General features: G+C 73.7%; 46 protein-coding genes (2 of these 46 cut by a window edge). 18 read left to right on the plus strand and 28 right to left on the minus strand.

Features of this window, described 5'->3' with window-relative positions; all coding sequences use genetic code 11:
• The 6 genes from ACA511_RS33945 to metG form a co-directional block, all read right to left on the minus strand.
• Positions 1–415, minus strand: the 5' portion of a protein-coding gene (locus ACA511_RS33945) for a 4-(cytidine 5'-diphospho)-2-C-methyl-D-erythritol kinase (protein WP_375028966.1). 506 nt of this gene lie to the left of the window's left edge; only the first 415 of its 921 coding nucleotides appear in the window; the start codon lies at positions 413–415; its stop codon lies off the left edge, out of view.
• Between the two features lie 30 nt (positions 416–445).
• On the minus strand, positions 446–1,543 hold the full coding sequence (locus ACA511_RS33950; protein ID WP_375028789.1) for a glycoside hydrolase family 26 protein: 1,098 nt from the start codon (positions 1,541–1,543) through the stop codon (positions 446–448).
• A gap of 130 nt (positions 1,544–1,673) precedes the next feature.
• A complete protein-coding gene (rsmA, locus tag ACA511_RS33955) occupies positions 1,674–2,555 on the minus strand; it encodes a 16S rRNA (adenine(1518)-N(6)/adenine(1519)-N(6))-dimethyltransferase RsmA (protein ID WP_375028790.1) in 882 nt (293 codons plus the stop codon).
• Between the two features lie 29 nt (positions 2,556–2,584).
• Complete coding sequence (locus tag ACA511_RS33960; protein ID WP_375028791.1) at positions 2,585–3,415, minus strand: transglycosylase family protein; 831 nt, start codon at positions 3,413–3,415, stop codon at positions 2,585–2,587.
• 226 nt (positions 3,416–3,641) lie between these two features.
• Positions 3,642–4,466, minus strand: coding sequence for a TatD family hydrolase (locus ACA511_RS33965; protein ID WP_375028792.1), 825 nt, complete (start codon positions 4,464–4,466; stop codon positions 3,642–3,644).
• Complete coding sequence (metG, locus tag ACA511_RS33970; protein WP_375028793.1) at positions 4,463–6,256, minus strand: methionine--tRNA ligase; 1,794 nt, start codon at positions 6,254–6,256, stop codon at positions 4,463–4,465. The genes ACA511_RS33965 and metG overlap by 4 nt, the downstream gene beginning before the upstream one ends.
• A 97-nt stretch (positions 6,257–6,353) precedes the next feature.
• On the opposite strand from metG, the gene ACA511_RS33975 reads away from it, so the two are divergent.
• Positions 6,354–7,994, plus strand: coding sequence for an ArnT family glycosyltransferase (locus ACA511_RS33975; RefSeq protein WP_375028794.1), 1,641 nt, complete (start codon positions 6,354–6,356; stop codon positions 7,992–7,994).
• 47 nt (positions 7,995–8,041) lie between these two features.
• Here the strand turns inward: ACA511_RS33975 and ACA511_RS33980 are convergent, their stop codons facing one another.
• Together ACA511_RS33980 and ACA511_RS33985 are read right to left on the minus strand one after the other, a co-directional pair.
• Positions 8,042–9,865, minus strand: coding sequence for a hypothetical protein (locus ACA511_RS33980; RefSeq protein ID WP_375028795.1), 1,824 nt, complete (start codon positions 9,863–9,865; stop codon positions 8,042–8,044).
• 130 nt (positions 9,866–9,995) lie between these two features.
• Complete coding sequence (locus tag ACA511_RS33985; RefSeq protein WP_375028796.1) at positions 9,996–11,345, minus strand: glycosyltransferase family 2 protein; 1,350 nt, start codon at positions 11,343–11,345, stop codon at positions 9,996–9,998.
• Between the two features lie 612 nt (positions 11,346–11,957).
• Between ACA511_RS33985 and ACA511_RS33990 the strand changes: the two genes are divergently transcribed.
• Positions 11,958–13,397, plus strand: coding sequence for a phospholipid carrier-dependent glycosyltransferase (locus ACA511_RS33990; protein WP_375028797.1), 1,440 nt, complete (start codon positions 11,958–11,960; stop codon positions 13,395–13,397).
• Positions 13,398–13,415: 18 nt separating this feature from the next.
• Here ACA511_RS33990 and ACA511_RS33995 read toward each other — a convergent pair whose 3' ends face one another.
• Both ACA511_RS33995 and rsmI read right to left on the minus strand, forming a co-directional pair.
• On the minus strand, positions 13,416–13,718 hold the full coding sequence (locus tag ACA511_RS33995) for a hypothetical protein (RefSeq protein ID WP_375028798.1): 303 nt from the start codon (positions 13,716–13,718) through the stop codon (positions 13,416–13,418).
• Positions 13,719–13,858: 140 nt separating this feature from the next.
• The gene (gene rsmI, locus ACA511_RS34000) at positions 13,859–14,695 is read right to left on the minus strand and encodes a 16S rRNA (cytidine(1402)-2'-O)-methyltransferase (RefSeq protein ID WP_375028799.1); all 837 of its coding nucleotides are present in this window, start codon (positions 14,693–14,695) and stop codon (positions 13,859–13,861) included.
• A 44-nt stretch (positions 14,696–14,739) separates the two neighbouring features.
• Between rsmI and ACA511_RS34005 the strand changes: the two genes are divergently transcribed.
• Positions 14,740–16,452, plus strand: coding sequence for a dolichyl-phosphate-mannose--protein mannosyltransferase (locus ACA511_RS34005; RefSeq protein WP_375028800.1), 1,713 nt, complete (start codon positions 14,740–14,742; stop codon positions 16,450–16,452).
• A gap of 22 nt (positions 16,453–16,474) precedes the next feature.
• Here the strand turns inward: ACA511_RS34005 and ACA511_RS34010 are convergent, their stop codons facing one another.
• Positions 16,475–17,674: an MFS transporter gene (locus ACA511_RS34010; protein ID WP_375028801.1), complete on the minus strand. Its 1,200-nt coding sequence runs from the start codon at positions 17,672–17,674 to the stop codon at positions 16,475–16,477.
• Between the two features lie 137 nt (positions 17,675–17,811).
• Between ACA511_RS34010 and ACA511_RS34015 the strand changes: the two genes are divergently transcribed.
• The 3 genes from ACA511_RS34015 (at position 17,812) to bla (ending at position 20,943) form a co-directional block, all read left to right on the plus strand.
• Positions 17,812–18,828, plus strand: coding sequence for a LacI family DNA-binding transcriptional regulator (locus ACA511_RS34015; RefSeq protein WP_375028802.1), 1,017 nt, complete (start codon positions 17,812–17,814; stop codon positions 18,826–18,828).
• A 7-nt stretch (positions 18,829–18,835) separates the two neighbouring features.
• A complete protein-coding gene (locus tag ACA511_RS34020; protein ID WP_375028803.1) occupies positions 18,836–19,870 on the plus strand; it encodes a magnesium transporter CorA family protein in 1,035 nt (344 codons plus the stop codon).
• A gap of 107 nt (positions 19,871–19,977) precedes the next feature.
• On the plus strand, positions 19,978–20,943 hold the full coding sequence (gene bla, locus ACA511_RS34025; RefSeq protein ID WP_375028804.1) for a class A beta-lactamase: 966 nt from the start codon (positions 19,978–19,980) through the stop codon (positions 20,941–20,943).
• A 79-nt stretch (positions 20,944–21,022) separates the two neighbouring features.
• Here the strand turns inward: bla and ACA511_RS34030 are convergent, their stop codons facing one another.
• Positions 21,023–22,672, minus strand: a complete 1,650-nt coding sequence (locus tag ACA511_RS34030; protein WP_375028805.1) for a penicillin-binding transpeptidase domain-containing protein — start codon at positions 22,670–22,672, stop codon at positions 21,023–21,025.
• Positions 22,673–22,785: 113 nt separating this feature from the next.
• On the opposite strand from ACA511_RS34030, the gene ACA511_RS34035 reads away from it, so the two are divergent.
• From ACA511_RS34035 to ACA511_RS34045, 3 genes are all read left to right on the plus strand, one after another.
• Positions 22,786–23,751 carry a LysR family transcriptional regulator gene (locus ACA511_RS34035; protein WP_375028806.1) on the plus strand — a complete coding sequence of 322 codons (966 nt, stop codon included), beginning with the start codon at positions 22,786–22,788 and terminating at the stop codon, positions 23,749–23,751.
• A 104-nt stretch (positions 23,752–23,855) separates the two neighbouring features.
• Positions 23,856–24,779 carry a serine hydrolase gene (locus tag ACA511_RS34040; RefSeq protein ID WP_375028807.1) on the plus strand — a complete coding sequence of 308 codons (924 nt, stop codon included), beginning with the start codon at positions 23,856–23,858 and terminating at the stop codon, positions 24,777–24,779.
• Positions 24,780–24,905: 126 nt separating this feature from the next.
• The gene (locus ACA511_RS34045) at positions 24,906–27,620 is read left to right on the plus strand and encodes an AAA family ATPase (RefSeq protein ID WP_375028808.1); all 2,715 of its coding nucleotides are present in this window, start codon (positions 24,906–24,908) and stop codon (positions 27,618–27,620) included.
• A gap of 132 nt (positions 27,621–27,752) precedes the next feature.
• Here ACA511_RS34045 and ACA511_RS34050 read toward each other — a convergent pair whose 3' ends face one another.
• Complete coding sequence (locus ACA511_RS34050) at positions 27,753–29,048, minus strand: amidase (protein ID WP_375028809.1); 1,296 nt, start codon at positions 29,046–29,048, stop codon at positions 27,753–27,755.
• A 559-nt stretch (positions 29,049–29,607) separates the two neighbouring features.
• Here ACA511_RS34050 and ACA511_RS34055 point away from each other — a divergent pair.
• From ACA511_RS34055 to ACA511_RS34070, 4 genes are all read left to right on the plus strand, one after another.
• A complete protein-coding gene (locus tag ACA511_RS34055) occupies positions 29,608–31,992 on the plus strand; it encodes a phosphoketolase (RefSeq protein ID WP_375028810.1) in 2,385 nt (794 codons plus the stop codon).
• A 16-nt stretch (positions 31,993–32,008) separates the two neighbouring features.
• Entirely contained in the window at positions 32,009–33,067 is a 1,059-nt protein-coding gene (locus ACA511_RS34060) for an acetate/propionate family kinase (RefSeq protein WP_375028811.1), read from the plus strand.
• A gap of 105 nt (positions 33,068–33,172) precedes the next feature.
• Positions 33,173–34,510, plus strand: coding sequence for a hypothetical protein (locus ACA511_RS34065; protein WP_375028812.1), 1,338 nt, complete (start codon positions 33,173–33,175; stop codon positions 34,508–34,510).
• The gene (locus ACA511_RS34070; protein ID WP_375028813.1) at positions 34,507–35,694 is read left to right on the plus strand and encodes a hypothetical protein; all 1,188 of its coding nucleotides are present in this window, start codon (positions 34,507–34,509) and stop codon (positions 35,692–35,694) included. The genes ACA511_RS34065 and ACA511_RS34070 overlap by 4 nt, the downstream gene beginning before the upstream one ends.
• 10 nt (positions 35,695–35,704) lie before the next feature.
• Here ACA511_RS34070 and ACA511_RS34075 read toward each other — a convergent pair whose 3' ends face one another.
• Positions 35,705–36,205: an Lrp/AsnC family transcriptional regulator gene (locus ACA511_RS34075; protein WP_375028814.1), complete on the minus strand. Its 501-nt coding sequence runs from the start codon at positions 36,203–36,205 to the stop codon at positions 35,705–35,707.
• A 103-nt stretch (positions 36,206–36,308) separates the two neighbouring features.
• On the opposite strand from ACA511_RS34075, the gene ACA511_RS34080 reads away from it, so the two are divergent.
• The 3 genes from ACA511_RS34080 to ACA511_RS34090 all read left to right on the plus strand — a co-directional run bounded on the left by ACA511_RS34080 (position 36,309) and on the right by ACA511_RS34090 (position 41,695).
• Positions 36,309–39,782: an indolepyruvate ferredoxin oxidoreductase family protein gene (locus tag ACA511_RS34080; RefSeq protein ID WP_375028815.1), complete on the plus strand. Its 3,474-nt coding sequence runs from the start codon at positions 36,309–36,311 to the stop codon at positions 39,780–39,782.
• A 135-nt stretch (positions 39,783–39,917) separates the two neighbouring features.
• Positions 39,918–41,108 carry a hypothetical protein gene (locus tag ACA511_RS34085; protein WP_375028816.1) on the plus strand — a complete coding sequence of 397 codons (1,191 nt, stop codon included), beginning with the start codon at positions 39,918–39,920 and terminating at the stop codon, positions 41,106–41,108.
• A complete protein-coding gene (locus ACA511_RS34090; RefSeq protein WP_375028817.1) occupies positions 41,105–41,695 on the plus strand; it encodes a hypothetical protein in 591 nt (196 codons plus the stop codon). Before ACA511_RS34085 ends, ACA511_RS34090 begins: the two co-directional genes overlap by 4 nt.
• 20 nt (positions 41,696–41,715) lie before the next feature.
• Here the strand turns inward: ACA511_RS34090 and ACA511_RS34095 are convergent, their stop codons facing one another.
• Positions 41,716–42,540, minus strand: a complete 825-nt coding sequence (locus ACA511_RS34095) for a transporter substrate-binding domain-containing protein (protein ID WP_375028818.1) — start codon at positions 42,538–42,540, stop codon at positions 41,716–41,718.
• A gap of 240 nt (positions 42,541–42,780) precedes the next feature.
• Between ACA511_RS34095 and ACA511_RS34100 the strand changes: the two genes are divergently transcribed.
• Entirely contained in the window at positions 42,781–43,266 is a 486-nt protein-coding gene (locus ACA511_RS34100) for a MarR family winged helix-turn-helix transcriptional regulator (protein ID WP_375028819.1), read from the plus strand.
• Between the two features lie 298 nt (positions 43,267–43,564).
• Here the strand turns inward: ACA511_RS34100 and ACA511_RS34105 are convergent, their stop codons facing one another.
• Complete coding sequence (locus ACA511_RS34105) at positions 43,565–44,986, minus strand: MFS transporter (RefSeq protein ID WP_375028820.1); 1,422 nt, start codon at positions 44,984–44,986, stop codon at positions 43,565–43,567.
• Between the two features lie 65 nt (positions 44,987–45,051).
• Between ACA511_RS34105 and ACA511_RS34110 the strand changes: the two genes are divergently transcribed.
• Entirely contained in the window at positions 45,052–45,537 is a 486-nt protein-coding gene (locus ACA511_RS34110) for a winged helix-turn-helix transcriptional regulator (protein WP_375028821.1), read from the plus strand.
• A gap of 19 nt (positions 45,538–45,556) precedes the next feature.
• On the opposite strand, the gene ACA511_RS34115 is transcribed toward ACA511_RS34110, so the two are convergent.
• From ACA511_RS34115 to ACA511_RS34170, 12 genes are all read right to left on the minus strand, one after another.
• Positions 45,557–46,189 carry an ATP/GTP-binding protein gene (locus tag ACA511_RS34115; RefSeq protein ID WP_375028822.1) on the minus strand — a complete coding sequence of 211 codons (633 nt, stop codon included), beginning with the start codon at positions 46,187–46,189 and terminating at the stop codon, positions 45,557–45,559.
• Positions 46,170–46,604: a DUF742 domain-containing protein gene (locus ACA511_RS34120; RefSeq protein WP_375028823.1), complete on the minus strand. Its 435-nt coding sequence runs from the start codon at positions 46,602–46,604 to the stop codon at positions 46,170–46,172. The genes ACA511_RS34115 and ACA511_RS34120 overlap by 20 nt, the downstream gene beginning before the upstream one ends.
• A 6-nt stretch (positions 46,605–46,610) precedes the next feature.
• Complete coding sequence (locus ACA511_RS34125; protein ID WP_375028824.1) at positions 46,611–47,030, minus strand: roadblock/LC7 domain-containing protein; 420 nt, start codon at positions 47,028–47,030, stop codon at positions 46,611–46,613.
• The gene (locus ACA511_RS34130) at positions 47,027–49,879 is read right to left on the minus strand and encodes a nitrate- and nitrite sensing domain-containing protein (protein WP_375028825.1); all 2,853 of its coding nucleotides are present in this window, start codon (positions 49,877–49,879) and stop codon (positions 47,027–47,029) included. Before ACA511_RS34130 ends, ACA511_RS34125 begins: the two co-directional genes overlap by 4 nt.
• 101 nt (positions 49,880–49,980) lie before the next feature.
• Positions 49,981–50,355, minus strand: a complete 375-nt coding sequence (locus ACA511_RS34135; RefSeq protein WP_375028826.1) for a hypothetical protein — start codon at positions 50,353–50,355, stop codon at positions 49,981–49,983.
• Between the two features lie 41 nt (positions 50,356–50,396).
• Positions 50,397–50,924 carry an ATP-binding protein gene (locus tag ACA511_RS34140; RefSeq protein WP_375028827.1) on the minus strand — a complete coding sequence of 176 codons (528 nt, stop codon included), beginning with the start codon at positions 50,922–50,924 and terminating at the stop codon, positions 50,397–50,399.
• Between the two features lie 129 nt (positions 50,925–51,053).
• Positions 51,054–51,635 carry a PadR family transcriptional regulator gene (locus tag ACA511_RS34145; protein ID WP_375028828.1) on the minus strand — a complete coding sequence of 194 codons (582 nt, stop codon included), beginning with the start codon at positions 51,633–51,635 and terminating at the stop codon, positions 51,054–51,056.
• Between the two features lie 129 nt (positions 51,636–51,764).
• The gene (locus tag ACA511_RS34150) at positions 51,765–53,570 is read right to left on the minus strand and encodes a fatty acyl-AMP ligase (RefSeq protein ID WP_375028829.1); all 1,806 of its coding nucleotides are present in this window, start codon (positions 53,568–53,570) and stop codon (positions 51,765–51,767) included.
• A gap of 6 nt (positions 53,571–53,576) precedes the next feature.
• Entirely contained in the window at positions 53,577–55,400 is a 1,824-nt protein-coding gene (locus ACA511_RS34155) for an acyl-CoA dehydrogenase family protein (protein ID WP_375028830.1), read from the minus strand.
• Between the two features lie 75 nt (positions 55,401–55,475).
• The gene (locus ACA511_RS34160; protein WP_375028831.1) at positions 55,476–56,048 is read right to left on the minus strand and encodes a hypothetical protein; all 573 of its coding nucleotides are present in this window, start codon (positions 56,046–56,048) and stop codon (positions 55,476–55,478) included.
• A 195-nt stretch (positions 56,049–56,243) separates the two neighbouring features.
• Positions 56,244–57,059, minus strand: a complete 816-nt coding sequence (locus ACA511_RS34165) for an SGNH/GDSL hydrolase family protein (RefSeq protein WP_375028832.1) — start codon at positions 57,057–57,059, stop codon at positions 56,244–56,246.
• Between the two features lie 34 nt (positions 57,060–57,093).
• Positions 57,094–57,671, minus strand: partial view of an SGNH/GDSL hydrolase family protein gene (locus ACA511_RS34170; RefSeq protein ID WP_375028967.1) — the 3' portion only. The gene runs 16 nt beyond the window's last position; 578 of the gene's 594 nt are visible here — the last part of the coding sequence; its start codon lies beyond the right edge, outside the window; it ends in the stop codon at positions 57,094–57,096.

The following is a 57,671-nucleotide window of genomic DNA, read 5'->3' on the forward strand; positions in this document are numbered from 1 at the left end:
CGCCGAGCTCCATCAGGGCGTCCCTGGACAGGGCGGGCCGCTCCCGGTCGTCCCACAGCCGGGCGCAGGCGACCAGCGCGGCGGCGGCGTCGGCGCTGCCGCCCGCCATGCCGCCCGCGACCGGGATCGCCTTGCGGATCCGCAGCGCGACCCGCGGCTCGACGCCGAGCCGGTCCGCGACGAGCCGGGCGGCCTTCGCCGCGAGGTTGTCGCCGTCGGTGGGGACGCCGCCGATCGCCACCCGCGAGTGCGGCGCGGCCTGGACCCGCACCTCCAGCTCCCGCGCGGGCTCGGCGGTCACCGTGTCGAACAGCGACACGGCGTGGAACACGTTGACGAGGTCGTGGTAGCCGTCATCTCGGATCGGCCCCACGCCGAGCTGGAGGTTCACCTTGGCGGGGACGCGTACCGTCACTGCGCTCACGTCGGAAACCCTACGGGACCGCTACCCCCCGCTGGTGACGGGGAGGTTGCGGGGGTTGAAGTACGGGGTGGTCGCCAGCTCGCGGAGCGCCGACGTCGCGTGCTTGTCGCCGGTCACCGAGTAGGCGCGGCGCTTGTCGCGGGCGCTTTCGGCCTGCTCGTCGGAGTCGAAGTACACGACGGCCTTGACCTGCGGGTCCTGGAGGGTACTGGCGGCCTCGCGGAGCCATTCGGCGCGCCGGGTGCCGTAGGACCTCGGCACCCCGAACTCGGCGATCATGATGGGCTTCTTGTGCTTGCGGGCCCACTCCATGAACAGCTTCACCACCTCGGACAGGTCGCGGTAGTCGTAGTCGCCGCCGGGCTGCGCGTCGGCGCAGATCCAGTCGACCTGGTCGTCGCCGGGGTAGAAGGCGCCGGCGTCGGCGCCGCCGAACCCGCGGGCGGTGGGGCACCACACCCACGCGACGTTGTCGACCTTCTCCCGTTTGAAGATCTCCCGGAGGTGCTTCCAGGCGGCGACGAAGTCGGCCGGGGAGTGGACGCGCTTCTCGGCCGACGACTTGTCCATGTCCCGCGACCAGCGCAGGAACACCGGCTTGCCGAGGGCCTTGACGGCGCGGGCGCGGCGGGCGATGAGGTCGTCGTGCTCGCCCTTGACGATCTCCCGGGTGTCGGCGCCGCCCCAGGTCAGCAGGAGGTACCGGTTGCCGTCCGCGACGGACTTCTCCAGCGCGCCGGGGAAGTCGCTCTTCCAGCCCCGGTAGCTCTGCACGATGTCGAGCTGCCGGCCGAGCTGCCCCTCGAACGCGGCGATGGGCGCCATGCCGGGCTTCCCCGCGTCCTTCCCGGACGGCGAGCTGGACGCCGCCGAAGCGGACGGCGAGGCGGAGGCGGAGCGGGACGGTGAGCCCGACCGGGCCGGGCCCGGCGCGGACGACGGCCTCCCGGTGCCCTCGGGCGGCACCCAGGCGCCGAAGTAGGCGCCCTGCTGCGGCGGGACGGGCGCCACCCCGGCGCGCGCCGTCGTGGTGATCTTCGGTACCGCGCCCGCGCCGTCCCCGCAGCCGGCCGCGACCGTGGCGACCAGAGCCGCGGCCGCGAGCAGCGCCGTCCCCACGAGGGGCAGCCTGGGCCCCCCGAAGGGCACTCGGGTCCGCGCCGTTCGCGAACGCGCCTTCACATCGACCTCCGGCTGGTACTGGGTGGTGTGCCGCCCCGCGGGGCCGCCCCCGGGGGAAAGAGCCCGCCTAGGGGGCTGGGGAACGATCTCCCCGGCGTGAAGGACCATACTCGGCAATCCGGGCGAAGGCGGCCACGTCCAGAGCTTCTCCTCTGGCGCGCGGATCGACGCCCGCCGCGCGCAGCGCCTCCTCGGCCGCGGCGGCGGAGCCCGCCCAGCCCGCGAGGGCCGCGCGCAGCGTCTTGCGGCGCTGCGCGAACGCGGCGTCGACCACGGCGAACACCTCCGCGCGGGACGCCGCGCCCGGCGGCGGGTCGCGGCGGGTGAACGCGACGAGCCCGGAGTCGACGTTCGGCGCGGGCCAGAACACCGCGCGCCCGACGGCCCCGGCGCGGCGCGCGGCGCCGTACCAGGCGAGCTTCACCGAGGGGATGCCGTAGATCTTGCCGCCGGGCGGCGCGACCATCCGGTCGGCGACCTCGGCCTGCACCATGACCAGCGCGGTCCGCAGCGACGGCAGGGTGGCCAGCAGGTGCAGGACGACGGGCACGGCGACGTTGTAGGGGAGGTTCGCGACGAGGGCGGTCGGGTCCGGGCCCGGCAGCTTTGTGATCTTCATCGCGTCGGCGCGGACGACCTCCAGCCGTCCCGCGAGGTCGGGCTCGCGCGCCGCGACCGTGGCGGGCAGCTCGGCGGCGAGCGCCGGGTCGATCTCCACCGCGACGACGCGCCGCGCCGCCGGCAGGAGCGCGAGCGTGAGCGAGCCCAGGCCGGGCCCCACCTCGATGACGACGTCGTCGGCGGACAGCGCGGCGGTCCGCACGATCCGCCTGACGGTGTTGGCGTCGATGACGAAGTTCTGCCCGAGCGCCTTCGTCGGCCTGATGCCGAGCCGCGCCGCCAGCTCCCGCACGTCCGCCGGCCCGAGCAGCCCCCGTGTCTCCCCCATCCGGTGATTGTCTCAGCTCGCCGGAGGGCTCAGGAGAACAGGAACTTGCCGCAGTTCGGCCACTGGCCCTGCCAGCGGCCGTTGACCTTGTTGTAGAGCAGCTGGGCGCGGTAGGTCTGCTCGCCGGCGCTGGCGTCGGACGGCCTGCCCTTGCCGCCGACGGTCGTCCAGGTGGCCATGGAGAACTGGTAGAGGCCGTAGTACCCGGCCGGGTTCACGGCCTTCGGGTTGTTCCCGGACTCGCACTTGGCGAGCCCCGCCCAGTTCAGGCCCGCCGCCGAGCCGGTGCCCGCCGACTTCGGGCCGACCGCGAGGATCCGCGCGACCGGCTTGCGCTTGATCTTCTGCGCGAGGACCTTCGGGACCTTCTTGCCCTTGCGCCGGACGTACGCCCACTTCACGATCTTGACGCCGTCCGTGCCCTCGCGCAGGACCTTCTCGCTCCACGGCGGCACCGAGGAGCTCCGCTTGCGGATCGTCTTGGCGGGCGTCTTGATCACCTTGAGCTTCGGCGCGGACAGCAGCCGGACGATCTTGATGACCTCGCCCGCGGGCTGCGCGGCGGCCGGCTCGACCAGGTCGTGCGGGCCGAGCGCGATCTTCGCCTGCTCCAGGACCTGCTGGACGGTCGTGCCGGTCGTCATCGTCTCGGTCTGCTTGCCGTCGACCACGACGACGACCTTGTGCGGCGCGGGGGCGCTGGTCTTCGGCGCGTCCGCGACGGGGGCGGTGCTCTTCGGGCCCGGTGACTCCTCGCCGCCGCACGCCGCCGCCAGCAGCGCCGTCGCCACCACGAGGGAGGCGGCCGAGAGCACGGGCGCGCGGCGAAGGGAGTTCAGCCGCGGGGTGTTCCGACGCACGGTGTTCCGACGCGCAGGGGTCCGGCGCACGGTGTTCCGAAGCACGGGGGTTCCTCCAGGGGGCCGGGCTCGGGGACGCCCGCTCGATGGCCAGAGAGTAGAGCCACCCGGGCGTCCTCCGCCACCTCATCGCCCTCAGAGGCCCCATCCGCGCGGGCCCCGAACGCGGTCGCCACGTCCCCGCCGGACCGCCCCGGCGCGGCTCCCCGGCGACCGGGGCGCGTCCTCACCAGGGCCCGAAGACGCGCTCCCCGTTCGCGGCGATCGCCGTGCACAGCTCCGCCACGTCCACGCCCTTGACCTCGGCCATCGCGCGGACGGTGTGCGGGATCAGGTAGGACGCGTTGGGCTTGCCCCGATGCGGGATCGGGGTGAGGAACGGCGCGTCGGTCTCCACGAGCACCAGGTCCAGCGGCGCGGCCCGCAGCGCCTCGCGCAGCGGCTCCGCGTTCTTGAACGTGACATTCCCCGCGAAGCTCATCAGATAGCCGTGCTCGGCGCAGACCTCGGCCATCCGGGCGTCGCCGGAGTAGCAGTGGAAGACCACCTTCTCGGGCGCGCCCTCCTCGGCCAGGATGGCGAGCACGTCGTCGTGGGCCTCGCGGTCGTGGATGACCAGGGCCTTGCCCGTCCGCTTCGCGATCTCGATGTGGCCGCGGAACGAGCGGTGCTGGTCGTCCTTGGGGGCCCAGTCGCGGTAGTAGTCGAGGCCCGTCTCGCCGATCGCGCGGACCTTCGGGTGCGCGGCCAGCCGGGCGATGTCCTCCAGGACGGCGTCGGAGATGCCCGTCGTCTCGTTCGGGTGCATCGCGACCGCCGCGTAGACGTCGTCGAACTCGCCGGCGGCCTCCACCGCGAACCGGGAGGACGGCAGGTCGCAGCCGATCGTCACGATCCGCGCGATGCCCGCCGCCTTCGCCGACTTCAGCTGCTCGTCGATCGGCGTCTCGACGACGTCGAGGTGGCAGTGGCTGTCGAAGACGTCGACGGGCAGGCGCTCGGGAAGCGGCGGGTAGGACCGCGAGGCCTGCCCGTCCCCGTCTCGGCTCACCTGTCCTCCAGCCTCGCGAGCTCCTCGTCCACCACGGACGTGTCCAGCTTCTTGAACAGCGGCGTCGGCTTGCTCAGCGGCACGCCCGGCTTGATCGGCGTGGACTCCCAGCGCGCCTCGGTCGCGTAGTCGCCGGTGAGGACGCGGTAGTCGGGGCCGCCCTCCTCCGACACCGTCGAGATCTCCGGCATGCCGCTCCACACGCCCTGCCCGCCGAGCATCTCGTAGACCTTCTGCGAGGAGTTCGGCAGGAACGGCGTCAGCAGCGTCTTCGCGTCGTCGACGACCTGGAGCGCGGTGTGCAGGATCGACTCGACCCGCGCGGGGTCGTCCTTCAGCTTCCAGGGCGCCTGGTCGGACAGGTACTTGTTGGCGTCGCGGACGACGTCCAGCGCCTCGGTGATCGAGTTCTTGAACCGGGACCGGCCGAGCTCGGCGCCCACCGCCGCGAACGCGTTGCGGCTGCGCTCCAGCAGCGCCCGGTCGGCGTCGGTGAGGTCGCCCGCCTCCGGGACCGCGCCGAAGTTCTTGGCCGCCATGTTCACCGACCGGTTGACGAGGTTGCCCCACGCGGCGACCAGCTCGTCGTTGTTGCGGCGGACGAACTCCGACCACGTGAAGTCGGTGTCCTGGTTCTCGGGGCCGGCGACCGCGACGTAGTAGCGCAGCGCGTCGACGTCGTAGCGCTCCAGGAAGTCCTTCACGTAGATGACGACGTTGCGGGACGAGGAGAACTTCTTGCCCTCCATCGTCAGGAACTCCGACGACACCACCTCGGTCGGGACGTTCAGCGCGCCGAGCGAGCCCGGCGTGCCGCCCTTGTCGCCCCGGCCGCTGTAGCCGAGCAGCATCGCCGGCCAGATCTCGGCGTGGAAGACGATGTTGTCCTTGCCCATGAAGTAGTACGACAGGGCCTCCGGGTCCTGCCACCAGGCGCGCCACGCCTCCGGGTCGCCGGACCGCCGCGCCCACTCCACCGACGCGGAGAAGTAGCCGACGACCGCGTCGAACCACACGTACAGCTTCTTCGCCGGGTTCTCGCGCCAGCCGTCCAGCGGGATCGGGACGCCCCAGTCGAGGTCGCGGCTGATCGCGCGGGGCTGCATGTCGTCCAGCAGGTTCAGCGCGAACTTCAGCACGTTCGGCCGCCACTGGCCCTGCTTGCCGCGCAGGTACCGGCCGAGGACCTCGGTGAACGCGGGCAGGTCGAGCATGAAGTGCTCGGTCTCCACGAACTTCGGCTTCTCGCCGTTGATCCGCGACACCGGGTTGATCAGGTCGATCGGGTCGAGCTGGTTGCCGCAGTTGTCGCACTGGTCGCCGCGCGCCCCGTCGTACCCGCAGATGGGGCAGGTGCCCTCGATGTAGCGGTCCGGCAGCGTGCGGCCGGTGGACGGCGAGATGGCGCCCATCGTCTTCTGCGGGAAGATGTAGCCGTTGTCGTACAGGCCCTTGAAGACCTCCTGGACGACCGCGTAGTGGTTCAGCGTCGTCGTCCGGGTGAACAGGTCGTAGGTCATGCCGAGGCCGTGCAGGTCTTCGGCGATCACGGAGCTGTAGCGGTCGGCCAGCTCGCGGGCGGTCACGCCCTCCTTGTCGGCCTGAACCTGGATCGGCGTGCCGTGCTCGTCGGTGCCGCTGACCATCAGGACCTTGTTGCCCGCCATCCGCTGGTAGCGGCTGAACATGTCGGCGGGCAGCGCGAATCCGGAGACGTGCCCGATGTGACGGGGCCCGTTGGCGTACGGCCAGGCGGGCGCGGTCAAGATGTGACGGCTTGACGAGGACATGCAATCAAGGGTAGTCGCGTCACGGCGGCCGCGGCACGCGAGTAACCTGGTCCGGGTTCCGGGGCAGGATGATCAGTGGAGGCGGGGGAGCCCAGGCATGGCCCAGACCACGTCCGACGAGGCCGCCGAGACCGTCGAGGCCGCCGACCGGGCTGCGGACGGCGCCGGGTCCGGCCGCCCGTCCCGGGGCCCCGCCGCGCGGCTGCTCGGCCGGGTGCGCCGGACGCGGCGCGTGGTGTGGCTGTCCCTGCTGGTCGCGGCGTCCACCGTGCTCGCCCAGTGGGCGGTCATGACGCCGCCGCTGTACTTCGACCCCTACTACGTGTGGCTCGCCGCCCGCGACTGGCCCGACATCCCGCTCGCCCAGTGGCCGTTCGACGAGGTCCCGCACCAGGTCACCCGGATCGGGCTCGTGCTGCCGGCGCGGCTCGTCCAGGAGGTCCTCGGGCCCGGCCAGGCCGCCTACTTCACCGTCGCGGCGCTCGGCGGCATCGCGTTCTTCACCGGGACGTACCTGGTCGTCCGGTCCCTGTTCGGGGACGTGGCGGGCGTCGCGTCCGCGGCGGTCCTGCTGATCCACCCGTTCTTCACGATGACGAACCCGTTCGGCCACGAGATCACCTGGTCGACGGGGGTGATGCTGCCGGACATGCCGGGCGCCGGGCTGTTCGCGATCGGGATGGCGGGCCTCGTCGTCGCGAGCCGCAGGACCGGGCGGGCGCAGACCCGCATGCTGCTCGCCGCCGGGGTGCTCCTCGGCGCGTCGTTCCTCGTCCGCGAGTTCCTGGCGTTCCTGTTCCTCGCCATCCCGGCCTACCTGGCGCTGCTGCGCATCCCGTGGCGGCGCAACGTCACGGTCGGCGCGCCGATGCTCGCGATCCTGCTGCTCAACTTCGTCCACAACCAGCTCGTGTGGGGCAGCCCCCTCGCCGGGCTGCTGTCGGCGGCCGAGCACGGCGGCCAGTCCCGCGACTACGTGACCCGCGAGCTCGCCGCCCGCTCGTTCCTGCGCGCCATGCACGACTGGAACCCGCTCGGCCTGGTCTTCACCGCCGCGCTGGCCCTCACGATCGTCGGCTGGGCCGTCACCCGCGACCGGCGGCTCGCGCTGGTGCTGGTGTGGTTCTTCACCCTCGCCGTCCCGCTGACGCTGTTCTCCGGCGTCCTCGACCCGGACAGCATCTCGCTGCGCGCCTGGCTCCAGCGGTACTGGTTCGCGGTGCTGCCCGCGCTGCTCGCCGGCGGGTTCGGCTCCCTGACCCTCATGTTCCGGATGCTGCCCGCCGGATGGGCGTCCCGGCTGCGGCTGAAGACCGTCGTCGTGCCCGTCCTCGCGGTCGCGCTCGGCGGGACGTACACGGTCGCGGCCGTCCGCGCCGTCCCCGACCTGCCGCGCGACACGGCGTGGAACGAGCTGCGCGGCTACCTCGGCGGCCACCGCGGCATCACGCTGATCTGCGCCGACCGGCGGCTCGCGCAGACCCTGACGTTCTACACCCGCGACATGTGGGGCGACCCGGTCTGGCGCGGCGAGATCCGCGACTTCCCGCACTACATGCCGCAGATCCCGCGCGACGCGATGGAGGGCCCGATGCTCTACACGCGCTGGCGCGGCATGGAGTCGCAGATCGGGGGCGGCTGGCGCCCCGACCCGGCCCAAGGCTGGACGCTCATGTGGCGCTCGTCCGACGGGATCCTCCAGCTCTGGAACCCGCCGCCGCTCCCCCGGCAGGACTAGCGGGCCGTACCGGTGGACGGGGCTGGCGGGCGGGACTACCGCGTCGGCTACCGCGTCCAGGCGACCCAGTCGCCCTCGACGGTGCGGCGGCTGTCGGCGACGTGCCAGCCCGCCGGGGCGCCCTTCGGCCAGGACGCGGTGGCGGGGACGTCCTTCGGCCACGCCAGCACGACCATGTCGACGTTCTGCGGCGGCGCGACGTCCCGGGCGTTGAACACGATGCCGTCGCTCCACCAGGCCCAGTAGAACTGCGAGAGCCGGATCGTCCACGGGACGTTCCAGTCGACGGCGATGGACCGCTGCGCCCGCAGGTCGACGCGGTCGCGCAGATCGGTGTGCGCGGTCTCGGCGCGCACCAGCGGCTGCGCGATCCGGTCGATCGCGGTGGCGCACATCGCGACGGCGACGGCGGCGAGCAGGCCCGCGAGCAGCAGCGGGCCGTGCCGGCGCAGCCGCGCGACCGCCACCGACAGCCCCAGCAGGACGAGGCCGGCGGCGGTGGCGTGCCAGAGGCGGAACGACGTCCAGTCCCACGTCAGCAGCGACGTCTCCGGGAAGTCGTAGGGCGTGTAGGTGTACCGGCTGAGCAGGTCGCCCGCGTACCACTGGACGGCGCACGCCGCGGCGACCGTCAGCGCGGCCGCCGACGCCGCCGCCAGCAGCGGCGTCCGGCGCGGGGCGCGCAGCAGGACCGCGACCCCGGCGGCGAACAGCACCGGGGTGACGCAGGCGAGGTAGCGGCCGTAGACGTAGTTGCCGATCCGGTACTCGACCGGCAGCGCCGCCGACGTCGCGAGCGCGATGCCCGCCACGATCGCGAGGACGGCGAGGGCGAGCGCCCGCGTCCGGCCGGGCGAGCCCGGCAGCATGATCGGCGGCCGGACCGCGACGCAGCCGAGCGCGAGCAGGCCCACCGCCGCGATGCCGCCGGTCGCGACGGACTGGTACCAGACCTGGCCGGTGCCGAGCGACACCATCCAGCCCCACCCGTCGGGCGTGGTGAGCCGCTGGACGACGTTGCCGCCGAGGTCGTTGTCGCCGTACGGGTACATGTGCGGCAGCAGCGAACGGTTCAGCAGCGTCCCCGCGCCCGTCGCGGCGGCGAGGGCGAGCCCGGCGGCGGACGCGTTCCCCCACGACCGCCACCGCAGCACCGGCGCGGCCACGATCAGCGCCGCGTGCACGGCCAGCAGGATCGCGCCGCGCGTGTGGCTGGTGGCGGCGTAGGCGACGAGCAGCGACGCGCCCGTCCCGGTGAGCAGCGGATGGGCGGACACGGGGCGTCCGGGCCGCTTCGGCGGCGCGGTCAGCCACGCGTGCGCGAGCAGCAGCCAGCCGGTGAGGACGACGGGGAGGATCGCGTCCGTCAGCACGAACTCGGAGTAGAACAGCACGCACGGCAGCAGCGCCGTCACGTGCGCGAACACGTACGACCAGCGCCGCCGCACCTGGAGGCGGCGCAGCAGCAGGTAGGCCAGCGGCAGCATCACGGCGCTGACCAGCGCGTTGATGACCAGCGCGGTGCGGTAGACGCCGACCGGGCCGGCGCCGAGCCAGATCGCGGGGGTCAGCAGCAGCGGGTAGCCGCCCCGGTAGACCGTCCCGAACGACATGTCGGCGCCGGGGCCGCCGGTGAGGACGCGGGCGGCGAACAGGTACCCGGACTCGTCGGGCGTCGCCACCGGGATCGTCTGCCCCGAGCCGAGCCACAGCCGCACCGCGACCTGCGCCGCCCAGCCGAGCACGAACAGCCACGCCCAGCGGCGGCGGCCGGCCGGGGACGCGGCGGGACGGGACTCGGCCGGGGCGACCGGGGGCCGCGCGACGGACCGGGACGCGGTCGCGGCGCCCGCCGGCGGACGGGCGCTCATCGGCGCCCGGCGCACCGGACGCCGGCTGTCGGTGAACGAAGATCCATGACCGGACAAGCCTGTCACAGTGCGGGCGGGACGCCGGTGCCAGGCCAGGAAACGCCCGGCGAGTTCTCGGCGGGGGCGGGTGTCAGCGCTCGGACGCGCCGTCCTCGTCGGCGTCCTCGTCCAGCGCCGCCCGCACCTCGGTGATGCCCGCCGGGACCTTCTCCTCGGCCTTGCCGGTCTTGCCGGTCTGCTGGGCCTTCTCCGTCTTCTCGGCCGCGCGCCTGGCCTTGTGCGCGGCGGCGTCCACGACGCCCGCGGCCTCCTCGGCCGGGTCGGTGAGCGGCGGGTGCTGGCGGCGGCGGATGCCGAGGATGCTGACGAACAGCGAGGCGAAGATCGCCTGGAAGCTCATCACGAGCGCGGTGGCGGCGGGCACGACGATGCGCAGCGAGTGCCGCGGGTCGAGTTCGCCGAAGCTGTTGAGCCGCCAGTGCAGCAGCGACGCGATGAGGCCGCCGAGGCCGGCGGCGGCGAGCAGCCCGCCGATCAGCAGGCCGCGCTCCAGGCTCCACCAGTCGATGATCTTCTGCACCCGGCGGTCGTGCGGCAGGAACCCCTCCTGCATCGCGTAGACCTTCGTGAGCAGCGCGAACAGCACCGCCTGGAAGCCGATCACCAGCGCGGCGGACGCGCCGACCAGCGTGTCGACGTCGAAGGCGATCTCCCCGACCGTGACCGGGCCGGTCGACAGCGCGACCCCCGCGATCAGGCCGAGGGTCATGAAGACCAGCCCGGGGATGAGGAACAGCCAGCGGGGGCTGTAGAGCATGAGGAAGCGGAGATGGCGCCAGCCGTCGCGCCAGGTGTTGAGGTGCGGGGCGCGGGTCCGCCCGTCCGGCGACAGCGTGGTCGGCACCTCGCGGATGTCGTACCCCTGCAGGGTCGCCTTGACGACCATCTCGCTGGCGAACTCCATGCCGCCGGTCTGCAGGCCGAGCCGCATGATGGCGTCCTTGTCGAAGGCGCGCAACCCGCAGTGGAAGTCGCCGATCTTGCTGCCGAAGAACAGCCGGCCGACGAAGCTCAGCACCGGGTTCCCGAGGTAGCGGTGCAGCGGCGGCATGGCGCCGTCGGCGATGCCGCCCTTGAACCGGTTGCCCATGACGAGGTCGGCGCCGTCGCGCAGCTCGTCCAGGAACGGGCCGAGGGTCGCGAAGTCGTAGGAGTCGTCGGCGTCGCCCATCGCGACGTACCGGCCGCGCGCGGCCCGGATCCCGCCCATGAGGGCGTTGCCGTAGCCCTTGTCGACCACCGGCACGACGCGCGCCCCGGCGTCGCGGGCGAGCTGCTGGCTGCCGTCCGTGCTGCCGTTGTCGGCGATGACGACCTCGCCGTCGATGCCCTTGTCCTCGAAGAAGGCGATCGTCTTGCGGACGCAGGTCTCGACCGTTTCGGCCTCGTTCAGACATGGCATCACTACGGAGAGTTCCACGCGATCTCCTTCGTTACCCCTGGTGACCGTCTGCGGCGGTTCCACTAATCTCAGTTGTTCCGCGGGGCGGCCCATCGTCGTTCATGATGCCTGCCGAGGACGGGTAATGATGGCCGCTCTCGTCAAGAGCACCCGTATCGTGTTGCCCACTTGCAACCGAAAGACCCTCTCCGCCACGGTCGCGGGCGGCAGGCTAGGACGTCAAGCATACGGGCACGGCGGCCCGGAAAGGCTGGGTCGGCTGTGACGCGCGACGGAAAGAGCAGTGTCGCGAGAAAGAGCAGTGCCACCGGACCGGGGGCCGGACACCGAAGGGAAGGTGCGGCAGTGGCGGGGGAATCGCCGCGGGGCACCGCGCAGGACGCGGCGGACACCGCGTCCGGGAGCGACGCGCCCGGCCGTACGGGCAGTGCCGGAAATTCTGGCAAAGACATTGAGGACAGTCCAAAATCCGGCCCACGGGCCGTCCTGAAGAAGGTGCGCGCCCTCGTCGGGAGAAAAGGCGGCGACACGCCACCGATTGGCGAAACCTCCGACGACGTGGCGGTTTCGGGTGGTAAGCGGCGGGCGCGCGGACTGTGGACGCTGGCGCGCCGGCATCCGGCGTTCAGTGTGATCATTGCCACAGCGGCACTGCTCCGGCTGATCGCGATGCTCGGCTACCAGCCGGTGATGTTCTTCAACGACAGCTTCGACTACCTGCACGTCGCGACCGACCCCTATCCGCACCCGCTGCGCCCCGACGGCTACGCGTTCCTCCTGTACGTCCTCAAGCCGTTCCACAGCTTCGCGCTCGTCGCCACGCTCCAGCACCTGATGGGCCTGGCCATGGGCGTGATGGTCTACGCGCTGCTGCGGCGCAGGTTCGGGCTGCCCGGCTGGGGCGCGGCGCTCGCCGCCGCGCCGGTCCTGCTGGACGCCTACCAGCTCCAGCTGGAGCACCTCGTCCTGTCGGACACGATGTTCACCTTCCTGGTGATGAGCGCGGTCACGCTGCTGCTGTGGCACGACCGCCCGACCTGGAAGATCGCCGCGGCGGTCGGGCTGATCGTCGGGCTGGCCTGGCTGACCCGCTCGGTCGGCATGCCGGTGCTGCTCGGCGTGCTGGTCTACATGCTCATCCGGCGCAGCGGCTGGCGGCCGATCGCGATCACGCTCGCGGCGTGCATGCTGCCGGTGGTGGCGTACATGGGCTGGTACAAGGCCGACAGCGACAAGTTCGCGATCACCGAGAGCAACGGGATCTTCCTGTACGCGCGGGTCTACAAGTTCGCCGACTGCCACCAGATGAAGGACCTGCCCGTCCGCGAGTACCCGCTGTGCACCGAGCCGGCGAACCGGCTGCCGAACTCCCAGGACGGCATCTGGAACGCCCAGTCGCCGCTCAACCGCTACACCGGGACCCGGTTCAGCCCGGAGAACAACGCCCTCGGCAACGACTTCGCCAAGCGCGCGATCATCGCACAGCCCGGCGACTACCTGCGGGTCGTCGCGCACGACTTCTTCCGCGTCTTCCGGTGGGAGCGGACGGTCTTCCCCGACCCGGCCACGTACTCGCAGTACGAGTTCGAGGGCAAGAGCAAGAAGCTGCCCGACTGGCACATGCCCGGCGGCGGGGTCGCGTCCCAGGAGGCCAAGGCGTACGAGCGCGGCAACGCCCAGACGCAGGTCGCGGAGCCGTTCGCCGGGGTCGTCCGCGGCTACCAGGACGTCTTCTACCTGCGCGGGACGATGCTCGGCGGGATCCTGCTGCTCGGCCTGGCCGGGCTGATCCCGCTGTGGCGCCGGTTCGGCGGCGAGGCGCTCCTGCCGTGGACGCTCGCGACCGGGCTGCTGCTCGCGCCTGCGGCGACCGCGGAGTTCGACTACCGGTACGTGCTGCCCGCCGTCCCGCTGGCGGCGCTCGCCGCCGGGACGGCGTTCAGGCCCGAGGTCCGCGCGGTGGTCGCGGGGTGGCGGCGCCGGCTCCGGCGCGGGCCCGGTGCGCAGGACGCGCCGCTGCCGGACGCGCCGGAGATCGAGGCCAAGGTCCCCGAGGTCGCGGCGAAGTGATCCCGCCGGAGGGCGGGGCTACCAGGCGTGCATGCGGCGCAGGTGGAAGACCATCGCCACGTCGCCGCCGCCGCGGGCCTTCGGGACCTCGCCCTCCCTGCCCCGCATCGCCGACAGCGCCTTGACGTTCTGGCTCTGGCAGTTCGGGCAGCAGCGGTCCATCCACGGCGTCGTGCACGGCTGGCCGCCCCGCTCGTAGACGACGGCCTCGTTGCCGTGCCCGTCGCCGGAGTGGCGGACCTCGTACTCCTCGTTCCAGGTCGTCGCGCAGCTCAGGCACTCGAGAACCCATACCTCGTGGCTCGACCATGCGTCCTGCACGGCACTCACCCCCTCGCGCGCGTCCGGTGCACCGCATCCAGTTCCATGGTGGCCCCGCGGGGCCCATCGTGCGCACGCCGCCGGCCACCGATCCCAGTTATTCCCAGAAAGAACTGGTTGGACCGGTCTGATGCCGGTGACTATTTCCTGGCTTTGACAACAGCGTCGTAAACGACCCGCTTCGGGGCGCCGTTCGCCTTCGCGACCTCCGCGATGGCCTGCTTGCGGGGCGTCCCGGCCTCCTCCCTGGCGGCGACGGCCGCGGCCAGGTCGGCCGGGTCGCTCAGCCCGGCCGGCTCGGGCGCGCCCCCGACGACCACCGTGATCTCGCCCAGCACCCCGTCCGCCGCCCACGCCGCCAGCTCGCCGAGCGTCCCCCGCCGGACCTCCTCGTAGGTCTTGGTCAGCTCGCGGCACACCGCGGCCGGACGGTCCGCGCCGAACGCGTCCGCCATCGCGGCGAGGGTGGCGGGCAGCCGCCGCGGCGACTCGAAGAACACCGTCGTGCGGGGCTCGTCCGCGAGGGCGGCGAGCCGCCGGGCCCGCTCCCCCGGCTTGCGCGGCGGGAAGCCCTCGAAGCAGAACCGGTCGGTGGGCAGCCCCGACACCACCAGCGCGGTCGTCACGGCGGACGGCCCCGGCAGCACCGTGACCGGCACCCCCTCGGCCACGGCCGCGCGGACGAGCCGGTAGCCGGGATCGGACACCCCGGGCATGCCCGCGTCGGTGATCACCAGCACGTCCCGGCCGGCCAGCAGCTCCGCCACCAGCCCCGCCGCGCGCGCCCGCTCGTTCACGTCGTTGTAGGACACGACGCGGGCGGCCAGCTCGACCCCCAGGTCGCCCGCGAGCCGGCGCAGCCGCCGGGTGTCCTCGGCCGCGATCACGGGCGCGCCGGCGAGCGCCTCCCGCAACCGGACCGACGCGTCCTCCGGCCGCCCGATGGGCGCCGCCGCCAGCAGCAATGTCCCTGTCACGGACTCATTCTCCCAGCGGACCGCCGCGCCCTTACGATGACTGGATGGCGACGACGGATCTGGTTCCGGCCCCGGCCATCGCGGCGCGGCGCCGGCCGCCCCCGCTGCGGGAGTGGCTCGCGCCCGCGATCCCGGGCGGGGTGCTGCTGTCCTGGCTGGGTCCGCTGCTGGTCACGGCGCTGGCCGGGTTCCTGCGGTTCCACCGGCTGGGCTCGCCGAAGTCGGTGGTGTTCGACGAGACGTACTACGCCAAGGACGCGCTCGCCCTGCTGAAGTTCGGCTGGGAGCACAACACCGTCGACAACGCCGACAAGATGCTGATCGCCGACCCGGACGCGCACATCTGGGGCAGCGGGCCCGCGTTCGTCGCGCATCCGCCGTTCGGCAAGTGGATGATCGCGATGGGCGAGTGGCTGTTCGGCGCGACGCCGTTCGGCTGGCGGTTCGTGCCCGCGCTGGCCGGGACGCTGTCGGTGCTGATCCTGTGCCGGGTCGCCCGCCGGATGACCGGGTCGACGCTGCTCGGCTGCGCCGCCGGGCTGCTGCTCGCGCTGGACGGGCTGGCGTTCGTCACCAGCCGGGCCGCGCTGCTCGACGTCTTCGTGATGTTCTGGGTCCTCGCCGGGTTCGCGTGCCTGGTGAACGACCGGGACCGGTCCCGCCGCGCCCTCGCCGACAAGATCGAGCGCGGGCTGACGTCGGAGTACGGGCCGTTCCTCGCGCACGGGTGGCGGTGGGCCGCCGGGGTCTGCCTCGGCCTGGCCTGCGCCACCAAGTGGACGGGCGTCTTCTACGTGGCCGCGTTCGGGCTGATGGTCGTCCTGTGGGACTACGGCGCCCGCCGCGCGGCCGGCGTGCGGGCCCCGTTCGCCGGGACGATGCTGCTGGAGGCCGTCCCCGCCTTCGTGCAGCTCGTCGTGGTGGGGGTCGTGACCTACCTGGCGACCTGGTGGGGGTGGATCTTCAAGCCGGGCGGCTGGGGGCGCGGCGCCGCGTCGGACCATCTGCTGTGGCGGCCGTTCGAGGCCATGCCGAAGCTGTGGGACTACCACGCGCAGATGCTCGGCTTCCACACCGGGCTGGACGCGAAGCACCCGTACCAGTCCTGGCCGTGGGACTGGCCGGTCCTGCGCCGTCCGGTCGCGTTCTTCTACACCGAGCCGAAGGGCGGCTGCGGCGGCGCGTCCCGCTGCTCCCGGGAGATCCTCGGCATCGGCACGCCCGCGCTGTGGTGGGGCGCGCTCGCCGCGCTGGTCGTCCTCGTGTTCCTCTGGCTCGTCCTGCGGGACTGGCGGGCCGGCGCGATCCTGCTCGGCTTCCTCGCGGGCTGGCTGACCTGGTTCCCGTCGGCGTTCGCCGACCGGACGATGTTCCTGTTCTACGCGACGCCGATGATCCCGTTCATGGTGCTGGCGGTCGTGCTCGTGCTCGGATACCTGATAGGACCGGCGCCCGCCGGCGCGGCGGGCGCGCACGCCGCGGGGCCCGGGGAGAAGGGCTTCGACAACGGCTACGCGCTGCCGTACGGAGCGCACGGGTCGTACGGTGAGCACGGGCCGTACGGGGAGCACGGGGCGCACGCGGTGCCGCCGCCGGTCCAGGGGGCGGGGCTGCGGCGGCTGGTCGGCGCCGCCGCCGCGGGCGCGTTCCTGCTGGTGGTGCTGGCGAACTTCGCGTACTTCTACCCGATCCTGTCGGCGCAGCCGCTCCCGTACGACGACTGGCACGACCGGATCTGGTTCCAGTCCTGGGTGTGACGGACGCCGGTTCGGCGCCTCGCTACAGCGCCGCCTCGGCGGTGGCGGGCCGGGCGCCGGGGCGGAGCGTCCGCCCGCCCAGCAGGTAGAGGGCCAGGGCGAGGACGCCGCCCGCGCCGGCGCCCGCGAACGCGCCCGGGACGCCCGCCGCGTCCTGCCCGACGCCGGCGACGAACGAGCCGAGCGACCCGCCCGCGCCGACCGCGGCGACGACCCACGCGAACGCCTCGGTGACGGTCCCGGCCGGGGCGAGCCGGTCGACGAGCGAGAAGCTGCACGCCAGCACCGGGGCGAGGGAGACGCCGGACACGAACGCCAGCACCGACATGACGGGCAGGCCGGGCGCGAGGACCAGCGGGACGTACCCGGCGGCGAGCGCGGCAAGCAGCCAGCGCAGCCGGCGGTGCGGCTCGCCCGCCCACGGCCGGGCGCCGTAGCCGAGCCCGCCGGCGAGCGCGCCGCCCGCCATGCACGCGAGCAGCAGCCCGGACGCGGCGTCGCTGCCGCGCTCCTCGGCGTAGGCGACGACGGCGACGGCGTAGACGCCGAGCGCGATCCCGGCGCAGGCGAGCGACAGCAGCAGCACGCGCAGGCCCGGGGAGCGCAGCGGTCCGGCCCAGTCGGCGGCGCGCGGCTCGCCCCGCCACCGGCGGGACGGCCCGGACAGCGCGACGACCAGCGTCCCGGCGACGCCGAGCGCGCCGGTGACCAGTAGCGCGGCCTCGGTGTTCAGCACGGCGGCGGCGACGACGAGCAGCGGCCCGACGGTGAAGATGATCTCCTGGGCGGCGGCGTCGAGCGCGTAGGCGGCGTCGACCTGCTCCGGGCCGTCCAGGACGTCCGGCCAGAGCGCGCGCAGCCCGGCCTCCAGCGGCGGGGTGGCGAACCCGGCGAGGATCACGGCGGCCACGGCGACGGGCAGCGGGTCGGCGCCGGCGAGGGCGAGGAGCGCGAAGCCCGCGGCGGCGGCGCAGGAGGCGGGCAGCAGGACGGACGGCTGCCCGTAGCGGTCCATGACGCGGCCGAGGACGGGCTGGCCGGCGGCGGTCGCGAGGCCGAAGACCGCGGCGAGCGTCCCGGCGAGCGGGTAGCCGCCGCCGTCCGCGCGGACGTGCAGGACGACGGCGAGCATGCCCATCCCGTTCGGCAGCCGGCCGAGGAGGGTGCCGCCGAGCAGCCGCGCCGCGTGCGGCCTGCGCAGGAAGAGGACGTAGCCGCGCATCCAGTTGCCCCCGAAGATCCCGTCATACGTATTACTCCGCCCGTCATACGTACCACTTCCGGGGCCGTCCGCTCTAGTCTGTTTTCGTCGCGATGTTCGTCGCGATGTCCGCCCGGGGTGCGCCGAGGGAGGTGCGGGTGCCGGCGATCAGCCGTCCCACCAGCAAGGACGTGGCCCAGGAGGCCGGGGTCTCGCAGTCCACGGTCTCCCTCGTCCTCGGGGACAAGTGGAGCGGGCGCGTCTCCCCCGCCACCGCGCGCAGCGTGCGGGACGCGGCCGAGCGGCTCGGCTACCGGCCCAACCAGGCGGCCCGCAACCTGCGGCTCGGCACCACCCGGACCGTCCTGCTGATGGTCCCGACCCTGACCGCGCCCTTCTTCGGCCCCGTCTACACGGGCGCGGCGCGGGTCGCGGCCCGGCACGGCTTCGGCGTCGTGGTCTCGACCTGGCCGGACGACGCGGACGGGCCGGCCGGCAGCCCGTTCGCCTCCGACGAGGCGATCGACGGGATCCTCGCGTCCTCGATGGCCGTGGACGCGCTCGGCCGCTTCCGGGACACGCCCGCCGTGATGCTCGACAGCGGCCCCGCCGGAACCGTCCCCACCGTGGACTTCGGCGTCGCCGACGGAATGCGGGCGCTCGCCCTGCACCTCGCCGGCCTCGGCCACCGCCGGTTCGGGCACGTGGCCGCCGCCGTCGACCAGTGGACGTTCCACGCCCGCGCCGAGGCCCTCGCGAGCACCGTCGCGTCCCTGCCCGGCGGCCTGCTGAGCAGGGACGCCTGCGCGATCGACGTCACGTCCGCGAAGGACGCCGCGGTACGGCTGCTGTCGGCCCCCGGCCCGCCGACCGCCCTCGTCTGCGACGACGACCTGATCGCCGCGGGCGCCTACAAGGCGGCGCGGGCGCTCGGCCTCGACGTCCCGGGCGACCTGTCGGTCACCGGGTTCGACGACGTGCTGCTCGCGACCGCGCTGGAGCCGGAGCTCACGACCGTCCGGCTGCCCGCCGAGGAGCTGGGCGCCCGCGGCATGACCGCCCTGCTCGACCTGCTCGCGGGACGTCCTCCCGCCGCCCGGGTGCTGCCCGGCGAGCTGGTCGTCCGCGGCTCGACGGCGCCGCCGCGGGCCGCGGCGAACCGGAGAGAGGTATAAGAGGCGCATGGGACCGCACCCGTCCGAGACCGACACCGCCGGGCATCCGGGCAACCGGATCGGCCTCGCGCCGCCGCGGACGCGGGCGTGGCGCGGCGGCGCGGTCGTGGCGGAGGGGTTCCCCGTCGCGGAGGTGAGCGACTACCTGGCGCGCCCGGACGTCGTCGTGTGGCTCGACCTGTGCGCGCCGCGCCACGAGGACCTGCACGTCATCAGCGAGGAGCTCGGCCTCGACCACGTCGCCGTGGAGGACGCGGTGTCCCGGCACGAGCGGGCGAAGCTCGACCGCTACCACGGTTACGCGTTCCTCAACGTCTACGTCCCGGCGGTGGACGACGGTGAGCTGGCGCTGCACGAGCTGTCGGCGTTCGTCGCCGAGCGCGCCCTGGTCACCGTCCGCCAGGACGGCGGGTTCGACGTCGACGCCCTCATCCGGCGGTGGGACGCGAGCCCGGACGCGGGCCTCGGCGAGCCGACCGCCGCGTTCCTCCTCTACGGGATGCTCGACCTCGTCGTGGACCTGCAGCTGAAGGCCGTGGAGACGCTCGACGAGGAGGCCGACGCCGTCGAGGACATGGTGTTCGGCGACGAGTTCCCGGTGAAGGAGATCCAGCGGCGCAGCTACCGGCTCCGCAAGAACCTGGCCGCGCTGCGCCGGGTCGCGCTGCCGATGCGGGAGGTGCTGAACACGCTGCTCCGCCGCGACCTGCCGATCGTCCGCGCGCCGCTGGCGCCCTACTTCCAGGACGTCTACGACCACACGCTCCGCGTCGGCGAGCAGACGGACGCGCTGCGCGACCTCGTCGCCGACCTGCTCGACACGCGGCTGGCGCTGCAGAGCAACCAGATGAACGAGGTGATGAAGAAGGTCACCAGCTGGGCGGCGATCATCGCGGTGCCGACCGCCGTCACCGGGTTCTACGGGATGAACGTCCCCTATCCCGGTTTCTCGGAGCATGACGGGTTCATCGCCAGCGCGGTCATCATCGTCGCCTGCAGCACCGCCCTCTATGTGATCTTCAAGCTCCGCGACTGGCTGTGAGCCGCGCGTCGCCGCACCTCACGGCGCATGAATAGGCGAATTGATATCGGTCGGCGACCCATATCCATATTGGACATCGGCTTCGCCGTTCTGGTCTGCTCACCCGCATGACGAAACACGCTCCCCGCTTCCGGACGCTCGCCGCCGTCCTGGCCGTCTCCGCCGCCTCCGCCGCCGCGGGCTGCGGCTCGGGCGCGAACCCGGACGCGAAGAACGCGGCGCCGCAGAGCAACACGTCCCAGGTGTCCGTTCCCGCACCCGCGCAGGCGGACGTCACCCGGCGGCTCGCACGCCTGGAGGCGGCGCGGCATCTCCGCATCGGCGCGTACGCCATCGACACGGCGACCGGCCGGTCCGTCTCCCACCGGGCGGGCGAACGCTTCGCGTTCGCGTCCACGTTCAAGGCCATGGCCTGCGGCGCGGTGCTGGACAGGGCCCGCCGCACCGCCCCCGGCCTCCTCGACACGGTCGTCCGCTACACCGAGGACGACCTCGTCGACTACTCCCCCGTCACCGAGAAGCACGTGAAGACCGGCATGACGGTCGCGGACCTGTGCCACGCGGCCATCACCCAGAGCGACAACACCGCCGGGAACCTCGTGCTGAAGCAGATCGGCGGGCCCGCCGGCCTCACCGCGTTCCTCCGCTCGCTCGGCGACCGGGTCAGCCGCAGCGACCGCTGGGAGACCGCCCTCAACGACTGGCGGCCGGGCGAGAAGCGCGACACGACCGCGCCGCGCCCCTGGGCGGAGGACCTGCGGGCGCTCACCGCGGGCGGCGCGCTCGTCCCGGCCGACCGCACGCGCCTCGTCGACTGGATGAAGGCGACGGTGACCGGGGACGGGCGCATCCGCGCCGGGCTCCCGAAGGGCTGGACCGTCGGCGACAAGACGGGCACCGGCGGCACGTACGGCACCGCCAACGACATCGCGATCGCCTACCCGGCGTCCGGCGCCGCCCCGCTGATCATCGTGATCACCACGAACGGAAAGGCGCCGGCCGCCGAGGCCGACGACAAGGCCGTGGCCCAGACCGCCGCCGTCCTGGCCCGCGCCCTGCACCCGACCGACTAGAGCCCCCTGCGTTGACCTGCGGCGTGTTGTTGTTATCAGCCCGGCCATAACAACAACACGCCGCAGGTCAACGCGCCCGCTAGAGGGCCTTCAGGAACGTCGCGGCGATGGGGGCGGCGGCCTCGGCGCCGGTGCCGCCGCCCTCGACGATCACGGCGAAGGCGACGTCCTTGCGGTAGCCGATGAACCACGCGTGGGTGGGCGGGTTCTTCCCCGAGCCGAACTCGGCGGTCCCGGTCTTGCCCGCGGTGCCGGCCGGGAAGCCGACGCCGGACGCGGTGCCCTCGCTGACCACGGCGGGCATCAGCGCGTGCAGGGCCTTCTCGACGGCGGGCTCCAGCTTCTTCGGCGCCTCCGGCTTGCGGCCGCCCGCGTCGGCGGCCTGGCTCGCGAGGGCGGCGTCGACGATGCGCGGCGACCGCCACGTCCCGTCCGCCGCCGCGGCGGCGACGCTCGCCATGTTGAGCGGGCTGGTCAGGACCTGGCCCTGGCCGAAGGACGCGGACGCGAACGCGGTGTCGTCCTTGTTGGCGGGGAACGCGGCGCGGACGGCGGGGAGCCCCGCGATGATCGGCGCGTTGAAGCCGAACTGGCCGGCGACCTGCGCGAGCCGCTTCTCGCCCAGCTTGTCGACGGCGAGGCGCGCGAACGTGGTGTTGCAGGAGTGCGCGAACGCCTCGCGGAACGGGACCGTCCCGAAGTCCTCGTGCTGGTAGTTGTGGAACGACCGGCCGCCGACCGAGGTCGTGGCCGGGCAGCCCACCTTCGTGGACGGGGACGTCCCGCCCGCGACGAGGGCGGCCGCGGTGACGACCTTGAACGTGGAGCCGGGCGGGTACTGGCCCATCAGCGCCCGGTTGTAGCCGCCGGGCTTGTTCGCCACGGCGAGAATCTCGCCGGTGGACGGGCGCAGCGCCACCATCGACGCGGGCTTGTCCACGCGCGCGAGGGCCTTGCCGGCGGCGGCCTGCGCCTTCGGGTCGATCGTCGTCTCGAGCGGCCGTCCCTCGGTGCCGCCGAACCGCTGCAGCGTCTTCACCGGCCGGTCCCCGGCGTCCACGATCTGGACGGCGAGGGCGGGCGCGCCGGCGAGGCGGCGCTCGTACTGCTTCTGCAGGCCGTCCGCGCCGACCGGGTCGCCCTTGCGGTACGGGGCGCCGAGCTTCTTCGCGGCGTCCTCGGACGCGGCGGCGACCGGCCCGGCGAGCTGCCGCGCCGACCCGGACTGGGAGGCGCCCAGGTCGCTGCCGTCCGCCGCGAGGACGGCCGCGCGGTCGGACCAGGCGCGGGACGCGCGCAGCCGCTGCCCCTCCCGCAGCGTCGGGTACAGCACCTGCGGCGACCAGTGGACGAGCCACTCCCCGTCCCGCTCGACGAGCGGCAGCGAGCCCTCGTAGGTCCACTTCCGGTCCCCGGCGAGGGTCAGCTCCGCGGTGTAGGACCCGCCGGCCTCGTCGCCGTCGGGGTCCCCCACCGAGGCGACGGTGTAGCGCTGCGCGGTGACGCCCAGGTCGTCGCGCATCCGGGTGAGCCGCTGCTCGAAGTCGGCCGGCGGGCCGTCGGTGAGCGCCTTCATCGCGGCGAGGTCGCCGCCGCTCCAGGCCGCGAGGTAGCGCTTGGCGGCGTCCTCCGGGTCCTCTCCGTCGCGCAGGAACCACACCGCCCCCGCCCCCAGGATCACGACCGCCACCGCGATCGCGGCGGCGGTCAGCGCACGGGATCGGCGCATCGTCGAACTCCCTTCCCCCTGATATGGAGGCACAAGGACATCAGGCGCCGCCCGAAAAGTCCAAGATTGATATTAATGTCACAGGGATACCGATATTGATATCGTGGCTGGTCGTGAACCTGGTGGGGCATCTGCGGTGCTTCGTCGTGGTGGCCGAGGAGCTGCACTTCGGTCACGCGGCGGAGCGGCTCGGCATGGCCCAGCCGCCGCTCAGCCAGCGGATCCAGCGGCTGGAGCGGGAACTCGGGGTGCGGCTGTTCGACCGGTCCAGCCGGAAGGTGGAGCTGACCTCCTCAGGACGGCTGCTGCTGGACGAGGCCCGTGACATCCTCTCCCGCGTGGACCGCGTCTACTCCGTCGCCGAACGCGCCAGGCTCGGCGAGGTCGGCACCGTGCGCGCGGGCCTGCCGAGCGACCTCGGCGGCCGGGTCCTCGCCGCGCTGATCGCCGCGTTCCGCGACCGGCGCCCCGACCTGCGGCTCGACCTGCGCGAGACGGGCACGGCCGGCCAGGTCCGCGCGCTCGCCGACGGGGCGCTGGACGCCGGGGTGGTGCGGCACCCGTGCGACACCCGCGGTCTGGAGCTCGGCCCTATGCTCGGCCGTCCGCTCGGCGTGCTGCTGCCCGCCGGCGCGGGACTCGCCGCGTCCCCCGAGGTGCATCTCGCCGACCTCGGCGGCCGCGACCTCGTGGTGTTCCCGCGCGAGGAGGCGCCGGGCGCGTACGACGAACTCCTCGCGGGCTGCCGCCGCCACGGGTACGCGCCCGCCGCCGTGCACGAGGCGCGGCACCCGCAGTTCGCCCTCGGCCTCGTCCTGGCGGGGACGGCCGTGTCGCTCGTCCCGCGCACCGACGACGCCCCCGGCGCGGCCTGGCGCCCGCTGGTGGGCGAGCCGCTGGCCTGGCGGACGTCGTGCGTGTGGCGGCGGACCCGCGATCCCGGGCACGCCCGCGCGATCGCCGACTTCACGGCCGTCGCGACCGCCGTGCTGCGCAGCGAGGCGGGCATGGCGCCGCTGGACGCCGCCGCGCCCGCCCGCCGCGTCGTTCCGCGGCCGTCGTCTGGATTCCTGGCATGAGCGAAGCGGACCGGGGGGTGTGGGGGGTCGGCCCCCCACAGGAAACCGGCATGAGCGAAGCGGACCGGGGGGTGTCGGGGGTCGGCCCTCCACAGGAAACCGGCATGGGCGCGTGGGGGGGCGGCCCCCCGCGCGGGACCGGCGCGAGTGAGGTCGGCGAGCGGATCGAGGCGGAGTTCCGGGCGGCCGGGGTCACCGGGTTCCTGCACGTCGTCGACATGGACACCGGGCAGGAGGTGGCCGTCCGCGCGGGCGAGCCGGTGGTGCTCGCGTCGGTGTTCAAGGTGCCGCTGCTGGTGGCGTTCCACCGGCGGGCAGCCGACGGCCTGCTCGACCCGGCCGAGCAGGTGACGCTGTCCGCGGCGGACCGCACCGCCGGGCCGACCGGGGTGTCGGCGCTGCTGGACGAGGTGCGCATGTCGCTGCGCGACCTCACCTGCCTGATGATCACCGTGAGCGACAACGCCGCCGCCGACGCCGTGCTGGACCGCGTCGGCCGGGACGCGGTCAACGCGGCGAGCGCCGCGCTCGGGCTGCGCGACACGGTCGTGGAGGTCGGCGGCCGCGAGCTGCACGAGTCCCTGCTCGCGGACGCCGGCGCGGCCACCTTCGCGGACGTGTGGGCCAGGCTGGACGAACCCGGCGTCCTCGGCCGCCTGCGGGCCCTCGACCCGCGCCGCACCAGCCGCAGCACGCCCCGCGACATGACCCGGCTGCTGTCGCTGATCTGGCGGGACGAGGCCGCGCCGCCGGACCACTGCGCGGCGATGCGCCGGCTGATGGGCCTGCAAGTGTGGCCGCACCGGCTGTCGTCGGGCTTCCCCTACGACGACGTCGTGGTCAGCGGGAAGACGGGCACGCTGCCGACCGTCCGCAACGAGGTCGGCGCGGTCGAGTACCCCGACGGCGCCCGGTACGCCGTGGCGGTCTTCACCCGGTCGCTCCTGCCCATCGCCGTCCTGCCGCAGGCGGACGCCGCGATCGGCGCCACGGCCCGGCTCGCGGTCGAGTCCCTTCGTCGCTCATGAACGCGGCGGACGCCGAACACGAAAACGTGTCACATCCAATACGAGGTATCCGGGAGACAGCCGGGCCGACAGCGCCCCGGAAAACATAGGCTGTACCCCGGTTTTGACTGTCCTTGGGAGTGTTCTTTGCGGCTGCCAGAGCATCTGGAGCTTTTGCTCACCGACGAGCCGGTGCTCGACGTCTACTCGCACGGCCCGTGGCGCGTGCCGGACGGGCTGTTCGAGGAGATCTCGGCGCGGATCGACGGGCTGGCGGCCGACCCGCGGGCCGTGGAGCTGACCACCGACGAGCACAAGCTGCTGGCGCTGCCGGCGTCGCTCGTCACGGCCGAGATCTTCGGCATGCTGGCGTTCCTGCCGGGCGGCGGCGCGATCAAGGCGGGGTCGTGGTCGCAGCTGCCCGAGCGGCTGCTGCACCGGCACCTGGTCAACCCGGGGCCGCTCAGCACCCGGATGACGCGGTGGGACGCGCCGGGCGGGCGGTGGCGCCCGCCGGTCGACTGGCTGATCGAGGCGCCGGACCGGGGGCTCGCGATCGAGCTGGCGCGCGACTGCCTGTCGGTGCTGGAGGGCATCGAGCCGCTGGAGGAGCGCCGCAAGGCGCTGCTGCGCCTCTACGACGACCCGCCCGAGTGCGAGACCGGCCTGCCGAAGGCGGAGCTGCGCGAGCACTGGCACGCGCACGCCGGCGACGACATCGTCACCGCCGTCCCGGAGCTGCTCGGGCCGGTCGGCTACCTGGAGTGGGTGTGCGCGGGGCTGCTCGCGTCCTACGAGCACCTGACGGACGCGGCGCCGCGCGACGAGAGCATCGAGATCCACCTGATCCACCTGCTTTTGCAAGGAAGCATGGACCAGGTCCCGGCGGAGCTGGCGGTCGCGCTGGGCGAGGACCGCTACGCCGAGCTCCAGCAGCGGTTCGCCGCCGAGCGCAGCGGGTTCAAGGCGGGCGCGTGGCAGGAGCGGACGCGGGCGTGGCTGGTCCGGGCGCTCGTCGCGGGGGCCGCGGACGCGTGCCGCGGCTGGCTCGACATGGCGATGCGGTTCATCGCGATCGTGCAGGGGCTGCCGGGCGACCCGTGGTTCCCGAAGGCGGAGTGGATCCCCGTCGGCCAGTTCCAGACGGACCTGCGCCGCCTGTACGCGCCGCGCCGCCGCGTCGTGAACCCGCTGACGGAGACGCTGCGGAGCGTCCCCGCGGCGGGCGCGGCGGGCGCGGGCGGACGGGCCGCCGCCCGGCCCGAGCTCGCGACCGCGCTGGTCGAGCAGCCGGAGGTGACCGCCGCGCTGGACGAGCTGACCCGCGGCAGCGAACCCGTCCGGCTGCTGCTGGCGGGCCCGGACGGCACCGGCAAGCGCGACGCCGCGCAGGAGCTGGGCAAGGCCCTCGCGCTCGGCCGCGACCCGCACTGGGTCACCGACAACCTGTTCACCGGGCAGCGGCTGCCGGACGCCGTCGCCCGGCTGCACGCCGACGTCCGCGACTGCGCCGGCGACCGGCTGCTCGTCATCGAGGGCCTGGACGGGATCATCACCGACCCCGGCAACGGGGAGGCCCTCGCCGCCGAGCTGCACCGGCTCCTCGCCGTCCACCCCGACCTGCACGTCGTGGCGCTGTGCGACACGGGCGGGGAGGAGCGGATCCGGGAGATCAACCCCGTCCTGCCGCAGCTGTTCCGGACCGCGCGGACGCGGCCGTTCACCGAGCACGGGCACGCCGAGCTGTTCCGCCGCGCGCTGACCGCGCGCGGCGCCCGCGGCACCCGGCAGGCCGTCGCGGCGGCGGGCGCGCTGCTGGAGGCGGCCGCGCCGATGCAGACGCTCCGCAACGCGCGGCTCGCGCCGCATCTCGCCGACCTGGTCGTCGCGGCGGTGCGGGCCAAGGCCGGGCCGGACGCCGAACTCGTCGTCCGCAAGCAGGACCTCCCCGCCGCGCTGGACGTCTCGCGGACCGCCGGGAACCCGCTGAAGGAGCTGCACGACCTCACCGGCCTCGACACCGTCAAGCACGAGATCGCGCTGCTGGTCGCCGGGACGCACGCGGCGCGGCTGCGCAGCGAGTCCGGGCTGCGGATCACCCCGCCGACCCGGCACATGGTGTTCACCGGCAACCCCGGCACCGGCAAGACGATGGTGGCGCGGCTGCTCGGCCGCATCTACAAGCGGCTCGGCGTCCTGTCGTCCGGGCATCTGGTCGAGGCGTCCCGCGCCCACCTCGTCGGCGAGTACATCGGGCAGACCGCGCCCCGCACGCGCCGGCTGGTCGAGCGGGCGCTCGGCGGCGTCCTGTTCATCGACGAGGCGTACACGCTGACGCAGTCGCCGCTGAAGGGCGACTACGGGCACGAGGCGATCGCCGAGCTGGTCAAGCTGATGGAGGACCACCGCGACGACCTCGTCGTGGTCGTGGCCGGCTACCAGCAGGAGATGGCGGACTTCCTCGCCGCCAACCCCGGCCTGGACTCGCGGTTCCCCAAGCAGATCCACTTCCCCGACTACACCGACGACGAGCTGATCACCGTGTTCGGGCAGCTCGCCGCCGCGGACGGGTTCGAGCTGGCGCCCGGCACCGACGACGTGCTCGCGACGATGCTGCGCCGCGCGCCGCGCGGGGCGTCCTTCGGCAACGGCCGGCTGATGCGCAACATGCTGGACGTCGCCGTCGCCAACCAGGCCGACCGCGTCGCGTCCGCCGCCGTCCGCGCCCGGAAGGAGCACGGCGGGACGGAGAAGGGCGAGACGGTCGAGCCGCCCACCCGGCAGGAACTGATCACCCTCACCGCCGAGGACCTGCCGCCGCTCCTGGAGCACCCGGAGGAGTTCTTCGGCCTCTACCTCTGATCAGCGCCCCGAGCGTTCGACGCGTCGGCGGCACGCGGCACGGATCGCGGCACGGATGTCGAGGGTCTGGTGTCCGATGACCGATTGACATCGATGGTGGTCGGCCGGGGCGGCGCCCGGTCTTTCCGAGGGTCAGGCGACCGTCGGGGCGAGGCGTTCGGCGGCGTCGAACAGGGTGCTCTCGGCGCCGCGCCGGGTGATGAGCTGCGCGCCCACGGGCAGGCCGCCGACCATTCCGGCGGGGACGGTCAGCGCGGGCAGGCCCAGCACGTTCCACGGCGAGGTGAGGCTGACGAGCAGCGCCTTCAGCGGGCCGGACTCCACCTCCGTCGCGCCGATCTCCGGCGCGGTGATCGGCATGGTCGGCATCGCCAGGTAGTCGTAGCGGTCCAGCAGTTCGGCGACCTCGCGCGCGTACCGGTCCCGCTCGCGCAGCGCCCGGACGAGGCGCCAGCCCGGCATGCGGCCCGCCTCCTCCAGCCGTCCGAGCGTCGGCGGCAGGTACCGGCCGGGGGCGTCCGCGACCCGTTCGGCGTGCACGTCGTAGGCCTCGCTGAACTCGATCGCGATGAACACCTCGCGCAGGCCCGCGAAGTCGAGCGGCTCGGCCGGAACGTCCGGGAACAGGGCCCGGACGGTCCGCACCACCTCGGGGTCGGCCGCCGCCGGTTCGATCCAGGCGGCGCGGCCGTGCGGTGCGGCCGTGTCCGCGGGAGAGGGGGCGGCCTCCGCCGGGCCGGTCAGCGCCCGGTAGGCGGTCCGGCAGTCGGCGGCGGACCCGGCGAGGACGCCCACATGGTCGAGCGAGCGCGACAGCGGGAACACGCCGCCCGCCGGGATGGCGCCGTACGCGGGCTTGAACCCGGCGATCCCGCAGAACGCGGACGGGATGCGCACCGAGCCGCCGGTGTCGGTGCCGAGGGCGAGCGGGACCATGCCCGCCGCGACCGCGACGGCGCTGCCGCTGCTGGAGCCGCCCGACATCCGCTCCCGGTCATGGGGGTTGCGGACCGGGCCGCTCGCCGACACGTCGCCGGTGCCGCCGAACGCGAACTCCTGCGTGCCCGTCTTCCCGACGATCACGGCGCCGGCGTTCCGGAGCATGGCCACGCACACGGCGTCGTCCTCGGCGACATGCCCGTCGAAGTGCGCCGACCCCATCCCGGTCGGCAGGCCGGCGACGTCGATGATGTCCTTCACCGCGACGGGGACGCCGTGCAGCGGACCCCGGTCGATGCCGGACGCCCGCTCCTCGTCCGCCCACCTGGCGGCGGCCTCCGCGCCCTCCGGGTCGAGGGCCACGAAGGCGTTCAGGCCGGGGTCGACCGACTCCAGGGCACGCGCGACCAGCCCCTGCGCCGTCTCCTTCCCGGAACGCAGACCGTGCCCGAGGTCCGCGAGCGTCCGTCCGGTGAAGAACCCGCCCATACCGCATCCTCCTTGATCAGCCGTAGTGCTCTGCGTAGCACACCGGGCATTCGCGGGGCAGGTCGGCGTTCCATTCGTGGCACTCCGTCGCCACTTGGTCGCAGTACGTGAGCCATTCGTCGCGGGGGCGCTACCGTCGGCCGACCGGACCCCCGGACCCGTGAACCTACGCGCCGGTACGCGGCAGGCTTCAACACGCCCAGTGGAGACGCTCCCACCGGTTCGCTGGGGGGCGGGGCGGAGCCCGTACCGGACTCCGCCTCTGTAACCGGTCGACGTCCACCCTGTCGCCGCGGCGCCTCGGCGCTCGTGATCGCGGCGCCTCCGGCACCCCGTGATCGCGGCGCCGCGGCGCCCCGTGAATGCGGCGCCTCGGCGCCCCGTGAATGCGGCGCCTCCGGCACCGGCCGCCCTGCGCGTCCGGTCGCCGGGGGCGTCCCGGGACCTTCGGCACTGGGCGCGCCATCGCCCCCGTGATGGGCTTTCCGCGACGGTTGACCGCGCCGAGGCTGGGGACGTGGTCTCCCTGAGGCGGCACCGACACCGGAGGGGACGCGCCATGGCCGAGTCCGTGATGTCCGATGACGAGGTACGGGCGATCGACGCGTACTGGAGGGCCGCCAACTACCTGTCCGTCGGGCAGATCTACCTGCTGGCGAACCCGCTGCTGCGGGAGCCGCTCTCGCGCCGGCACATCAAGCCGCGGCTGCTCGGGCACTGGGGCACCACGCCCGGCCTGAACTTCTGCTACGCCCACCTCAACCGGACGATCCGGGCGCGCGACCTCGACATGATCTACATCATGGGGCCGGGGCACGGCGGCCCGGCGGCGGTCGCGAACGCCTGGCTGGAGGGCACCTACAGCGAGGTGTACCCGGCCGTGTCGCAGGACGCCGAGGGCATGCGGCGGCTGTTCCGCCAGTTCTCGTTCCCCGGCGGCATCCCGTCCCACGTGGCGCCGGAGACGCCCGGCTCCATCCACGAGGGCGGCGAGCTGGGCTACTCGCTGGCGCACGCGTTCGGCGCGGCGTTCGACAACCCGGACCTGGTCGTCGCGTGCATCGTCGGGGACGGCGAGGCGGAGACCGGGCCGCTCGCGGCGAGCTGGCACTCGAACAAGTTCCTCGACCCGGTGAAGGACGGCGCCGTCCTGCCGATCCTGCACCTCAACGGCTACAAGATCGCGAACCCGACCGTGCTCGCGCGGATCCCGGAGGAGGAACTCGTCCAGCTGTTCGACGGCTACGGGTACCGGCCGTTCCTCGTCGGCGGAGCCGACGCGAACGGCAGGGTGGGCGAGAACGAGCCCGCGTCGATGCACCGCAGGATGGCCGCCGCGCTCGGCCAGGCGCTCGACGAGATCGCCGGCATCCAGCGCGACGCCCGGGAGGGGCGGACGTCCGAGCGGCGCCGCTGGCCGATGATCATCCTGCGCTCGCCGAAGGGCTGGACGGGCCCGAAGGAGGTGGACGGGCTGCCGGTCGAGAACACGTGGCGCTCCCACCAAGTGCCGCTCGCGGGCGTGTGCGACGACCCCGGCCACCTGGCGCAGCTCGAGGAGTGGCTGCGCTCGTACCGCCCGGACGAGCTGTTCGACGAGGACGGACGCCCGGCCGAGGCGCTGCGGGCCCTCGCGCCCGAGGGCGGGCGGCGGATGAGCGCCAACCCGCACGCGAACGGCGGCCTGCTGCTGAAGCCGCTGGCCCTGCCCGACTTCCGCGACTACGCCGTCCCCGTCGGCAAGCCCGGCACGACGCTCACCGAACCCACCCGGACGCTCGGCACGTTCCTGCGCGACGTCGTCCGGGGCAACCCGTCCAACTTCCGGATCATGGGCGCGGACGAGACGGCGTCCAACCGGCTCGGCGACGTGCTCCAGGCGACCGACCGCGTCTTCACCGGCTCACTGCTGCCGACCGACGAGCACCAGGCGCCGTCCGGCCAGGTCATGGAGGTGCTGAGCGAGCACCTGTGCCAGGGGTGGCTGGAGGGCTACCTCCTCACCGGGCGGCACGGGCTGTTCAACAGCTACGAGGCGTTCGTCCACATCGTCGACGCCATGTTCAACCAGCACGCGAAATGGCTGAAGGTGACCCGGCACCTGCCGTGGCGGCGGCCCGTCGCGTCGCTGAACTACCTGCTGTCGTCGCACGTGTGGCGGCAGGACCACAACGGCTTCACCCACCAGGACCCCGGCTTCCTCGACGTCGTCCTGAACAAGAAGCCGGAGATCGTCCGGGTGTACCTGCCGCCGGACGCGAACACGCTGCTGTCCGTCGGCGACCACTGCCTGCGGTCCCGCGACTACGTCAACGTGATCGTCGCCGGGAAGCAGCCGGCGCTGAACTGGCTGCCGATGGACGAGGCGATCGCGCACTGCACGCGCGGCATCGGCATCTGGGAATGGGCGTCCACGGATGGCGGCGAGGACCCCGACGTCGTGCTGGCCTGCGCGGGCGACATCCCGACGCTGGAGACGCTCGCCGCCGTCGACATGCTGCGCCGGCTCTTCCCCGAACTGCGCGTCCGGGTGGTGAACGTCGTGGACCTCATGCGGCTGCAACCGCCCAGCGAGCACCCGCACGGCCTGCCGGACCGCGAGTACGACGCCCTGTTCACCACCGACAAGCCCGTCATCTTCGCCTTCCACGGCTACCCGTACCTCATCCACCGGCTGACGTACCGGCGCACCGGGCACGCGCACCTGCACGTCCGCGGCTACAAGGAGGAGGGGACGACCACCACGCCGTTCGACATGGTCATGCTGAACGACCTGGACCGCTTCCACCTGGTGATGGACGTCATCGACCGCGTCCCGTCCCTCGGCGGGCGCGTCGCCCACATCCGGCAGCGGATGGCCGATCTGCGGCTCTCCATGCGCGCCTACACGCGCGAGCACGGCGAGGACGCGCCGGAGATCAGCGACTGGACCTGGCCGTACTAGGGAGGGGGCCGTACCCATGCGCGTCCTCACGGTCAATCCCGGGTCGAGCAGCCTGAAGGTGAGCCTGCTCGACTCCGGCGACACGCTCCTCGCGCAGGACTCCGGCGCGGGCCACGAGATGGCGGACGTGGTGGCGGGCATGCCGCGCCCGGACGCGGTCGGCATCCGGTTCGTCCACGGCGGCACCGACTACACCGCGCCCGTCCGGATCGACGCCGCGGTCACCGAACGCCTGCACGAGCTGGCCGACCTCGCCCCCCTGCACCAGCCCGCGTCGCTGCACGCCCTCGCCGAGATCACCGGGGCGCTGCCCGGCGTCCCGGCGGTCGCGTGCTTCGACACGGCGTTCCACGCGACGCTGCCCTCGGCGGCGGCGACCTACGCGCTCCCCGCCGCATGGCGTGAGAGGTACGGCCTGCGCCGCTACGGCTTCCACGGCCTCTCCTTCTCCTACGCCACGCGCCGCGCGGCGGGCATGCTCGGCGCGGTCCCGGGCCGGATGGTGGTCTGCCACCTGGGCTCCGGCGCGTCCCTGTGCGCCGTCGCGGACGGCCGCTCGATCGACACGACGATGGGTTTCACGCCGCTGGAGGGGCTGGTCATGGCGTCGCGGGCGGGCAGCATCGACCCGGGCATCCCGCTGTGGCTGATCGATCACGGCCTCGACCCCGCCGACGTCAACCGGGCCCTGGAACGCGACTCCGGCCTGCGCGGCCTCGCCGGCACCGGCGACATGCGCCGCGTCCGCGAACTCGCCGGGGAACGCGACGCGCCCGCGCTCGCCGCCCTCGACGTGTACCACCACCGGCTCCGCGCCTGCGCCGCCGCGATGACCGCGTCCCTCGGCGGCCTGGACGCGCTGGTGTTCACGGGCGGCGTCGGCGAGCACGACCCGTCCGTCCGCATGCGGCTGGCCGGGGACCTCGCCTACCTGGGCGTGTCCATCGACCCCGGCCGCAACGGCGAGGCGGACGGCGACACCGACGTCACGGCGGCGGACGCGTCCGTCCGCACCCTGGTGATCGAGGCCCGCGAGGACCTGGAGATAGCCGCGGGCGTCCGGGACCACCTCTGACGATCCGGGGACGGGGCGTGGCCGAAAACGGACGCCGCCGTGCGGAACCGGCGCCTCCCCGGCGCGCTCCAAGGTGATCAGCATTCCCCCCGGCCTGGAGTTCGCATGCCCGATCCCGAACCCGATCCCGAACCCACCGGTCTCGCGCACCGGTTGCGGACGGACCGCAAATGGCGGCGCGGCGCGATCGCCGCGATCCTGCTGGCGCTCGTCGCGGGCGTCGCGGTCACGGTGGTCGCGGCGCGGTCATCCGGGCCGGGCGGGATCTCCGACGGGCCCCTGATCGCCGCCCCCGGGACCGCCGACCCCGTCCCCGCCGTCCGCGCCGTGCAGAAGATCCCCGACGACTGCGGGGTGTCGAAGGGCACGGCCGCCAGGCTCGCGCCCGGCTCCGACCCCGACCCCGAGAAGGGCGGCGTCTTCCGGCAGGGCGGTCCGGGCAGCTGCATGTGGTACTCCCTGGACGACGGCAAGGCGAAGTGCGACTTCTGCGCGGGCGACTTCCGGAACGAGCGCGTCCTCAACGTCGACATCGCGCTCGCCGGGAGCGGCCTCCAGTCACCGGCCGGCGAAGCGATGCGGCTGATGGACGAGCCGCCCGGCGCCGCGCCGGGCTCCGCCCGGCCCGAGATCGTGGAGGGGCTGGGCGAGGAGGCGACCGCCCGCTACTCGGCCGAGACCGAGACCGAGGGCGCGATCGTCAGGTTCCGGGTAGGCACCGCCGTCGCGACGATCCGCTACCACGGCTGGGACGCCGTGCGCGACGAGCGCAGGGCGATCTCGGAGAAGACCGCGCTGGACGGCGCCTTCGCGGCGGCGGCCGAGACGGCGAAGAGCATGGGCACGGCGGCGCGGCCCGTGCTGAGCCGGGTGAAGCATCCGGTCACGCCGCCGCTGCGGCACGTCCCCAAGCCGTGCGACACGGTCCCGGCGGCCACGGTCGACAGGGTGGCGCGCGGCGCGTACCGGCAGCGCGGCAACACGACCCTGTTCCCCGTCCTCGGACGGCCGGGCACGTCCTCGGACGCCTGCACGTGGAAGGCGCGGACGTCGCGGTACGCGTACTCGGACGAGGGCAGCTCGCGCACCCTCACGGTGGCGGTCACGGTCGAGGACGACCGCCTGCCGGGGCTCGGGGCCTTCACGACGACACGCCGGTACCTGGGCGTCTACGAGAACCTGCGCGCCGACAAGACCCCGGGATCCGACCGCTTCACCGGGTTCAAGCCGCTGGCCGGGCCCGGCGACCGGGCGTTCGCGGTCACCCGGGTCGCGAGCGGTGCGTCGGACGGCGACATGGGATACGTGGTCTTCCAGAAACGCAATGCGCTGGTCGAGGTGTCCTACTCGGGCGCCGAAGAGGAGACGCCCTTGAGCGGGAGCCGGCTGGTCGACAGCGCCTACACGGTCGCCGTCGCGGTGGAGAGGTCGTTGCGGTCATGACGGGTTCGCCGCGGTCCGCCGCATCGCCGTCCGGAACCGGCGGCGCCGTCCTGTTCGCCGCCGTCGTCGTGTTCGTGCTCAGCATCGTCCTGGTGAAGGCGCTCCCGTCGCCGGGAAGCCTCGACCGGATGCCCGATCCGCCGGCCGGGCCCGACCGGGTGCCGGCGGGACCGGTCGCCGAGGCGTACCCGGAGGGCTGCGGGCTCTCGGCCGCCGCCCTCGACCGCCTGGTCCCCGGCGCGCGGACGGGCAAGGACGGCCGCGAGGGCACGTGCACATGGTCGTCGAGAAGCGACGACCGGAAGTCGGAGCGGTACCTGTCCATCGGCTTCACCCTGTTCCCCGGCACCGCGCTGCGGCCCGGGGCGCCGCAGACCGGGCGGGCGCCCGTCGCGGCGGCCATGGCGGCACTGGGCCCGAAATGGTCCGACGTGCCCGGCAGGGCGGTGACGGGCCTCGGCGACGAGGCGCTCATGCAGGTCTCCCCGTCCACCGGCGCGACGATCGTGACGCGCGTGGGGAACGCGAACGTCTCCGTCCAGTACCGATCCCTTTTCCGGCCGCTTCCGGAGGAGACCGCACGGGACGGCGCGCTCGCCGCCGCGTCCGACGTCGTCGCCCGCCTCGGCGCGCGGACGCCCGCGCACCCCGCGATCGCGCCGGCGCCGGGGCCGACGCCGGCCCGCACGATCCCCGATCTGTGCGCCGCCGTGTCCGAGCGGACCCGGCAGCGGCTGGTGGAGGGCGACTCTGCCACCGTCCGGTCCGCCTCGCGCGGCGGCGCCCTCGCGATCGAGGACGCTCAGGTCCGCAACTGCTCGTGGGCGTCGAAGGACCGCGAACTCGAGGTCTCCGCGGCGATCGTGCCGGGCTCGGCCCTGTTCGACGGCGCCCGGCTCGCCACCCGCGAGTACATGGTGCGGCACGACGACGCCCGCGCGGAGGAGACGCTCAGCGTCCGCGACCGGAAGTTCTTCCGCGCCGTGACCGGCCTCGGCGACCAGGCGTTCGCCGTGCAGGTCCCCGGAGTCGTCCCCGGGGAGGTCGTCTTCCGTGACGGCAACGTCCTGGTCCGGGTGACGTACGGGGCGACCGACGAACGCGAGCCGCTCAGCGGGAAGCACGCCGTGCGCGGTGCGTACGCGGCGGCGCAGGAGGTCGCCCAGGCGCTGGCCGCGCACTGACGGCCCCGGTCTAGGCGCCCGGCTCGCGGTCCTTGGCGCGGGCCCGCTTCTCCTCGTCCTCCAGAAGCGGGCCCAGCCGGAAGGGGACCTGATGGGTCAGGACGATCGAGGTGGTGCTGCGGCGGACGCCGGGGCAGGCGAGGATCGAGTCGATCACCTCGTGCAGCTGCTTGCCGTTGGGGGCCACCGCGCGGACGAGGAGGTCGCCCTGGCCGGTGATGCCCAGGACCTCCAGGACGCGCGGGATCGCCGAGAGCGCGACGGCGGCCTCGCGGAGGCGGCCCTGGGCGACTTCGAGGGTGACGAACGCCGTCAGCTCGAAGCCGATGGCGCCGAGGTCGACCTCGCGGCCGCGGTGGCCGATGACGCCCTCGCGTTCGAGCCGCTCGACGCGGGCGTGCGCGGTGTTGCGGGCGATGCCGAGCTTGGCGGCCAGTTCCGTGACCCCGATCCGGGGCTGGTCCACGAGGCGGCGGAGGATCTGCAGGTCGAGGAGAGTGGTGCGCGTCACAATGCTCAGCTCCGGCGGGTGACTCAAGTCTGATTTGAGCAATCTGCTCAAGTATCTTCCCACCATCTTGCACACCGCTCAGCAAACCGGGCTCAATGCAAGCATGACCACCACCGTTTCCTCCTCTCCGCTTCGCGACCGCCTGGAGCTGGAGCGCGGCCGGATCGCGATCGGCGGCGTCCACGCGCTCGTCCGGCTGCTGCTCGACCAGCGGCGCGCGGACGCCCGGCGCGGGTGGACGACCGCCGGGTTCGTGTCCGGGTACCGGGGGTCGCCGCTCGGCGGGCTCGACCAGCAGCTGATGCGGGACGCGAAGCTGCTGGAGGGCAACGGCATCCGCTTCGTGCCCGGGGTGAACGAGGAGCTGGCGGCGACCGCCGTCTACGGGTCGCAGCTCGTCGGGCAGCTGCCCGGACCGCGGTACGAGGGCGTGTTCGGGCTCTGGTACGGCAAGGCGCCCGGGGTCGACCGGTCGCTGGACGCCTTCAAGCACGCCAACTGGCTCGGCACGTCCGAGCGGGGCGGGGTGCTGGCCGTGGTGGGCGACGACCCGTCCGCGAAGTCGTCCACGCTGCCGTCGGCGACGGAGGGCGCGCTCGCGGAGGCGTTCATGCCGGTGCTGGCGCCGGCGTCGGTCGGCGATCTGCTGCGGCTGGGACGCCACGGGTTCGAGATGTCCCGGTTCAGCGGGGCCTGGACGGGTTTCAAGGTCGTGACCGATGTGGCCGACTCGCACGAGACCGTCACCGCCGCGCCGGTGCCCGACCCGGTGCTTCCGGAGTTCGCGTGGCGCGGACGTCCGTGGAAGCCGACCCGCAGGCCGGGCGTCGACCTCAAGGACACGACCTCGCTCGAAGCCGAGGTCCTGGAAGGCCGGCTGCGGGCGGCGACGGCCTACGCCGCCGCGAACGGGCTCGACCGGATCGAAGGGGCCGCCGACGCGGCCATCGGCCTCGTCGCCGCCGGCCGCACCTACCTCGAACTGCGCGAGGCCCTCGACCGGCTCGGGCTGGACGACGCGGCGCTGGCGCGGCGCGGCGTCCGGCTGCTGCGGCTCGCCCTGATCCATCCGCTGGACGCGGGGCGGGTGCGCGCGTTCGCGCGCGGCCTCCGCGAGATCGTCGTGGTGGAGGAGAAGCGCGCGTTCATCGAGACGCAGATCCGGGACGTCCTCTACGACGAGACGGAGCGTCCGGCCGTGTACGGGAAGAACGGGCCCGGCGGCGTCCTCGTCCCGGCGGACGGGGGGCTGGACGCCGACCGCATCGCCAAGTCCCTCGCCCGGCTCCTCGCGGACCGGGTCGGCGAGGAGCACGTCGACCTGCGCGACGCGGCGCTCCAGCCCCGCAAGCCCAGGATCGACCTGCTCCCGGCGGCGCGCACACCGTACTTCTGCTCCGGCTGCCCGCACAACCGGTCGACGGTCGTCCCGGACGGCTCGATCGCGGCGAGCGGCATCGGCTGCCACGTGATGACGGTCTTCCAGGACCGCAGCATCGGCACGACCCAGATGGGCGGCGAGGGCGCCATGTGGGTCGGCGCGGCGCCGTTCAGCGACACCCAGCACATGTTCCAGAACCTCGGCGACGGGACGTTCTTCCACTCGGGCAGCCTCGCCGTCCGGCAGGCCGTCGCCGCCGGCGCGAACATCACCTTCAAGCTCCTCTACAACGCGGCCGTCGCGATGACCGGCGGGCAGGACGCCGACGGCGGCGCCGACCCGGCCGCGGTCACCCGGATGCTGCACGCCGAGGGCGTCGCGAAGATCGTCGTGGTGGCGGACGACCCGTCCCGCTACCCGCGCCGGACGGACTGGGCGCCCGGCGTGCGGGTCCGGCACCGCGACGACCTGGACGCCGTCCAGCGGGAGCTGCGCGACGTCCCCGGCGTGACCGTGCTGCTGTACGACCAGGCGTGCGCGGCCGAGTCGCGGCGCAAGCGCAAGCGGGGCCTCGCCCCCGACCCGCAGGTCCGCGTGCTGATCAACGAGTCGGTCTGCGAGGGCTGCGGCGACTGCGGCGTGAAGTCCAACTGCCTCAGCGTGGAGCCCGTCGAGACCGAGTTCGGGCGCAAGACGCAGATCAACCAGACGTCCTGCAACAAGGACTACTCGTGCGTGGACGGCGACTGCCCCTCGTTCCTCACCGTCATCCCCGGCGAGGGGAAGGCGCGGCCGTCACTGCCGCAGATCGGTGAGCTGGACGAGCCCGAGACCCGCCCCGAGTCGGCGGACGTCCTGCTCGTCGGCATCGGCGGCACCGGCGTCGTCACCGTCAACCAGGTCCTCGCGACGGCGGCGCTGATCGACGGCCGGCACGCCCGCGCGCTCGACCAGACCGGGCTGAGCCAGAAGGCCGGCGCGGTCGTGTCGCACCTGCGGATCGGGGACGCCGAACGGGACCGCCCCGGCATGGTCGGCGCGGGCGGCGCCGACGCCTACCTGGTGTTCGACGCGCTCGCCGGGACGTCGGAGACGAACCTGCGCCGCTGCGCGCCCGGCCGGACGAGTGCGATCGTGTCCACCAGCGAGGTGCCCACCGGGCGGATGATCACGGACACGGCGGCGGCGCTGCCGCCGAGCGCGTCGCTCGTCCGGCGGATCGCCGGCCGGACCCGGGCGGAGCGCCTCGTCGCGCTCGACGCGCTCGCGCTGGCCGAACGCTGGTTCGGGAGCACGACCACGGCCAACTTCGTCGTGGTCGGCGCCGCGTACCAGTCGGGGCTGCTGCCGCTGTCGGCGAAGGCGATCGAGGAGGCGCTCGCGCTGAACGGCGTGCAGGTGGAGGCGAACGTCCAGGCGTTCCGGGCGGGGCGGCGGCTCGTCCTCGAACCGGACCCGGCCGCCGAGCCTGCCGCCGAGCCGGCCGCGGCCGAGCCGAGGCCGCTGGACGCGACGGCGCCGGCGGCGCTGCGCCTGGTGGAGGCGTCCGGCGCGGACGGCGAGCTGGCCCGCGTCCTGCGGATCCGCGTCCCCGACCTCGCCGCCTACCAGGACCTCGCGCTCGCCGAGCGGTACCTCGGCGTCGTCCTGCGGGTCGCCCGCGCCGAGCGGGCCGCCGGCGGCGACGGGCTCGCGGTGGCCGTCGCGCGCAACCTGTACAAGCTGACGGCCTACAAGGACGAGTACGAGGTCGCCCGCCTCCACCTCGACCCCGGCCTCGCGCGGCGGGTCGAGGAGCGGTTCGGGCCGGGCTCCGGCGTGCGGTACCTGCTGCACCCGCCGCTGCTGCGGGCCGTCGGGGTGGACAGGAAGATCGCGCTCGGCCGGACGGCCCGCCCGGCGTTCCGCGCGCTGCGCGCCATGCGGCGGCTGCGCGGCACCCCGCTCGACCCGTTCGGCGCCACCGCGCAGCGCCGCGCCGAGCGCCGCCTCGTCACCGGCTACGTCGCCGTCGTGAACGAGCTGGTGGCGGAGCTGGACGCGGGCCGGCACGGCCTCGCCGTCCGGATCGCGGAGCTGCCGGACATGATCCGCGGCTACGAGGACGTGAAGACCGCGAACGTCGTCCGGTACGAGGAGGCCCTGCGCGGGCTGCTCGCGGCGTGGCGCGCCGAGCGGTCGCCGAGCCGCGTGTGACGATCGGGTGATCGCGCTGGTCACCGCGCCGGCCGGCGCGATCGCCGCCGGTCGAACCGGGCACGGCCGGCCGCCCGTACCACCTGACACGCCGGGACCGCGCCCGGCGCCGAAGTGCGACGAGGGTGACGTCCCGTGGAATCCGGCCTGCTGCTGACGGAGCGCTACCGGCTCGTGGAGCGCCTCGACGGCGGCGGGACGATGGAGGTCTGGCGCGCCCTGGACGAGCTGCTCGACCGTCCCGTCGCGGTCAAGCTGCTCGCGCCCCCGCGCGCCGGCCTGCCGCACGGGCCCCGGCAGGACGAGTTCCAGCGCGGCGTCAACCGCGCCGCCGGGCTGTCCCATCCCGCGCTGGAGACGGTCTTCGACAGCGACCGGACCCGGGACGCGTCCGGGCGGCTCACGTCCTACCTGGTGACCGAGTTCCTGGACGGCACGACCCTCGCGGACCGGCTCCGCCGCGGCCCGCTCACCGCCGGCGAGACCGCCGGCGTGTGCGGCCGGATCGCCGCCGCCCTCGGCGCCGCCCACGCGGCCGGGGTGACGCACGGCGACCTGCGGCCCGGCAAGATCATGCTGCTCCGCGACGGGGTCAAGCTCGTCGACACCGGCATCGGCGGGCTCGTCCGCGGCGGCCGTGCGCCGGACGCGGCGGACGGCGAGGCTGCCGACGTCCGCGCACTCGGCGCCGTCATCGCCGCCTGCGCCGCCCCGGAGGCGTCCGGGGGGCCGGCGGCGATCGCGGCCCGCTGCCTGGCCGAGGAGCCCCCGTCCGCCCGGCGGATCGCCGCCCTCCTCGCCCGCGACGACGCCCCGCCCCGCCGGGCCCTCGCCGCACCGGCACGGCGGACCGGGACGCCGCACCCGCCGCCGCACCGGCACGGCCCCCGTCCCGTCCGCCTCGCCGCACTGGCCCTCGCGGTCGCGGTCACCGCCGCGGCCGCCGCGATCCTCGCCTCGCCGTCGCGCACCCCCGCCGCCGTCCCGCCGCCCGCCCGGACCGGCGCGGCGCCCGCCCCGGCGGCGCCGGCGGACGGCGCGCCCGCCGCCGAACCGGCCGGGACGCGGGTGCGGGGGGCGCTCGGCCGGCTGCGCCCGATCGTCAGCCGCGGCTACGCCTCGGGCGAGATCCGCTCCGACGTCGCCGCCGACCTCGACAACGTGATCAGCAACCTGGAGGACGACCTCACCGCCGACCGGGACGTGGACGTCGGCCGCCGGATCGCCCTCCTGCTCGAAAAGATCGCCACCCGGCTGCGGGAGCGCGCCCTCACCCCCGGTCTCGCGGACGAGCTGACCCGCGTCCTCGCGGCCGTCCGGGCATGACCGCCGGACGGGCGGCGGACGGCCGGCGCGGCGGCGCGGAGGCCGGGCCCGGCGCGCACCGCGAACCGCGCGACGAGATCGGCGGCCCGCGGCGCGGGCTCCGCGTCCCGTGGCTCGCGCTCGCGGGCGTCGCCGCCACGATCGCCGCCGCGGCCACGCTCGTCGCCGGGATCGGCGACACGCTCCCCAGCCGGGACCGTTCCCCCGGCCGCCTCCTCCCGCTCCAGGCCGCGTCCCCGCCCCCGGCGTCCGCCCCCGATCCGGACGCGCCGGACGCGGAGCCGCCGTCCGCCGGGCCGCCCGAGCCCGCCGGACCGCCGCCCGAGACCCGCATCCACGACGCGCTGCTCCGGCTGCGCTCGTCGGTGTACCAGGGCGTCGCCGCCGGCGACGTCCGCGACGACGTCGGCCTCGACCTCACCAACGTGATCGAGCACATCCTGGACCGGCCGTGGTCGCCGCTCGACCGCCGCCGCGCCGACGTCGCCCGTCTCCAGTACAAGATCTCGACCCGGGCCCGGGAGGGCGCGATCAGCGGACGCCGCGCCGAGAGGCTCCGCCTCATCCTCGACGCCGCCGCCGGATGAGGACGGCCGGCGGGGACCCGTCAGACGCAGCCCTCGAACTGCGGCACCTCGATGATCGACAGGTCGAGGCCGGTGCCGCCGAACCACTTGTTCATCAGCTTCACGGCGGTGCCGTCCTGGTACATGCCGGTGATGACCCGGTTGAGCGCCTCGCAGCCCTCGGTGTCGCCCTGGCGGAGCCCGATGCCGGTGTTCTGCTCGCTGATCCGGGCGTTCACCAGCCGGAAGCCGCGCCCCTCCCGGCGGATGAGCCCGGCCAGGATCACGTCGTTGGTGGTGATGGCGTCCACCGACCGCGCCTTGATCATGTCCATGCACTCGTCGTAGCTCCTGGCGGGGACGGTCCGGGCCGTCATCCCGCTCAGGGCGAGGAGCCGCTGGATCGGGTCGGCGCCCTCGACGGCGCAGAACCGGCGCCCGCTCAGGTCGCGGATGCCCTTGACCCCGCGCTCGTCCGAGCGCACGAGGACGTCCTGGTGGGACATGTAGTACGGGCCCGCGAACGCGATCCGCGTCTTGCGCTCGGGCGTGACGGACAGCGTCGCGAGGACGAGGTCGGCGCGTCCCGACGTCAGCACCGGGATCCGCTCGGACGCCAGCACCTGGACGAACCGGACCTTCTTCCCGAGCTTGCCTCCGACGTACCGCGCCACGTCGATGTCGAACCCCTCGAACCGGCCGTCGGAATGCCGCAGGCCGAGTCCGGGCAGGTCCGGCCGCACGCCCACGACCAGCGTCGACTTGTCGAGCAGCGACCCGTCGGCCGGGCCCTGCCCGCACCCCGCGAGCAGCCCGCAGCCCGCGAGCAGGACGGACGGCAGGACGAACGCCCCCACTCTCCGCACGACGCCCATCCCGCACCTCCGATGAGATCTTTCATTCGGGCATCACGCTCAAAAGCGGAGCAGCCCGGGGGAATCATTGCAGAGACCCTAATTCGTCCGAGGGGAGATCGTCACGGGAAGATCGTCACTGGTTCGGACGGACCGCCGCCGGGGCCGCGCGATCGCCGGCCCGGCAGCGGCGCGGCGCCGCCGGCACCGGTCTCACCTGCCCGGATACGGGCGGTGAAGTAGCATCGAGGGGTGCGCGTGGAGGAGCTCAGCCAGGAGGATTTCACCGCGCTGCTCGCGTTCCGCACCGGGCTGCGCCGCTATCTGCGCTGGAGCGAGGGCGCAGTCCGCGCGGCCGGGCTGACGCCGGCCCAGCACCAGCTGCTCCTCGCCGTCCGGGGACACGACGCCGCGCGGCCGCCCACGGTCGGCGAGCTCGCGGAGTACCTGCTGCTGCGCCACCACAGCACGGTCGAGCTGATCAACCGCGCCGAGCACGCGGGCCTCGTCGCCCGCGAGCGCGACCCCGACGACAACCGGGTGATGCGGGTGCGGCTGACCGCCGCGGCCGACCGCGTCCTGGCCGACCTGACCCGCGTCCACCTGGCGGAACTGCGCAGCCTCGCCCCGATCCTGGACCGCCTGTCCACGGAGCTGAAGGCCCTGGAGGACCAGCCCGACGGGTGGCGCCGGCCGCCGGATCACTCGTCGCGCGGGCCGAACTCGACACAGCAGTAACCGGTGTGCGGGGCGAGCACGGCCCGCACGGTGGACGCACCCAGGCCGTCCACCCTGCGAGAAACCTGATCGCGCAGCGAGCCCCTGGGCGAGCCGGAGCGATGCAGCGATCGCACGTTCTTTCCGTGGAAGGAGGGCGCTCCAGCGCCTGACGCCGGGGAAAGAACAATAAATACAGCAGGCACCTCTGGCCATGAGGTGCCTGCTGTGGTGTCGGGCGTCTGGACGAACCGGGCCTCGCGGTCCGGGTCAAGGCTTCGTCCGATGCCCGGGTCTTCTGTTGTTCTGCAAGGCGGGGTTAGGTTCCGGCGACCACTTCCTTCTCTGTCTCGGGGACGGTTCGGGCGGGCTGGAGGCGGCGCGGGGTCATGCCAAGGGCGGCGATCGCTGCGATCACCATGAACCCGGCGACCATCAGCCAGGCGTCGACGTAGGCGGTGTGGGCCTCGGGCCAGCCGTGCGGGGTGCCGAGGGCGGCGACGGCGAGGCTGACGCCGAGGACGGTGCCGATCTGCCGGCTCATGTTCACCACGGCGCTGCCGGTGGCGTAGCGGTGGGGCGGCAGGTCGGTGGCGGCGGCGGACAGGATGGTGGGGAGGGCGAGGCCGACGCCCGTCCCGCCGATGAGCCAGCCCGGCAGCAGCTGCGACGCGTAGGCCGGTGCCGGGCCGAGGCTCATCGCGATCATGACGACGCCGAACGCGCACAGCACGCACCCGACGGCGGTGATCAGACCGACGGGGACGCGGGCGGCGGCCATGCGGCCGGCGATGAGCGCCATGACGGGGACCATCAGGGGGCCGGGCGCGACGGCGAGCCCGGTCTTGATGGGCGAGTAGTGCCAGACCTGCTGCATCCACAGCACGCCGAGGAGCAGGTTGGCGGCGAACGCGACGGTGAACAGCAGGATCGCGGCGTTCGACCAGAAGAAGGTGCGGACGGCGAGGAGGGCGGGTTCGATGACGGGCTCGGGGTGCCGCAGGGAGCGCAGCCAGAACCAGGCGAGGCCGAGGAGCGCGGCGCCGACCACGACGGTGGTGCGCTCGCCCGGCCAGTCGTTGATCTTCACGAGGCCGAGTGCGAGCAGCGCGATCGCGCCGGTCAGCACGGCGGTGCCGGGCAGGTCGGGGATGCGGGCGGTGACGCCCTCGCGGGAGTCGGGGACGAGCCGGAGCGCGAGCAGCACCGCGATGATCCCGATGGGGACGTTGACTTCGAACACCCAGCGCCAGGAGACGTCGACGAGGACGCCGCCGATCGCGGGGCCGGCCGCGGCGGCGAGCGCGGAGGAGGCGGACCAGATCCGCACGGCGCCGCCGCGCCGGGCGGCGGGCATCGCCGACAGCAGCAGCCCGAGGCTGGTCGGGATGAGGGCGGCGGCGCCGGCGGCCTGCAGCACGCGGAAGCCGACGAGCCACCACAGGTCGGGGGCGGCGGCGCACGCCTGGGAGGCGAGGGTGAAGACGGTGAGGCCGAGGATGAGCCCGGCCTTGCGGCCGTACCGGTCGGCGAGGCGGCCGAGCGGGACGAGCAGCGCGGCGAACACGATCGCGTAGGCGTTGAGGACCCAGGACAGGTCGGCCATCGGCGTCCCGGCGAAGTCTCGGCCGATGTCGTCGAAGGCGACGTTGACGATGAACAGGTCGAGGCCCGCCATGAAGGAGGCGACGGAGAGCACCGCGAGGACGGGACCGGTGCGTACCTGACTTTGTTTCACCATAGTCAGGGACGCTAGCGCCCGACCTGACTTTGGTCAAGCGAAGTCAGCAGGTTTATAGTGGAGGGGTGACAATCGCACTTGAGGGGCACTTCGCCGACCGCGACGCCTGGTCGATGCAGAACTGCCCGGTCGCGAGGACCCTCGCCGCGCTCGGCCCGCCGTCCGCGGTGCTGGTGCTCAGCGAGGCGTTCTTCGGGACCAACCGGTTCGGCGACTTCGTGCGCAACCTCGCCATGACCGAGTCCGCCGTGACCGCCCGCCTGCGCCATCTCGTCAAGGCCGGGCTGCTCACCCGGGAGCCCTACCAGGAGCCCGGCCAGCGCACGCGCTACGAGTACCACCTGACGAAGATGGGCCTGGACCTCGCGCCCACGCTCGTCAGCCTCATGGAATGGGGCGAGAACTACCTGCCCCACGAGGAGGGGCGCCAGGTCATGCTGACCCACGCCCGCTGCGGCGAGCGCGTGACGGCGCAGGTCAGATGCGCGGACGGGCACGACGTCGGCGTCGACGAGATCATCATGCGGCCCCCGGAGCCCGGGGACGAGTGACCGCCCGCGGAGCGCGCGGCTAGCCGGCCCGGCGGGGGCTCACCCCGCCGGCGAGCCGCAGCGCGTGCTCGACCAGCGACACGAGGACCTCTTTCGCCGACCCCGTCCGCCGCGCGTCGCACAGCAGCACGGGGACGTGCGGGTCGATGTCCAGCGCCGTCCGGATCTCCGGCGGGTCGTACCGGTCCGCGTCGTCGAAGCAGTTGACCGCGACGACGAACGGCGTGCCCTTGCGCTCGAAGTAGTCGATCGAGGCGAAGCTCGCCATCAGCCGCCGCGTGTCGGCGAGGACGACGGCGCCGAGCGCGCCGCGCGACAGCTCGTTCCACATGAACCAGAACCGCTCCTGGCCCGGCGTCCCGAACAGGTAGATCGCGACGCCCTCGCGCAGCGTGATGCGGCCGAAGTCCATCGCCACGGTCGTGGTGGTCTTGGCTGCGACGCCGTCGAGGTCGTCGACGCCGACGCTCACGTCGGTCAGCGCCTCCTCGGTGCGCAGCGGCCGGATCTCGCTGACCGCGCCGACCATGGTCGTCTTCCCCACGCCGAACCCGCCGGCGACGAGGATCTTCAGCGCGACGCGCGGACCGTCCTCCCGGTCGTCGCCGGCTTCGGCGGCGGGGGGCGGTGAATCAGAGTGCACGGAGTTCATCGAGCACCATCCTGAGCAGGTTCTGGTCGGTATGCGGCTGGATCACGGCCGGCGACCCGGACGGCGAGGCCGGCGTGGACCACCGCTGGACGTCCACGAGGCCCGAGTCGATCAGGTCGCCGGCCAGCACCCGGATCACGCCGAACGGCAGGTTCAGGTCCGAGGCGAGGTCGGCGAGCGCGTGCGGGCGGCGGCACAGCGCCAGCAGCCGGCGCTGCTGGCGCGACAGCCGGCCCGGCTCGGCGGGCCGCCGCCCGGTCGCGACGAGGATCGCCACGATGTCGAGCGGTTCGCCGGTCGGCCGGGTCCGGCCGCGGGTCACCGCGTAGGGTCGGACGATCGGCCCGGCGGCGGCGTCGAGCCACCGTTCCCGGCCGGGACCCCGGGGAGCTCCGGGCACGTCACTGGGGTCCATGGCGGGTCACCTGGGTCCGGGTCCGGCGGCACCCTGCCTGAGTCCGGTGGACAGCTGCCGGCCGACGCGCTTGACCAGCATCGTCATCTCGTAGGCGACGAGGCCCGCGTTCGCGCCGACCTCGCTGAGCAGCGCCAGGCAGCTGTTGGCCCCGGCGGGCACGACGAAGAACAGGCCCTTGTCCATCTCGATGAGCGTCTGCCGGATCTCGCCGGACTCCAGTTGCGGCTTCGCGCCGATCGCCAGGCTGTGGAAGCCGGCGGCGAGGGCCGCGAGGTACTCGGAGTCCTCGCGCCCGACGCCGCGCGACTTGCCCATGACGAGCCCGTCCCGGGACAGCACGACGACCTTGCGGATCTGCGGAACCCTGTCGACGAGATCGTCGAGGAGAAAGCCCAACTCGGCCCCGACTCCCTGCTGGGTCATGATCTTCCCTCCATGCCGTCGGCCGGTCCTTCGTCCTCGTCCCTGCCCCGCAGCCAGCCGGCCTGCAGGGAGGCGAACAGGTCGCGGGACGCCTCCGCCGAGCGCTCCTCCCAGGCGGCGACCGCGTCGTCGGACGGCCCCGCCTGCTGCTCGTCGGAGCCGTCCGCGTCGCGCAGCTGGGGCACCAGGTTGCCGCCCCGCACCCGGCGCGGCAGCGGGGCGCGCCCGCCGCCCGCCTGGGCCTGGCCGAACGCCGGGTCCTGCCGGAACGGCGGCGCCTGCCCCGGCGATTGGCCCTGCCCGAAGGACTGGGCCTGCTGGAACGACTGGGCCTCCCCCAACGACTGGGCCTGCCGGAACGACTGGGCGTCCCCGAACGACGCGGGCGTCTGATAGGCGCCCGGCGCGTTGTTGGGGTCGTGGCCGTAGGCGGGGATGCGCGGCCCCGCCGCCTGGAACGGGCGCGTCGCGTCGAACGCGGGCGGCGGTCCGGGCTGGGCCCCGTACGACGGTGGGGCGCCGTACGACGTCGGGGTCTCGGATCCGTCGTACGAGTTGAACCCCACCGTCGCGCCGGGATCCGGCCGATCCTCCAGGGACGCCGGCGTGTCGGGCGCCGCGGTGTCGTAACCGGGCGGAGCGTCCCATCCGGGTGAGGCGTCCCATCCGGGCGGGGCGTCCTGGGCGGGCGCGGTGTCGTGCACCGGCGCGTTCAGCATCGCCGTGGACGACGGCGCCGACGGGGTGGGCCACTGCCGCGTCGAGCCGTTCGCCGGCGCGTGCCCGTTCTGCCGGACGGGCCCCGCGACCGGGACGTCGCCGTCGAAGGAGCCGTTCCCGTCGAAGCCGTTCGCGCCGGGACGCCCTCCCGCGCCGCCGGGGGCGCCCTCGGCGCCCTCTTCGTCCTCCGGCTGGTCGACGTCCATGATCAGTTCGCGCGGGATCAGCACGACGGCGCTGACGCCCCCGTACAGCGACGGCTGGAGGGCCACCCTGATGCCGTGCCGGCCGGCGAGCCGGGAGACGACGAACAGGCCGAGCCGGTCGGTGACGGCCAGGTCGAACTCGGGGGGCCGCGACAGCCGCAGGTTCAGCGCGTCCAGCTCGGACTGGTCGAGCCCGATGCCGCGGTCGATGACGTCGACGGCGAACCCGTTGGCGCCCATCTCGCCGCGGACCAGCACCTCGGTGGGCGCGGGCGAGAACACGGTGGCGTTCTCGATCAGCTCGGCGAGCAGGTGGATGATGTCGGCGACGGCCTCGCCGATCAGCGCGGCCTGCCCGGACATGACGACGACCTCGACGCGCGTGTAGTCCTCGACCTCGGCGACCGCGGCGCGCAGCACGTCCTCGACGTGCACCGGGCGGCTCCAGCCGCGGCCCGGGGACGTCCCGGACAGGATGACCAGGCCCTCGGCGTGCCGGCGCATGCGGGTGGTGAGGTGGTCGAGCCGGAACAGGTCCTCCAGGGCCTTCGGGTCGGACGCGCCGCGCTCCATCTCGTCCAGCATCCGGAGCTGGCGGTGCAGCAGCGACTGGCTGCGCCACGCGACGTTGAGGAACACGCGGCTGATGCCCTGCCGCAGGTACGACTCGCGGACGGCGGTCTCGATCGCGGTGTGCTGCACCTTCGTGAAGGCGTCGCCGACGCGCGCGACCTCCTTGGTCTTGCCGATGACGAGCGGCGGCGCCTCGGCGTCCACGTCGACCTCCTCGCCGCGCCGCAGCCGGGCCACGACATGGGGCAGCCGGTCCTCGGCGAGGGTCAGCGCGGCGCGCTGCAGCCCGCGCAGCTCGCGGGACAGGCTGCGGGCCGCCAGCAGCGACAGCACGATCGACGCGATGACCGCGAGGAGCCCGAACCCGCCGGCGAGGACGAGCCGCATCACGATCCGCTCGCCGATCGGCTTGGCCAGCTCGTTCAGCGCGAGGCTCGCCTGCTGGACCTTCTGCCCCCACGCCTGCGACAGCAGCTGGGTGGTGGCCTGCCACTCGGCCGCCTCGGCCGGCAGCCGGTCGCCGCGCGCGTTCACGATCGCGGTCTCCGCCGCGCGGTACCGCTGGAACTGCTCGGACGCGGCGAGCTGCTGGAGCGGCCCGCGGATCTCGTCGTTCAGGTCGGCGAGCCCGGCCTCGAACTCCCGCCGCCCCTCCGCCGCCCACTGGACGAACGCGGTGTGCTCGGCGGGGGTCAGCCGGCCCTTGCGCGCCATCGCGGCGGTGACGAGCGAGTCCTCCCGCAGCATGTAGGCGCGGGCGTTGCCGATGCCGATCAGCGCGCGGCCCTGCGTGAGGATCGCGACGTCGTTGACCGTCACCAGGCCGTCGAAGACCTTGATGACCTGGTCGAGCATCGTGCTGTAGGCGTTGATGACGTCGAGCGGCTCGACCTGGCCGGCGTCGACCTTGCCGCGCAGCTGCGGCAGCTTGTCGAGGGCCTTGACCGCCTCGGCGAGGCGCCGCTTCGTCTCGGGCTGCGCCGCGTCCTGCGCGTCCGCCGACAGGGCCGTCGCGCGGAAGCCCTTCTCGACCGCGCTGACCCGCGCGCGCTGCCCGCCGAGCTTCTGCCTGTCCTTGGCGTCGCGGGTGGCCAGCGCGACGACGCTGAGGGAACGTTCCGCCTGGAGCTGGTTCACCAGGTAGAGGCCGGGGAGGCCCATCTTCTCGTACGTCGTCGAGAAGTCGTACTTGTCGAACGCGTCGCCGAGCGTGATGTTGGCGGCGAACGCCCACAGGGTGATGAGGGACACCAGCGGAACCAGCAGCAGCGCCGTGATCCGCAGGCGGATCGGACGCCGCCTCCGGGCCCTGCCGCCGGAAACGTCGTCGCGGGGTGTCTTCGAGGCCATCTGATCACAACCTCATGCCGGGCCGGGCCGGCTGGCGGCCCGTGTCGTCGGGGGATGCGGGGACGGGTTCGTCGTGCTCGTCTCGGGGGCGCGTGCTCGTCTCAGGGGCGCGCCTCGTCCAGCGCCGCGCGGGCGACCAGCCCGCGCAGCCTTCCGGAGATCATGGCGACGGCCTGCGCGTGCCCGCGCACGGCCTTCTCCCGCGACGTGTACTGCCCGATGTCCGCGTGCATCGCGTGGTCGGACACGATCGTCTGCCACAGCAGCGGCCTTCCGTTGGCGGCGATTCCGAGGTCGACCACGGTGAACCAGGTCGAGACGACCACGACGACGGCGCCGACGCGGATGACGTCCTGCGCGAGCAGGCGTCCCCGCACGTCCAGCAGCAGCCGCTGGGCCTCCTCGGCCGTGGCGGGTCTCCCGTCCGAGCGGTAGTAGCCGACGGACGGATGGTCAGCGGGCGCGTATTCGGGCATGGCACATCCATTCGCCGAACCGGGGTCTGCGAAAGGGGTGCTCAGTGCCCGGGGCGCTCGTCCCGCGGCCAGGCGCGCACTTCACACCAGACCGTCTTGCCGGACGGGGTGTGGTCGGTGCCGTGCCGTTCGGCCATGACCGCGATGAGGTACCAGCCCCGTCCCGTCTCCTCCATGAGGTCGACCTGGCGGGGGCGGGGGACGCCGTCGCCCTGGTCGTGGACCTCGATGCGGAGCCGGCCGCCGGCGCGCAGCAGCCGCAGGCACAGCGCGGAGCCGGCGTCGGCCTGGTGCCGGACGGCGTTGGTCACCAGTTCGGAGACCAGGACCTCGGCGTCGTCGCGCAGGTGCGCGATGCCGGACGCGACGGTGACGGACCGGCTGAACCGGCGCGCCCGCGGGACCGACTCCCGCTCGGCGGGCACCGTCAGCTCGCCCAGCAGCAGCGGAGGCGGTTCGTCGATCGTGGGCAGGACGTGCGGTGGGGTCGCGGCGGCCAGGTCGCTCGGGAGTGCCGTGTTGGGGAGTGGGCTGCTAGGGAGTTCGATGGTGTGGTGTTCGCCCGACATGGTGAACGCCTCCTTGACTAAGGCGTGTCGCCCGGGTCCAGCCCGCCGGGGTGCGGGGCTGGGGTGGGCGCGGGGGTTTCGGCGCCGGTGGCGCCGCGTTCGAGGAGGGCGCGGGCCGCATGATGCCGGTCACGACGGCTCGCCCTCCTCGGCCTGGGTGCCCGTCCGGGTGCGCAGCAGCCGGGCGGTGCTGGTGAACCACTCGTAGTTCTCCTGCTCGAAGCGGCGGCCTCGCAGGCAGGTGAGGTAGGGGCCGAGGGGGGACCCGGTGCGCAGGAACGTCTCCTCGTCCAGGTCGCCGCGCAGGTGCTTCAGGGTGTGCTCGAAGACCTCGACCTTGGCGGCGGCCGCGACCGCCCGGTCCTCGAGCTGCGCGATGACGGACTCGGCGGAGATGTGGTCGACGGCCTGGACCATCACGAGCAGGTTCTCGCGGATGATCCCCGGTTTGGCGGGGGTGCCGGCGAACCGCTCGAGTTCGCCGATGCCGGCCTGGGTGACGGTGTACACCCGCTTGTTGGGCCGGTCGTGCTGGATGATCTGCCGTCCGCGGATCAGGCCCTCCGTCTCCAACCTCGACAGCTCCGAGTAGAGCTGCTGCGGTACGGCATGCCAGAAGTTGGAGACCGACAAATCGAAGATCTTGGCCAGCTGGTAGCCGCTGTACTCGCCGTCGAGCAGCGCGGCCAGCACCGCGTGACGTAGCGCCATCGGCCTTCTCTCCCCGCCTTGACTCAGGGTTGCGACCGACGTTAGCAGACAAAGACATGATTAGTCATGCTTTTGACTAGGATTGGTCGACGACAATTTTTCGATCTTCGAAATTGCAGGTCGAAGCGCTCATGCGGGGGTTCTCCGGAGGCCCGTGACACCCGGTTCGAGATCATCGGCGAGTGCGGTGATCTCCCCCTTGAGGAACGCCTCCCGGGTCAGCCGGCGCTGCATCTTCCCGCTCGTCGTGCGCCGCACGGTGCCGCGCGCGGCGAGCACGACGCTCACCGCGGGCAGCTCGAAAGCCCTTGCCACACGGGCCTTGATGAGGGCCGCCAGCTCGTCCAGGGGCATCCCCGCGGCCGCCCTGGTGCTGATCTCCTGGACGATGACGACGTGCTCCCTGCCGTCGTCCTCCGCGGCGCCGGCATCGGCGTCGAGATCGGCGTCAATGGCCGCGTCGATGCCGAAGGCGGCGCCGATCAATGCGGCCGGATGGGCCGCGCGGGCCGCCTCCTCGATATCGTGCGCGTGGATGTTCCGGCCGTTGACGATGATCAGGTCCTTGATCCTTCCGGTGACGAAGAGTTCGCCGTCGATCCGGAATCCGAGATCACCGGTGCGCAGATATGGACCCTCGTCCGCGCTCGTTCGCGCGCCGAATACGGCGCGGCTTTCTTCGAGGCTGCCCCAGTAGCCGCGCGCGACGCTGCCGCCGCGCACCCAGATCTCGCCGACGCCGCCCTCCGGGCGCTCGGCGCGCGTCTCCGGGTCGACGATCCGCACGTCCAGCGTGACGGGGCGCCCGCTGCTCACCAGCCGCCTGGTGCCGGGCGGCGGCGCGCCGGACGGGGCGTCGCGGGGGACGGCCGCGTCCTTGGCGAGGGCCTCGGCGTCGAAGTCGCGGACCACCGGGCCGCCGCCGAGCGGCGCGCCGGTGACGAGCAGCGTCGTCTCCGCCATCCCGTAGCAGGGCATCCACATCTCGGGCCGGAACCCGACCGGGCCGAACCGCTCCGAGAGGGCCTCCAGCGTCGCCGCCCGGACGGGTTCCGCGCCGTTCTTGACGACGGTCAGCGACGACAGGTCCAGGCCCTCCAGCTGGCGGTCGGTGACGCGGCGCAACGCCAGCTCGTAGCCGAAGTTCGGCGCGACGGTGATCGTGCCCCGGTAGCGGGTGATCAGCTCCAGCCACAGCGCGGGACGCTTGATGAACGTGATCGGCGAGGTGAACACGTACTTGCAGCCGAGGTACAGCGGCTGGAGGAACTGGCCCACCAAGCCCATGTCGTGGTAGTGCGGGACCCAGCCGACGCCGACGGTGTCGGGCGAGCCCTCGATCCGGCGCTTGATCTCCTCGCCGTTGCACAGCAGGTTGCCGTGCGAGACCATCACGCCCTTCGGGTCGCTGGTCGAGCCCGAGGTGTACTGCAGGAACGCCAGGGTGTCGGGGCTGAAGGCGGGCGGAGCCCAGTCGCCCGGGTCGGCGTCCTTCCCGATCTGGGTGTCCAGGCAGTGGACGCGGCTGCGCAGGCCCGCCGCCTTGAGCCACGCGTCGAGGGTGCCCCGGTGCGCGGTGTCGGTGAGGATCAGCGCGATGTCGGCGTCCTCGATGATGCGGCGGGTGCGCCCGAACCGTCCCGCGTCCAGGTCGGGCAGCGGCGCCGGGACGGCGATGACGCGCGCGTACAGGCAGCCGACGAACGCCGTGATGAACTCCAGGCCCTCCGGATACAGCAGCAGGACGGCCCTGTCGCGGAGCCCGCGCGCCTCCAGGCGGCGGGCCAGCGCACGGGCCCTGCGGTCCAGTTCCGCGAAACCGAGCGTGTGCTCCTTGTACTTCCGTCCCGGTTCCTCACTGATGAAGGTGAACGAGCGGTCGTCCCCGTAGGTCCGGACGTTGTCCCGGACGAGCGACACGAAATCCGAGTACACGGGCTATCACTCGTCCTCGGCCAACGACAGCAGCGTGAACCAGCGCCGCTCGTCGAAACTGCGGAACATCGCGTCCTCCAGTGAGGGGAGGAACTCCTCCGACAGGACGGCGTCGGGCTGCGCCCGCTGGAGCAGCCGCTGCAGGCACAGCGCGAGCCACTGCCCGTCGGCGAACGCCCCGCCGAACGCGTGCCGGTTGTGCAGCCACGTCAGCATGCACGAGACCATCGCGTGCAGTTCGCAGTACCGCTTGGCCCGCGCGAGGGCCGCCACGGACGAGACGTCGCCCTCGCCGGCCCGGATGCCCTCGTCCACCTTGGCCCGCAGCCCGCCGATGCTGGACACGAGGTCCTTCAGCTCCGCCGCGACGCCGGGGGCCGCGTGCGCGTTCGCCGCCGACAGCACCTCCTCGGCGATCTCCTCGAAGCGCTGCCCGACCTCGTCGCGCCCCTCGTTGGTGAGCTGGAGCATGCGGCCGTCGGGCGCCCAGGGAGGCGGGGTCCGCGTCCAGCAGAACAGGTCGGCGAGCAGCTCGTCCTCGCGGCCGGTCTCCTCCGGCGGGTCGATCAGGTACGGGAGCTGGGCGGCGACGTTCGCGAGGTTCACGTGCGTGGTGCCCTCGAAGATGCTGGCGATCGCGTGGTCGCGCTGCAGCTTCTGGAACACGCCGTGCGCGACGCCCTCGCGCAGGTAGCCGCGCGCGGCGAGGACGGTCCCGATGCTCGCCACGACCTCCTCCCCCAGCACGGGGACGAAGTACTTCACGATCGACGACCACAGGCTGAGCCGGCCCGGCGCGACGGTCAGGCAGCGCGCCACCGGGATCGCCACGCACTCGGCGATCAGCAGGTCGAGATGCGCCTTGAGCAGATGGTCCCGGATGACCGGGATCTTGTAGATGTCCGACCCGTACAGGGTGCGCTGCCGCGCGTACTCCATCCCGATGCGCACCACCGCGTCGATCGTCCCGACCGACAGCGCCGCGATCGCCGTCCGGGTGATCTGCAGCGTCTTCAGCGTCTGGACGAGCCCGGACCCGCGCCGCCCGATCACCCGCTCGGCGGGGATCCGCGCGCCGGAGAACGCGACGCCGCTCAGGTCGTGGCCGCGCAGCCCGACCGTCCGGACGGGCGGCAGCGTCGACCAGGAGGCCGGGTCGAGCTCCCGCTTGTCGACCAGGATGAGGGAGAAGTCCCGCGGGCCCGTCTTGGCGTAGGTGGTGACGAAACGTCCGCGGGTGGCGTTGCCGACCGGCCACTTCACGCCCGTCAGCACCAGCTCGTCGCCCCGCAGGTCGGCCTCCGACTCCGACGCCATCACGTCGCTGCCGTGGTCGGCCTCCGAGACGCCGAAGCAGGCCAGGTCACCGCGCAGCACCCCGTCCGCGACCGTCTTGCGCTGCCACGCGTCGCCCCACAGCCACACCGGGTTCACCGCCAGCAGCCCCGACCCGTACATCACCGCGACGGTGACGCTGCGGCGCGAGATGCCGCGGGTCACGAAGAACAGCTCCTCCAGCGTCGTCAGCCGCCCGCCGAGCGGGCTCGGCACGAGGTACTTCGGGAAGCCCCACGCGCGGACGGCGTCCACCGCGCCCGGCGGGAGCTCGTCGCGCTCCTCGGCCTCCACGATCGCCTTGTAGGAGAACGGACCGGCCTCGTCGTCCATCGGATCACCGAGATACCCGTCCAGGTCGGCGGCGATCCGGTGCGCCGGGGACAGCCCCGGCACCGCTCTGCCCGCGCGCGCCGGGCTCGCGGGCGCGGGTTCCGCGAGGGCCTCGGCCGCGAGCGCGGGGGGCACGGGGTGTGCGGGGACCTTACTGTCCATCTTTCGTTCCACTCCCTTTTCCTGGGTCGGCTCCCAAATGGCTGCGCCGTCCGACCGCGCCGTGCGAGCGCGCCCCTAGGACCGCGCCGTGCCGGACGGGCCCCCCGAACCCTCCGCTCCCCCCGAGTCGTCCCTGCCCCCCGGACCACTCGCGCCCCCCGGACCACTCGCGCCCCCGGGACCGCTCGCGCCCCCCGAGTCGTCCCGGGCCCCCGGGCCGCCGGCGTCCCCCGGACCGGCGTCGCGGGTGCCCGCGGCCTCCTCCATCCGCCTCCCGACCACCCGGGCGAGCGTCATCGCCGCGGGCAGCGGGCGCACCATGACCGTCAGGGCGGTGACGAGACCGGTGCCGCCGAAGCCGAGCAGGTCCACCCCCTGGACGGACTTGCCCATCACCCGCGCGTCGAAGACCAGCGCCTGGGCGGGCGGACCGGCCCCGTTCGGGGCGCGGCTCACCATGTCGTCGGTGTAGCGGAAGTCCTCGAAGACCTCGAACAGCACCGCGAGCAGCGCGGTGACGGTCTCGCGGCCGAGGTAGGGCTTCACCATCACCGGGCTGCGGAACTCGATGCCCGGGTCGAGTGCGCGGGTGACGGCGGCGAGGTCCTTGGCCTCCACCGCCGTTCGGAACGTTCCGGGGACCGTCATCGCGAGCTGCTCCCTTCGCTTGCCGTATGACGTGTCGGTTCGGCCCTGTCACGGCGCTGTGAGTCCGGCCCTGTGCGTCCGGCCCTGTGCGTCCGGCCCTGTGCGTTCGGCGTTGTGCGTCCCGCAGTGTGCGTCCGGCCCTGTCACGGCGCTGTGAGTCCGGCCCTGTCATGTCGGCCTGTCAGTTCGGTCCGGTCATCTCGGTCCGGTCGTCTCGGTCCGGCCGGCCGCCGGTTCGGGCCCGGCGGCGCCGGGCGGTCTCGATCTGGCCGCCGCGTGCGCGAGGTCCCGGGCCCAGGCCCGGTAGCCGGCGGGCGACGGGTGGAATCCGTCGGAGGCGAACAGCCCGCGGTCGCGCGCCATCGCCTCGTCCATGGGAGCGTGGACCGCCCCGCCCTCCCGCGCCGCCTCGCACATGATCCGGTCCATGGTCCGCGCGCGGGCGCCGAGCACGTAGCGGAGCGGCTGCGGGATGGCCGGGAACCGGTGCACCGGCGGCATGCCGGCCACCAGCACGGTCGCCCGCGCGTACCGGCCGCGCAGCACGCCGACCAGCTCGGCCATGTCGGCCGCCCAGCGGCGCAGCGGACGCCGCCGGATCAGGTCGTTGATCCCCACGGTGACGACCACGAGGTCCGGCGCCGAGCCGTTCGCCGGCGGGACGAGCCCGCCGGTGATCCGCCGGGCCGTCGCGCCGTTCTCACCGGAGACCGACCACGCCACGCTGCGCCGGAGGCGTTCGCGCAGCGCCTCGGCCAGGAAGCCCGGCAGCGCCTCCGCGTGCCGGGACGCCCCGACCCCGACGGCGGTGGACTCCCCGATCACCACGACGCGGAACGCGGGGCCCGCGCCGGGGTTCGCGCCCTGCAGGAAGCCGTGCTCGTCCCCGCCGGCGGGATCGAGCCGCGGCGTCCGGCGCACCGTCCGCCATGCCTGGACGGCCAGCACGGGAGCCAGCGGAATCAGCATCATCGACTGGGGAACGCGCGCGAACGCCAATGGTCTCTTCATCTGTTTCCCACACTGCTGGATCGGCCCCCGAGGCTCAGCTCACCCGCTCTCCGAGCAGGTTTCCCGCTATCTGGGCGATCACCTCCGCGACATATGCGTGCCCGTCCGGGTTCAGGTGGATTCCGTCGGAACTCCACATCGCGGGGTCAGCGACTTTCGCGACCGTGTCCCGTTCGGGGAACGCCATTCCGAAGTCGCGGGCGGCGCGGTCGAGCTCCTCGTTGAACTCATGAATGCGCTGGACGGTCCGTTTCTTGCGGAACTGGGAGATCGGGGAGAGGTCCAGCAGCGGGGGGCGCGGCACCGGGATCGCCACGGCCACCGCGCCGCGCTCGCGGGCCCAGCCGAACAGCTCGTCCAGCCGCCGCGCCGCGGCCGCCCGCTCGAAGCCGCGCAGCGCGTCGTTCATGCCGCAGCCGAGCACCACCAGGGCCGGCCGCAGCCGCCGGACGGCCGGCAGCTGGTCGCGGACGACGTCCTCGATCGTCGCGCCCGGATCGGAGACGTTCAGCCTGAGCTCACGGGGAATGCCCAGGTGAGCGCCCACTCGCCCGGCCCAGCCGAGCCATCCGCCAGCGGGGTCCGGGTCGTCCTGCCCCTCGGCCACGCTGT

Origin of the sequence: Actinomadura sp. GTD37, from assembly GCF_041951365.1 — a bacterium.
Lineage (GTDB): Bacteria > Actinomycetota > Actinomycetes > Streptosporangiales > Streptosporangiaceae > Spirillospora.

What these genes read in the sequence shown, in the direction of transcription:
- ACA511_RS34080 (WP_375028815.1), top strand. Translation starts at nt 36,309, where the DNA reads ATGACCACCACCGTTTCCTCCTCTCCGCTTCGCGACCGCCTGGAGCTG.
- ACA511_RS34020 (WP_375028803.1), top strand. Translation starts at nt 18,836, where the DNA reads ATGGGACCGCACCCGTCCGAGACCGACACCGCCGGGCATCCGGGCAAC.
- ACA511_RS34145 (WP_375028828.1), bottom strand. Translation starts at nt 51,635, where the DNA reads ATGGCGCTACGTCACGCGGTGCTGGCCGCGCTGCTCGACGGCGAGTAC.
- bla (WP_375028804.1), top strand. Translation starts at nt 19,978, where the DNA reads ATGACGAAACACGCTCCCCGCTTCCGGACGCTCGCCGCCGTCCTGGCC.
- metG (WP_375028793.1), bottom strand. Translation starts at nt 6,256, where the DNA reads ATGTCCTCGTCAAGCCGTCACATCTTGACCGCGCCCGCCTGGCCGTAC.
- ACA511_RS34160 (WP_375028831.1), bottom strand. Translation starts at nt 56,048, where the DNA reads ATGACGGTCCCCGGAACGTTCCGAACGGCGGTGGAGGCCAAGGACCTC.
- ACA511_RS34115 (WP_375028822.1), bottom strand. Translation starts at nt 46,189, where the DNA reads ATGAACTCCGTGCACTCTGATTCACCGCCCCCCGCCGCCGAAGCCGGC.
- ACA511_RS34005 (WP_375028800.1), top strand. Translation starts at nt 14,740, where the DNA reads ATGGCGACGACGGATCTGGTTCCGGCCCCGGCCATCGCGGCGCGGCGC.
- rsmA (WP_375028790.1), bottom strand. Translation starts at nt 2,555, where the DNA reads ATGGGGGAGACACGGGGGCTGCTCGGGCCGGCGGACGTGCGGGAGCTG.
- ACA511_RS34065 (WP_375028812.1), top strand. Translation starts at nt 33,173, where the DNA reads ATGCCCGATCCCGAACCCGATCCCGAACCCACCGGTCTCGCGCACCGG.
- ACA511_RS34090 (WP_375028817.1), top strand. Translation starts at nt 41,105, where the DNA reads ATGACCGCCGGACGGGCGGCGGACGGCCGGCGCGGCGGCGCGGAGGCC.
- ACA511_RS34010 (WP_375028801.1), bottom strand. Translation starts at nt 17,674, where the DNA reads ATGCGCGGCTACGTCCTCTTCCTGCGCAGGCCGCACGCGGCGCGGCTG.
- ACA511_RS33980 (WP_375028795.1), bottom strand. Translation starts at nt 9,865, where the DNA reads ATGAGCGCCCGTCCGCCGGCGGGCGCCGCGACCGCGTCCCGGTCCGTC.
- ACA511_RS34030 (WP_375028805.1), bottom strand. Translation starts at nt 22,672, where the DNA reads ATGCGCCGATCCCGTGCGCTGACCGCCGCCGCGATCGCGGTGGCGGTC.
- ACA511_RS34040 (WP_375028807.1), top strand. Translation starts at nt 23,856, where the DNA reads ATGGGCGCGTGGGGGGGCGGCCCCCCGCGCGGGACCGGCGCGAGTGAG.
- ACA511_RS34135 (WP_375028826.1), bottom strand. Translation starts at nt 50,355, where the DNA reads ATGCCCGAATACGCGCCCGCTGACCATCCGTCCGTCGGCTACTACCGC.
- ACA511_RS34070 (WP_375028813.1), top strand. Translation starts at nt 34,507, where the DNA reads ATGACGGGTTCGCCGCGGTCCGCCGCATCGCCGTCCGGAACCGGCGGC.
- ACA511_RS34055 (WP_375028810.1), top strand. Translation starts at nt 29,608, where the DNA reads ATGGCCGAGTCCGTGATGTCCGATGACGAGGTACGGGCGATCGACGCG.
- ACA511_RS34050 (WP_375028809.1), bottom strand. Translation starts at nt 29,048, where the DNA reads ATGGGCGGGTTCTTCACCGGACGGACGCTCGCGGACCTCGGGCACGGT.
- ACA511_RS34165 (WP_375028832.1), bottom strand. Translation starts at nt 57,059, where the DNA reads ATGAAGAGACCATTGGCGTTCGCGCGCGTTCCCCAGTCGATGATGCTG.
- ACA511_RS34105 (WP_375028820.1), bottom strand. Translation starts at nt 44,986, where the DNA reads ATGGTGAAACAAAGTCAGGTACGCACCGGTCCCGTCCTCGCGGTGCTC.
- ACA511_RS34125 (WP_375028824.1), bottom strand. Translation starts at nt 47,030, where the DNA reads ATGACCCAGCAGGGAGTCGGGGCCGAGTTGGGCTTTCTCCTCGACGAT.
- ACA511_RS34120 (WP_375028823.1), bottom strand. Translation starts at nt 46,604, where the DNA reads ATGGACCCCAGTGACGTGCCCGGAGCTCCCCGGGGTCCCGGCCGGGAA.
- ACA511_RS34060 (WP_375028811.1), top strand. Translation starts at nt 32,009, where the DNA reads ATGCGCGTCCTCACGGTCAATCCCGGGTCGAGCAGCCTGAAGGTGAGC.
- ACA511_RS34130 (WP_375028825.1), bottom strand. Translation starts at nt 49,879, where the DNA reads ATGGCCTCGAAGACACCCCGCGACGACGTTTCCGGCGGCAGGGCCCGG.
- ACA511_RS33975 (WP_375028794.1), top strand. Translation starts at nt 6,354, where the DNA reads ATGGCCCAGACCACGTCCGACGAGGCCGCCGAGACCGTCGAGGCCGCC.
- ACA511_RS34155 (WP_375028830.1), bottom strand. Translation starts at nt 55,400, where the DNA reads ATGGACAGTAAGGTCCCCGCACACCCCGTGCCCCCCGCGCTCGCGGCC.
- ACA511_RS34140 (WP_375028827.1), bottom strand. Translation starts at nt 50,924, where the DNA reads ATGTCGGGCGAACACCACACCATCGAACTCCCTAGCAGCCCACTCCCC.